The organism is Paraflavisolibacter caeni (assembly GCF_025628885.1).
Lineage (GTDB): Bacteria > Bacteroidota > Bacteroidia > Chitinophagales > Chitinophagaceae > Flavisolibacter > Flavisolibacter caeni.
On record NZ_JAOTIF010000033.1, the window covers coordinates 1 to 57,671 of the forward strand.

The window sequence follows — 57,671 nt, forward strand, 5'->3', positions numbered from 1 at the left end:
AGGGGAGGTAAAATCTCTATAACAGTATACCCTCAGGGGTTACTTAGACCTAAATTGTACGCTCACCCTTTTTCACTGATGGACTCAAAACTACCCAGACCTTCCCGACTCCTCTCAAAAAATACTGCTTCAAAAAACAAACATAGGAGACCTTACTGCGGTGTAACTCCATAGAAACTCCCTGTCTACTCTTATTATACCCCGTATCAACTGCCTCCCAACTCCCTGACTGCTCCACCCCAATAAACTCCAAACCTCAAACTCCAAATCCAAGTCCAGACAATCCAATAGTTAATTACACGCCGCCAGTAAATTCTTCAATTCAAAATCACAGTTTAATTATTCATATCCTCATATTACTTTTAAGTAACCAAAAACCTTTAATCATGAAAATAGGTATCCTCGGCACTGGCATGGTGGGCGAAACCATTGCATCAGCCCTTTTAGACAAAAATCATGACGTTATGATCGGCAGCAGGACTGCAACAAATGAAAAGGTGGCGGAATTGGTTAAAAAAAACAGCAAGCATGCGTCCCAGGGAACTTTTAATGATGCAGCAGCATATGGAGATATTGTTTTCATTTGCCTGAACGGCGAACACGCTCTTGATGTGATCAGAAGCCTTGACGAATTCAACACGGCTAATAAAATCTTTGTCGACATCACTAATCCACTCGACTTTACCCATGGTATGCCGCCAAGGCTTATCAACGGCTTGAGTAACAACAACTCCCTGGGTGAAGAGATCCAAAGACTCTTACCCAATGCTTATGTGATAAAAGCGCTCAATACAGTAAACCACAAACTAATGGTTGATGCACGACAGGTCAATAATGGCGACCACAATCTATTTGTTTGTGGCAACAATGCTGATATTAAAAATAAAATGATGCACTTCTTTGTAGATAACTTCCATTGGAGACCAGAACGCCTGATTGATCTTGGCGGCATTGAAATGGCACGCTGCACCGAAGCCTATGTTCCTTTTTGGGTTGCCATCTGGCAAGCCACAGGATCTCCGATGTTCAATTTAAAAGTGGTGCAGTGAGCACAATAAAGGCAGGTGATTGCATTTAACAATCATCTGCCTTTTATGAATCATTTTTCTCTTAATTGAACAGATATTCTTCGGTCGACACGCCTTTCTTCATCAGGAGCGGAGGCTGGCACTTTTGCAAACTCAGACCCATATCCCTCAGCACCTATCAATTGAGATTGCTGAACACCTCCTGCCTTCAGAGCGTTTAAGACAGTCTCTGCCCTATCCTGGCTCAGCTTTTTGTTGGCAGCATCGTCGCCTGTCTTATCTGTATAGCCACCAATCTTGATCTTAGCTTTCGGATAAGCGTTCATAATCATAACAATGTTGGAAATCTGCGCCTGGCTTTGAGCTGTAAGTTGCGCACTACCTGTTTCAAAATTGATATTGTCAAAATCAAACCATTGGTCTTTACCAGCCATGCATGTTGCATCATTCAAGCATGTTACCAGCCTATCTTCTATTCCTCCCTTGTAAGCATTAATTTCAGTATTATCTGCCAGCCGCACTTTCATTGATTCCCTTTCGACAGCTGCTGCAGCAGATTCTGCCGGCGTCATAGGAGCTTCAGAAACGGTATCTGTAACTGGGGTGGCAGCCACCTCCTTTTCTTTATTGTCACTCCGGCCCAGGAAGTACCAAAGCAAGCCAACAGCCCCTAAAATAAGAATCAAAGGAAGTACCCAATTGGTTCGAGGAGGAGCAGCACTTGCCATAGCTCTACGGGCAGTGGCAGTTGCAGTAGTTACATTTTCATGCACCCTTTCTGTGCTACCTAACCATCTATCTATTCCAAGGTTTAAGCCATCTGGTAAAGCTCCCAAAACTGACGCTTTCTGGCTGGAAAGAAAGGAAGTAAGACCACTTGCCGATAAATTACTATCCAGTGCATGCTTCCCAATAACGCCAAGACCTACAGGCGCCAACATTCCTAATAAAGAATTTGCAGAGGCTGATTTGATACCTGCAAACCTAGCCAGGACATCTTCAATTGAGCTTAATCTGGTGCCAAATAAATTATTAACCCATTCTATCCCTTTCGAGAGTACAGAACCAGTATCGGAGAAATTACTAAGGTTATTGCTTGCCGCTTCCTTTGCATCTTGCAATAAAGAATCAGCATGACCGGTTTCAGCCATGTGAATAAATCCAGCCAGGATAGCCGGCACCGCACCTGATACAGCTTTACTGATACCAGCCTGGCTTTCCCCAAACTGTAAAGCTGCTTTATCAACGATTTCGGGCGTTATCAGGCTTTTAAATGAATCTATTAAATTAAAGGCCATAACAATTACTATTTAAAGGTGAAGAATATAATTTTTGTAATTGGGCCTGGATCAAGGGTTTATGACAAGACAATGCTTTGTTCCTGTATTTCTAAAGAAGCGTATCAAATGGAGTTTCTATAAAGCTACAATTTTAATTAGCAACCATTATTATAATACATGATATAAATTGACAGACAAATCATTGGATTAGCATTTGCCAGCTCTTACTGAAGATCGATTTAATTATTCTCTTGTGGCAGGAATTGGTTTAAACAAAGGATCATATCTGGATTGGGACAATTTGAAAGATATTTCTCTTTTTCAGAATAGCGGCAAACACCAGGGTAATCGCCTTTCATACCTTCTAAATCTTTAATGATCTGGAAATGGAGATGAGGAGGCCAGCTACCATTTTCCTGAGGTATACCGAATTCGGCAAACACCTCTCCCTTTTTAATCCTGGCGCCTTCCTGCAAATTTTTAATAGAAGCGAGACTCAGATGCCCATAAAGGGTATAAAAACTATATCCGTCCAACTGGTGAGTAAGAATAATTACAGCTCCATAATCGCCAAAAGATTCTCTAAAAGCAAAACTATGCACAAATCCATCCAAAGGTGCCATTACATGAGTACATGGCTTACCCCAGATGTCTATGCCCAAGTGGAAGCGACGAGGCTCAGACTGGCCTTGTGCAGAGCCAAATATTTCGCTCCGGCTATAAATTGTCCTGTACTCACCATACCCACCAATGCCAAATCGCGCATCTGCTTTTTCCAGCGTGGCATTAATGTAGTCGGTAAACTTGTTTGTATTGCCCAGCACATCTTCCGTTAATGCTCGATTTTCCTGTGTAAAGTGAAGCTGTACCAATTTATCCTTTCCAGGCTGAAGAGGAACAACCGGGTGAAAATATGCCCTGTTTTCAACCAATATTTGCTCAAGCATGGTCATTGTCATTGATCTTAAGCAAGGAAATCAACAAGTATTATTTCCTGTTGCTCAAAAAATACATATATCAATTTACTTCAAATATTGCAAAAACAGGGAAATGATCAGAAGAAAAACGCCCCTGCCAAGTTTGAGACAACGAAGCATGTTGTAATACTTTGAATCCATTACGAACGAAAATAAAGTCGATAGGCTCATCGTCTACTTCTTTAGGGCCAAAGCCATTAAAAGTTCCCGTAGGACCGTAATGGGGTTGACGGGACAACTTCTTAGTATCTGTCATGAAAAAAGGAGCCGTTGTATCTGTAATAATTTGGATAGGCGCTGAATGCGGTTGCGAATTAAAGTCGCCAGTTAAGATCACAGGTTGTTTGCCCGCTATATCTTTTATCTTCTGCAACAAGAGCCTGGCGCTTTCCTTACGGGCCTCCTGTCCTATGTGATCGAAATGGGTATTGAAAACGTACAACTTCTTCTTCGTTTTACGATCGATGAATTGTGCCCAGGTCACAATGCGGGTAATGGCGGCATCCCAACTTTTACTTCCCGGCACATTTGGCTGTTCGGAGAGCCAGAATGTTTCTGTCCGCAACAATTGCAGGCGTAAGGTATCGTAAAAAATAGCTGAATACTCCCCCTTTTGCTTGCCGTCATCTCTGCCAACACCTGCATACTTATAAGAGGGCAGCAAATTCTTCAGATCAACCATCTGGTTGTGTAAGGCTTCCTGAACGCCCACTATGTGTGACTGATGAAATAAGATTTGAGAAGCGACCTTCTCTTTCCGGTATGGCCAGGCATTAAGGCTATCAGCAGGAGTATTTAATCGAATATTAAAAGTCATCACGTGAAGGTTGTTCTGCGCAGACAGACTGATAAATACCAACAGGCAAAGGAGGGTATAAATAGTTTTCATTGGTGCAAACTACTTATAAAGCGGGATATCTTTCAGAGGACAATCCTGCTTCCTTAAACAGAATCCAAAAGAATAGGGAAGAGCACACTATATACGCTTTATCCCAGGACAGGCAGGATTGAATGGACAATTTCGTGTGTGATAAAAGGGTGACTGCTGTCTGAATATAGAGGGAGGCGAATGGAACGGGAAGGGTCAAAATCTGTTTCGTGCTTCAGGTATGCTGTAAGTATGCTTCAGGTGTGCTTCAGGTATGCGGAAGGCATGGTCGGTTAGATAAAGGGGATAGTAGGTCGTGGGGGTATGGTAGATACGCCTTAGGTAGGGGGTAGATACGGAGTGTATAGGGAGGATGTATGTAGCATGTACGGCTGATGTTTACTATAACTCTACTATAAGTTTACTATAACTTTACTGTAAGTTTCCTATAAGATTACTATAAGGCATATTAGGAATGACGAATGGAGGGAGGGAAGATGATAGATGATAGTTGGTAGATGATTGCTGGTAGAAGGGATTTGTGAATTCGGATTTCGGAATTTAGGGATTTGAGGTTTGGAGTGGAGAATTTGAGGTTTGGGGGATGTTGAAGTAATCAATTATTTGACGGATAGGGCAGAAACGTATAGGCTCGGGTATGGCTTAGATACGGAGTCGGTACGGGGTAGGTATGGAGTTAATATGGTGGAGCGACAAAGGATGATTGCCTCAAATTTTTCCCTTCCAGGTAATCTACGTGTCTTTTATCGCCGAGGCGGATGAATAGATTTAGTTTGGACTGCTTTTGCAACTGGTCTTCTTTTTTACAAAAGAAACCCAGGTGTTGATTGTAGAAATTTTGCGGCAAAATCAAGATTTTTTCAGTCCGGGCGGTGCTATCCATTTTTCTCCTAAAACACAGCTGTGTCAAGGCTTTTGAAGAAAAAAGCAGAAAAGAAATTATAAAACAAACGACAGTTTTCCCCATGGAATGATATTTACTTGTAAATTTACGGCTCGATTTTTGTGCAAAGGGCCGATTTTTTTGGCCACTAAAATGATTTCTGATGAGCCTTAACCAAAGTTTACAACAAAAGTTACTTCAAAAATTATCACCGCAACAAATTCAATTAATGAAATTGCTGCAGGTGCCTACCGCAAATTTGGAAGAACGCGTTAAAGAAGAACTGGAAGAGAACCCTGCTTTGGAACTCTCTGAAGAGGGTTTTGATGAAAATTATGAGGGAGAAATGAAGGACGAGTTTGCAGATCGTGAGGAAGATAATTATGATGAAAGCAGCAAGGATGAAGAAACCTATGATAATATAGATATATCCGATTATGTCCGGGAAGGAGATGATGACATTGCTGATTACAAATTAAGGGATGACAATTACGGGGAGCAGGAAGAAAAGCAAACCATGCCTTACAAAGTGGAAACCAGCTTTTACGAAGTACTGGAAGCACAATTGGGAATGCTGAATCTGGACGAAACGGAATACAGGATAGCTGAACAGATCATTGGCAGTATCGACGAAGATGGTTACCTGCGCCGTGAAACCTCGGCCATTGTGGACGACCTCGCTTTTCGCCAGAATATTTTTACCGATGAGGAGCATGTGGAACGCATCATTAAGCGAATTCAGTACTTTGACCCGTCGGGTGTGGCAGCAAGAAACCTGCAGGAATGCCTCTTGCTTCAGTTAATGCGCCAGAAGGAGGAAGGGAAGGATGTTGACATTGCCATTGCGGCTCTGACCAAGTACTTTGACGAGTTTACCAAAAAGCACTATGAAAAAATCCAGCGAGGACTGAACCTTACTGATGAAGAGCTGAAGGACGTGATGCACCAGATCACCCGCCTGAATCCTAAACCAGGAGGTCATGTAGGTGAAGTGAACAAAGCAGAAAGTTATGTGGTACCCGACTTTTTCATCACCAATACTGGTGGTAAACTGGAACTCACCCTAAATTCTAAAAACGCCCCCGAACTACGCATCAGCGAAGGCTACCGGGACATGTTGCGTGAATATGACCGAGGATCGAAGAAGGACCGGCGTCAGAAAGAAGCTGTTTTATTTATCAAGCAAAAGATAGATGCCGCTAAATGGTTCATTGATGCCATCAAGCAGCGTCAACATACGCTGATTAGTACGATGACAGCCATTATGAACCACCAGCACGACTTTTTCCTGACAGGTGATGAGACCATGCTAAGGCCGATGATCCTGAAAGACATAGCAGAAAAAACGGGTTTGGATATTTCCACCGTGAGCCGTGTAGCGAACAGCAAGTTTGTGCAGACAGAATTTGGTACTTACAGGTTAAAGTTCTTCTTCAGCGAATCGCTTACTACCGATTCTGGAGAAGAGGTGTCTACAAGGGAGGTAAAAAAGATACTGAGCGACCTGATTGAATATGAAAACAAGAAAAAACCTTTGAGTGACGAGCGTTTAACAGAGTTGCTTCAGGAAAAAGGCTATAATATTGCACGCCGAACCGTTGCCAAATACAGGGAGCAGTTGAATATCCCGGTGGCCAGGCTGCGCAAGGAGCTATAATTATGAACGTAATAGAACAAAAGCGACAGGTTTTACCTGCCACAAATATGTCTTATCATCCGGTTATAAGATTCATTGCCCGTGTTATATCAGTTATTTTTCACCCGCTTTTTATCCCGGTTTATGTATCCTGGTTCCTGATTTATATATACCAGATCTTTCCGGCATTCACAGGCTGGGATAAAAGTTTGTTGCTCATCCGCTTCCTGGTGATGTATGCACTCTTCCCCTTAGCTACCATCCTGTTGGCTAAAGCTTTGGGATTTGTTCAAACTATTTTTCTCAGGAACCAGAAAGACCGGATCATTCCTTACATAGCGTGTGGGTTGTACTATTTCTGGATGTGGTATGTTTTAAAGAACCAGCCACAGATCCCTACTGAAGTAGTCATGTTTAGCCTAGCCATTTTCCTCGCCTCCAGCATAGGATTGATATTGAATATCTACATGAAGGTAAGTATGCACGCATTAGCCGTTGGCGTGGCAGTAGCATTTATGTTGCTGCTGGGCTTTACGACTTATCTCAACCTCGGACCTTATATTTCCATCACCTTATTAATAGGCGGGCTTGTATGCACATCCAGGCTCATCAATTCGGACCATAACCCATGGGAAGTTTATTTTGGCTTTGCGGCTGGCGTTTTAGCACAGATCATAGCTTATTTGTTCGTTTAAAGCTAATTTGTAAATCTATAGGTAAAAATAAAAGCCCGGCCGAGAAATAAGGCCGGGCTTTTATTTTATTTTCTAGACCACTCAAAATCAGGAGTTTAAGATCCTGGAATTTTGAAGGTAATTAGGTGAGGGATGATAAATGAATAAAACGGTTCCATCTTTTATTGTATTGATCACTTTAGCAGCCTGCTCCTGAGGAACGGCCGGGCAACCAAAGCTACGTCCCATGCAGGGAGTATTCAGACGATGCGCTCCTATGTAATCTGCACCATGTACAACGATAGCTCTTTCTTCAGCCCTATTGTTGAACCCGGGCTCTTTGCCGTCCAGTTTTAGCGACAAACCATGCTTGCCGTTGTAAATGCCTTTTGTTACATAAAAGCCAAGGCTGCTTTGCAAAGACTCTGGCTTGTTAGAGAAATCTTTAGCATATTGCAAGCCTGTATTCCTTCCATGAGCAACATAAGTGTTCACTAAAACTTTGTAATTCTTTACATCGATGATATACATTCTTTTCTTGAAAGAAGATTGGCTGAAGTCAACTACTGTAATAATGTTGCTGTTTTTTACTGCACCGTTTTCCAGCAGGTACTCATATCCTTTGTAGGCGTACTGAAGTGCTTCCTGGGACAACCCTAATTCATTCAATTTAAGGCTATCGTATAGCAGAGCGCTTGCAGACTTTGCATTAACGGATGCTGTTTTGCCAGTTGTGGCAACTGTTTCAATATTTGTGAAAGCAGGTGTTTCTATTGAAGAATTTTTACTACCAGCTTGTAATGCGGGAACTATAGCCACGAAAGCCGTTAGAAATGCCAGGGCGATAAAAAGGTGGTTTCTCACTCTCATATGGTTTTAACATGAATATTGGAACGGCAAAGGTCATGGATTATTATGAGGGGAGGAAAAAATGAGCTGAATTAAAACAAAATATTAGTATTTAGGTTAAAGCATTGTGAATGGAGCGTGAGCGTTATTTTAATTTGGGGGTTTCGCGTTTTTTTACGAGGAATTCGGAAGAGTAGATCCGGAGGAGCAGGATAAACATGGAAATAAGTAAGGGGCCAAAAATAAGTCCTATAAAACCGAAGAGCTGAATCCCTACAATGACGCCCAATACGGTGATCATGGGGTGTATATTTCCAAATCTTTTGTTCAGAATAAAACGGAAGAGGTTATCGACAAGGCCAATTAATCCAAACCCCCAGAAAGCCATTGCAATTCCTCTACCAGTTTCACCTTGTACCAGCAACATGATTGTAAGAGGGACATAGACCAAGGCTGCTCCCAGTATGGGCACCATGGCCGTAAGGCAGGTTACAACGAACCACAAAAAAGGCTCGTTAATACCAATGATGAGGTATCCTATGAGCCCAACAATGCCCTGGATAAAGGCAATCAACGGAATACCTATGGATGAGGCAATAACCATGCGCTTTACTTCTTTTCCCAACAATACCACATTCCCATCCCTTAAGGGTATGTATTCATACATTGCATCTTCCAAACGCCTGCCATTTACCAGCATAAAGTACAGGATGAAGTACATCAACGCCACCAAGGTAAGCGTGTTAAAAGTTATATTCAGCACCTTTGGGAGCAATTGGCCTATCCAAGGGCCAAGCTGATTAATTGCATTAGGATTGACAAGCTCGTAGCCTATCTTATCCTTCAGATTAACCACTGCAATCTTTAGTGAATTGATTAATTCACCACTGTGCATCACCAGGTAACTAACTTTTGAATACAAGATATTCCCCAACAAGCCGATAGGTACCAGGATCACAAAAAAAGATAGCAACATTAATACCCAAGCAGCCGTACTCTTTCTCCATCCTTTTTTTTCGGTCAGGTAGAACATGCGGTCACGCATGAGGACATAAAACGTGACAGAACCCAAGAATGCAGAAAGGAAGAATCTTAGTTCACGAAAAAGAATGACACCCAGAAAGATGATCAGAATGATAAAAAATATCTGCCGGAGCAGGTTGGTATTGATGGTATTGTTATTCATAAAAAAGCTGCAAGGCCGGGGTATGGTGCGGAGTAAAATTAACGGAATCTATATTATATTCTATACTTTCACTTTCTTCCATTTTCCTTTCCTGAAGGTTAGAAAGGCGGCGATGGTAATGGCTGTTTCGGCCACCGGGATTGCTATGAAAACTCCAGTGGGACCAAAATCTAATACTATAGCCAGCAGGTATGCGAGTGGTATCTGGAATGCCCAAAAGCCGAACAAATTAATGATGGTAGGTGTACGGGTATCTCCGGCACCATTAAAAGTATTGGCCATCACCATTCCGACTCCATAAAACACATAGCCAAGGCTGATGATCCGTAATGCCTCCACGGCGTAGACTTCTACCTGCACATCTTTGTTCATGAACTGCACAATCATTTCAGCAAAAACTAAAAAAATGACCATTACGGTTGCCATGAAAATGGCATTATAACGAGCAGTCAACCATACTGCCCGCTCTGCTCTTTCTGGGTCGTTGGCACCCAAGTTTTGACCCACCAGCGTGGCTGCCGCATTACTCATTCCCCAGGCAGGCAAAAGGAAAAACATAATGATCCGAATTGCTACTCCATAGCCTGCAATAGCAGCATCATTGCCAAAGGAGCTCATAATACGCGCCAGCACGATCCAGCTGGCTGAAGCAATGAAAAACTGAACAAAGCCTACCCAGGAAATCTGGAATAATGATTTGATAATGTGCCAGTCAATAGTGAAATGAACAGACCGGATGCTCAACGTCTTGTTGCCTTTAAACAGGTGATAGAGCTGAAAACAAACTCCCAAACCACGACCAATTGAGGTAGCGATCGCTGCACCTGTAAGACCAAAGAAATGAATGAGCAATGGGCATAACACGATATTACAGCCATTGGCCACCCAAAGCGACTTCATAGCAATCGAGGCATTACCTGCACCACGAAAGACACCGTTGATCAAAAAAAGCAATAGGATCACGACACTGCTTCCAAAAACAACCCTAGTATAAGACACTCCAATAGCAAGCACGCTTTCAGAAGCGCCCATTAACTGAAGCACGTCGCGCGCATAGACCACGCCAATTATGCTGATCACAACAGCCACCATCCAGCCCAGGTTAATCGCTTGTGCCCCAGCCTTTGCTGCGGCATCAAAATTCTTCTCTCCCACCCGCCTTGCTACCATAGCAGTAGCACCTACACTAAAGGCGATTGCAGCTGAGTAGAGAAGGGTTAAAAAGGTTTCTGTAAGCACTACCGTAGATATGGCTTCCTTGCCCAGCTTGCCGACAAAGAAGATGTCTACAACGGCAAAAACGGATTCCATCATCATTTCCAAAATCATTGGGATGGCTAATAGAATAACAGCCATGCGTAAACTACCTTTGGTATAGTCATGCTCTTCGCCCCGGATGGCCGTTTTTATTAAAGAAAAAATATACGATGCCCTATTTGTTGAAATAGATTGCTGCGACATGATAAAAAATCTAATTGATGAGTTGAGAAATGAATGAATAAAAAAAGAGGCTGAAAAGACATCAGCTCAGGCCATCTGAAAAACCTGCATCATTAAAAGGGCATGAAAACGAGCTTCATATTCTAAGGTTAAAAAGCAAAAGTAAAATAAATCATCAACATGTTTATGAGTGTGAGGAAAATGCCTGGTAAGCCAATGACCTACTGCTTGACTTAAAATCCCTTGCCTGTATATAAAAAGTCAACCATTATAATTATTAAAATACTTATCATTGACCTAGAAAACAATTGTAACCTGAAGACATGCGTAAGGCTTTACTATACCTGTTTTTAATTGTTGCCGCATCTGGTTTTCAGGACAATAAAACCAACGTGAAAAAATGGGTGGTCACAAGCGGTTGCTCATTAAAGGTTGACGGTTCGACGAATGTCAATAATTTCAGTTGTATTATCGCTGAATATAGCAATCCAGATACCATTATAGCTACCATAAATTCGTCGCAATCTGTAGGATTAAGCGGCAACATCAAACTTGATATTCAGAAATTCAATTGCCATAATCCGGTAATGACCTCAGATCTACGAAAAACCTTAAAAGCCAAAGAATTTCCTAAACTAATGATCCGATTTATATCTCTATCGCAATATCCTGATATTGCAGCCAGGAATACATTCACCAAGGGAATTGTAATGATTGAATTGGCAGGCATAACGAAACGGTTTGATGTAAACTACAAGATTGTTTCAGTAACTAACAACTTCATTAATATGATCGGTACCAGGCAGGTTAATTTCTCTGATTTCAAAATCACTCCTCCCAGCAGATTAGGAGGAATGATCCGTACCAATAATGAAATCAATGTGGTCTTTGACTTAAAACTGAAAGTATTTGAATAAGAAAGGAGTTCGTGGTTGCACTGATCAGGGATTGAACCTAGCAAACAATATACCTGCTAACACAGCCTGAAATAATCCATATACAAACCAACTTACGACCATTGTCAAAGTAATATCCATTGAGCTAAAAGTAATCCACATAACCGGCAGCAAAGCCACCAAAGCATAGACCAGCCCGAACTCAAGCCCTCTTAATAAAAAAGGCCCATTGAACAATCCCTTAAACCGCTCCCAAAACCATGACAATGCAAAGCTGATAATGAAGGCATGCAAATAAAACAGGATATCCCTGCCGCCGCTAGAATTAAATAATGGATTATTATACAGAACAAAAAGCTCAGGAAAAAACCTGATTGCCAGGAATAATCCGCCGTAGCTTACAACAAACAATATTATACCAACTATCAATCCTGTTATCAATACTTTTTTCATAACTGTAAGATATTTAAAGATACTTAACCTTATTACAAGCCATCCTTATCGATCAGGTAAATGAGTGCAGTTATCGCAGCGGCACCCAATTCTAATTCCCGCTTATTCACTTTATCGAAAGTGTCCTCTTGTGTATGATGAATATCGAAATAACGTTGTCCTTCAGGCTTAAAGCCAATCAACAAAGCACCCTGATCTTTTAAAGGATCAATGTCTACACCACCTTCTCCTTCTTTAAAATAAAGCACATTAAAAGGTTCCAAATACATCTTCCACTCACTCATTTTTCTCAGTTGGTCGGTATTTTTTGTTTGAAAAGTAAAACCAAGCGGAGCAAAAACACCAAGGTCCGATTCGAGTGCGACCAGGTGTTTTTCGCCTTTAGCATTTGAAATATTGTAATAGGCTGTGCTCCCCAACCCATTGATCTCTTCATCCATCCACATCACCACGCGAATGGTCCTTTGGGGCTGAATGCCCAACTTCTTGTACATCCTGCCCAGTTCAATCGCCTGCATACAACCGCCGCCATCATCGTGTGCGCCCTCTCCTACATCCCAGGAATCCAGGTGCCCTCCTACTGCAATAATTTGTTGCGGATATGTTTTTCCTCTTAATTCACCAACCACATTATAGGAAGTCACAGAATCCATCACTCTTCCCTGGTAATTGATGTACACATTTGGCTTCTTCCCACTTCTGATCACTGCACTTAAATTGTCTGCGTCAATAGTAGAAATTGCAACAGCAGGAATGCGTCTTCCCTTAGGGTCGTTGAATGTATAGCCTGTATGAGGCAAATGGTCTGTTGTGCCAGTAAGCGACCTTACCAACACCCCGGCAGCACCATATTTAGCCGCTTCGGCAGGACCATTACTCCGTTGATTACCAGCCTCGCTGTACGCATTGATCGGATCAACATGGTCCTGGTTAAAGGGGCGGTTGAAGAAAACAATCTTTCCCCTCACCTCTTTTTCGCCTCGCTTCTTTAATTCATCCAGGCTTTTTAATTCCAGCACTTCACCTTCAACACCTGCGGGGCCTGTACCTTCTGTGAAACTGAGCGCAAGTGCAGGAATCGTTATACTCTCTGACCCAGTCATTACTTTTACAACCGGAGGCGTTCCCCTGTCCCACCTGGGAACTTTAATGGGCTGCAAGTAAACAGTATCAAAGCCATAATCCTGCATGAGTTGATGTGTAAACTCTACTGCTGCAGCTGCCTGAGGCGAGCCTGTGATCCGATTGCCAATTTTCTTGCAAAGAAAACGCAGGTTTTCATAGACAGGACTGTTGTTCAACACCTCATGATAGATCTTTTTAATGGTTTCCTCTCTTGTCTGAGCACCCAGGAAAAGAGGGAAGAAAAGGAGCGTTGATACGGACAGGTATAATGCCTTTTGTTTAGTCATTGATCTAATATTGAGATTTTGCGATATTGGGATATTAAGATATTGCCTTTAGATACATGTCTACATACTCCCGAACACTTTTTCTTTTGTATTGCATTACAAACCTGGGATGCGGGAGTGGGATGATCTCATCGAACCAATTGTACTTCTCATTTAGGTCATTCAAGTAACGGAAGTTTTTTTCTCCGCCAACACAAATGCACCGTTGGCGATTGATATTAAAAGATACCAGGCGCTGCAGGCTGTCTACAATAAAAGGTTCTACTTTTTGCAACAACTGCTTATCATCGTAGTAATTAATATTCTTGCCATGCTGCACAAAACCTAATGGACATACAGAGCCAATAAAGTAATGGTGGTAAAAAAGTTCCGCCCCCCCATACTGTTCTATCACTGAATAGATAAATTCAGCAGAGATCTCTGATTGCGATTTAAATGGATGTTCAATACCACAATATTGAGAAAGTTGCCTGGGTGCAGTAAAATTCACTCCGGTAACACCTGCACCAAATCTCCCGGGATTAATACCCAGCCACAGTATTCTTTGCCCGCTATCATTATAAAACTTCCGGAAAAACTGCCCGATGATTTCCTGTACGGTCTTTTCCTTTTGAGGGAAGAGCCACTGAACATCGTTGGGTAAGCTATCCGGAGGTTGTAAGGAAGTGTAATAATGAAGTAAAAAGTCAGCCCATGTTTGCATGGGGCGCAAATTAGTGATTCGGGAACAGAAAGAAGTTACTTGAATTACCGGCGTGCACTATTTTTCTGATGAATGATCATTCCATCTTCCATTTCTATGATCCGGCTGGTGTGTTCGGCAAAATCCGGATCATGGGTTACGATGAACAAGGTTTGGCCGAATTCATCACTCAGATTTTTGAAAATATCCAGGACAATATTGCTGTTTTTCTTATCCAGGTTACCTGTTGGTTCGTCACCCATAATAATCAAGGGATCATTGATCAACGCCCTGGCAATAGCGACTCTTTGTTTTTCACCTCCGGACAGCTGGTTAGGCATTTTAGTAGCCAGTTGCTTTATCTGTAAAACATCCAGCCATTTCATTGCCCTGGCCTCAATTTCTTTTTCGGAATACTTATCCAACTTCAGCCCGGGTAGCATTACATTTTTCAAAACAGTAAACTCGTTCAACAAATAGTGAAACTGGAATACAAAGCCAATCTTTTCGTTCCGAACCTCTGCCAGCCTCCCTGACTTTTTACCTGTCATCAACTCTCCATCAATCAATAACTCACCCTCATAATCGGTATCCATAGTTGAAAGAATATAGAGCAAGGTGGACTTTCCACAACCAGATTTTCCCATAACAGAAACAAACTCCCCTCTACCAACCGTAAAACTTATGTCTGACAGTACAGGTATATGCATTTGGTCCGGGAATCTTTTGCCGATGTGCCTAGCTTCTAATACAGGTCCATTCATGTTATTTGCCTCTAATGATGATGACCGGGTCTACTTTACTTGCTTTTGCAGCAGGGAACAGCCCAGCCAGATAAGTTGTCACTAATGAGAAAACAATACCGATGCAATAAAATAAAGGGTTATAATTAACAGGATATGTTTCAATGGTTGGTAATGATGCCGTTTTAAAAGGTACTGCATCAATCAAGAGCGATAAAAGATAGCCGAGGAAAAGACCAACTGTTCCGCCAAAAAGGCCAATACTTATTGCAATCATCAGAAAGATCTTTTTTACATCCCGTCCAGAAAAACCTGTAGCTTTTAAAATGGCAATGGAGTCCATTTTTTCATAGATCATCATGTTCAGAATATTATAAATACCGAAACCCGCCACAATTAATAAAGTAATACCCACTACATAAGAGATCAACGTTCTGATGAAGCTCCCCGTCTCGAACTCAGCATTGGCTGTCTGGATATCCACAGCCTGTGTACCGAATAAATGACTGTATTCCTTTGCGACTCCAGGCGCTTGTTCTATATCATTCAATTTCACCTGTATATCCGTCACATAATTAGCAGGCTTGCCCAGAATTTTTTGTGCAGTTGTGATGGAAGTAAATCCTTGTACTTTATCATAATCCCTGATGCCGGATTCATATAAGCCTACCAATTTTAAAGGAAATACCTCACCTGTTGACGTAGTAACATATACAAGGTCACCGATGTATACCAGTAATTCTTCAGCCAACACCTTGCCAAGTACGATACTATTGGGCACTACCTTCAAGTCAGTACCAGAACCGCTTGTGATGTAATCGTAAAAATGAAACAATCTATTCTCTTCCTGCACATCGATGCCATTAATCACACCTGAAATGCGGGCACTTCCTTCGGTAAAGAATGCAGGCGTAGTGATCTTGGGAGCAATTCCCAATACCCTTTTATCTTTTTGTATGGTATGAATAATGGCTGCACTGTTGTATATCTGCTCACGACTGTTGCTTGCCTTTACGGAAGAAATGAAATGATAATACCCATTATAAATGGTTACATTTTTAATGGGCTGGTTGGGGTTTTGTTCGATCTCATTATATAAACGTACATGAGGGGTCCTGTTCACAAAAAGATCATCCAGCATAATATTCAGTCCTGTCATAAAGCCTAACAATGCAATAAACATCATGATGCTGAAGGTCACTCCTATGGCAGCCACCAGTGTTTGTCGCCACCTGGCCATCAACAAGGACTTTGCAATATCAATGCTCAACCTGGATTTCATTCTATTGGCTTTTTGATCATAACGTCTTTGGTTAAGCCACTCACTATTTCAGCCCGCTGGTAATCTTTTAATCCCACCACCACTTTCCTTTTCTCGCCACTCTTAAGAATCACATGGTTTTCATCTACTAAGTAATCCCTTGGTATTGTCAATACATTTTTCTTAGTACTGATCAGGATATTCGCTTCAACAGTCAAATTAGGATAGAGGTCGGGTGGTTCTTTTGTAAAATCAGCTTCAATTGTAAGTGACCTTGAGCGATCATCCATCATGGGATTGATCTTACAGATAACAGCTTCAAACGTCTGGCCTTTGTAGCTGTCCATAGTGATGAAGACAGTTTGTCCTATCCTTATCTTAGAGATATCATACTCATCAATTTCCAGTTCAACAATAAATTCCTTTGCATCGCCAATTACAGCAACAGGTGTTTGTATATTGACCATTTCACCGGGCTCCTTTAAAACGCTGTAGACCTTTCCATCCTGTTTGGCTTTTATCGTGTAATCGTCAGCTACGACTGTACTTATTTGCAAGTTTTTTCTAGCTTGTTTTGCAGCATAATCAACCTGTTTCTTTAATTCGCTGTACCTAAGCAAAGCTGATTGATAAGAGGTTACAGAACTTTTCCATGCCAACTCTTTCTGGTCCAATTCCGTACGGCTGCCTATGCCTTGTTCCCAAAGATTCCTTTGTCTTTGCAGAAAGATTGAATCACTCTTCAGCTTTGTTCTAGCCAGATCAATATCGGCTCTCAATTCGTTTAGTTTATCCCTATTGGCGTCAACTGATGAGTAGTCCGCAGAAAGGCGGGCATTTTCTGAATTAAGCCTTTGTGCTTCATTCACCAGTGTGATCATTGCATCTCCTTTGTGCACCAATGCCCCTTCAGTAATATGCACATGTTGGATAATACCATTGACAGCGGAGTAAACCTGGTATTGATTTTTGCTTTTTACGACGCCGGAACCATAGACCGACTCAGTAATATTTTGAAGGATAGGCTTTACAGTTTCCACTTTCTCCCCGCAAGAAAACAAGAATACTATAAATAGAACCCATACAAAAATTCTCATAGACCAAATATAAATTAGCCACTGGTCTAAATCAATGATATGAGGCAATTACAAACGTGAGTTTGATTAAAAAAAGAGTCGCAGAGAATGCTCCTTTTTTGGTGGAGGCCATTTCCCATAAAAAATCATACCCGGTCAACGCAAAACTGGTGCATAATGTTAAAAATCAGTGCCATGGAAGGAAATTCCGGCTATTTTTTTTATCATTTCCTTCCCAATCTCCCATTCAGCAGAATCTATTCATAATCAAAAACTTACACTAAGGCTCATTTTACTGAAACATGATAAACGGCTCCCTGACCATGACCAGGATGACCAAAGCATGATCAATGCGAATTTTAACAATCAGAACGTATATAACCTATTTACCACTTGTAAAGTAATGCTCCCAACGAAAAAAAACCAGCCCTGCTGAATAGGCGCGAGGATTAGTTTTGAGTTGCCGGTTAAACCCTTACCATATTCCCGGTCCGACTATGATCAATGACAGTGTCTTCAAGACCTTCTGCATACCAATACTAGGAATTGTCATTCCTTTATTAGCTCATTTGGTGAACTACGACCAGATGAGCGCGGTCAGAGTCCTTGTATCTAACCTGTCTTTTATCGCTACATCGTATATCATCTGGCAGGGATCAGTTTGGATTATATCCAACGTACGAAGGAATAAGACCATTCGTAAAAAAATATTTTTAAAGCTATTCCTGCTCTGCAGTCTAACGGCCTTGTACGGTTTTACAATAGCTACGGCCTCAGCTTTATTATGGCAAACAATTTCATTAAAGAACAACTATATTCAACCAGCTCTTAATTGTGGTTTCATAGCCGCTGGGATTGTGATGTTCCTAACATTGGTTTATGAGGCTTTATTTCTATCGAAAGAAAGGGAATTAGACGTAATGATTGTAGACCAGTTGGATAAAGAACGACTGCAAGCAGAACTCTCTGCAGTTAAAGGAGAATTGGAGCCTCACTTTGTTTTTAATTCACTGACCACACTTTCGCAACTCATCAGTGTTGATGCAGAGAAAGCACAGATGTTTACCAATAAGTTGGCTGTTGTTTACAAATACCTTTTGATCAACAAAGACAAGGAGTTGATTTCTCTTGAAGATGAACTCAACTTCATTGATGATTATTTCTACCTCTTGCGTATCCGCTATGATCACAAAATAAACCTGCATTTAAATTTCAGTAAGGGAGAAGAGTCGATCATGATCATTCCCTGCTCGCTACAGTTATTGATAGAAAATGCAATCAAGCACAATTACTTTACAGAAGCTGATCCTTTGCAAATAATGATTTCCCTGAATGGAGAATACCTGAAGGTTGAAAACAATAAAAGAAGCAAGAATTACGCAGTAGTATCAACTAAGGTGGGGCTCGCCAAACTGAGAACCCATTACAGGTTGATCTGCAATAAGGACATCGTAATCTATGAAAAGGATTCCAGGTTTATTGTGAAGATCCCCTTAATCAAACAGGAACAATTATGACCAAGATTATTATCATCGAAGATGAAAAGTATGCCTGCGATGCGCTGGTCAAAACATTGTATGAAGCAGCGGCCGACATTGAAATCAAAGCGATTTTAACCAGTGTGGAGGAAAGCATCCGTTTTTTATCGCAGGATGCAGAGGCTGATCTCATTCTCAGTGACGTGCAATTAACTGACGGCCTATCTTTTTCTATTTTCAACGAAGTAGATATCGATGCACCTATCATCTTTATCACAGGCTATGATAAGTTCATGATGACCGCATTTGAATACAACAGTATTGACTACCTATTAAAGCCTGTATCTAAAGATGATCTGCAAAAGGCTTTAACGAAATACAGAAAGCTGCAAAAGCACTTTATGAGCGCCAATGAGTCGTTGTATCATTTCATCAATCACTTTGGCGAGAAAAAGAAAACAAGGATATTGGTGCGCAAAGGAATGGAACATGTAGCCCTGCAACTTGATGACATTGCGTTGTTTTATACAGAGAACAAAGTAGTGTATGTATTTGATAAATGCGGGAAGAAATACCTGGCAGACAAAAATCTATCGGACCTCGAACTGCAATTGGATAAGGATCGCTTTTTCCGGGTAAACCGCCAGTATATTGTCAACATCAATTTTATAAGGTCGTTCAAAGCATTTGAACGAGTGAAGCTACAGGTAGAGCTCACATTAAGTGACTGGCACCATCATATTATTGTGAGCCAGGAGACAGCACCTTTATTTAAGAAGTGGCTGGCGGATGCGTGATTCGATTTGCTTATCTATCGAATCCCTCTTCTGTTGTGCCTCACTTAAGGGTAGTCCAACTTTCATTCCTGGCCTCTTGTGCCCAGTTGAAGTTAACCATGCATCTCTCATTATTTCCTGTCGCATTTCTACAAGTTTCAAAATGCTTTCACCATTCACAAAGGAAGAAAAAGCACTTCTCACATCACTATCCTTTAATATCTGAACCTCGCCCAAGGATAAAAGGATTTGTTTTGCGATTATCCAATGCCCAATATCGTTTGGATGAATGCCATCTTCTGCATATTTAAATGTGGAATCAATAAGCCGTTGTTCTTCTAAATATTTCTTCATAGGCCAATGAATATCTATTACATTCCAATTTGCAGTGTACCGGCAACTGATTAACCAATCAGAATAAATGTCAAGAACATTTGCATATGCACTTCCTTTACGTTCATCATACACGGGAGACGTCAGATGAACTATTGGAATTCCTGATTCTGTTACCTTTTCATGTACCCAATTAATACCTTCCTTATATTTTTGGAAACGGGATTCATCAAAAGGCATGTAAATACCATCATTCATGCCATAACATTCAAATACCAAATCAGGCTTTGTTTGTGTAAGAATTCTTTCTAAACGTTCATGTAAATCCGGACGCGGAAATTTCCCTCCAGCATGATTGGGTTCCGAAAGACCTGAGACAGTTTCGCTAGGTAAGCCAACATTAATAAACTCAATATGTCTTCCTGGATATCTAAGTGTTAAATATGCATCCATATATGATACATAAAGGCCGCTATAAGTAATACTATTCCCCAAAATAACTATTCGTTTAACATTGCCAGGTATTCTATATGTTTGGGAGCTACAAGTGAATTGAAAACCAATCAAAAGAATTGTAATCAAAGTAATATGTCGCATAAATATTTTGAAGCTAGTGTCTATTTCCTGATCAAAGGTGGAAGATAATTAAAGTTAAAACATGGTAATCGCTTACTGCATTGTACTGGGCTCATTTCCTTTATTGGCTTCATTGCCTTTATTTGTCTCCTTAGGATGCTGGCTTCCCTTGCCGGATTTGATAGTACGGATCACAGACCGGACAATGTCCAATACCGGCCCTCCGATACCAAGTCGCTGTGCCCTGGAATTGGCAGCTACAACCACCCAACTTGTCGGATCAAACACAAGATAATTCCCGGATTCATACGCAGCCGAATCAACCACACTATCGGGTACATATACCTGAATCCTGGTTTGCTTATAGTTATTGGGAAGGTACCGCACATAATAGCCCTCCTCTTGTCGATACCACTGATCCTGCTTTAAGTCGGTACGCAAAATCGGGGCGGGAGTATTCAACACTGCTAACCGCTCAAAGGCCTCATAAGACCTGACACTCAGGTCAAAGAGTTGCCCTATGTCGTTCTGGCTATTCAATGTGGGCACCATCCTGGCCACTGTTTTTACAACTCCCAACACCCCTCCCTGCAATTCGAATAACTGCTTTCGTGAAAGCAATTGCGTGGCTGTATATTGTACTTCAGGTGAAAGCTTATAAAAATCGGAATGGCTGACCACAGACCACAATAATAGCTGGACATTCTTCTGATCTAGTTGAGATTCTTTCCGCGAATTAAAGAGAATGGCTTGAATCATATCTTTCCGCGCCCCCCCCAAAGGTGCCTGGAAATACACATCACTTGGTGAAGGTCCCGGCGTTCCGGGTTGGAGACAATAGGTCTTGAAATCGGCCTCATACAAACCGGGAGATAAAACAAAGGCGCCTTCTTCGGTCCTCGGCAGATCCATCAATGAAACAGGTGATTTACCGGCCGGTAAATCCGGCTGCATGATCAATGTGGTATCAACGTCCCTAAAACTGGAGGTAACAGGCGGCGTTGTGCCGATCCAATTCCCCCTGCTGGTGTCTGCACGTTTTTGATGAGCAGTAGAAGCACAGGACGATAAGATAACAATAAGTAATAAGCTTCTGAGTAAATGTTGGTGCATAAGGTACGGTTTAAAGTTACTGAATTCAACAGCATCACCATTAATCCCTCAAAGTTGCTACTACAAGATGGAAAGTTATTTGCTGATTTAAAACTAATTACCCAGCAAAGGATTGTTAATATTTAATGGTGTGACTGTCATATTGAAATGATAAACTAATAACTGGAATAAGTAGTTGCTTATTCCAGTTATAACCTGTCCAAGGAGCACAAGGATTAGCGGATGCCTTGCCTGATAATATACAGGTACATTCATTCGTTACCCCATTATGCTTTTTTAAACTTTTTGGTTACATACATTGAACCATGAGCATCAGAGTTGACTCTTGTCCAGGTTTTGGCATCTTCTAATACAATTTCATATACCACTTCGTCGCCAGAAAGAATTTCTGTAACGCCAAATACTTTCTTATTTGGATACTTCTGTTTCAATTTTGCCAGGATAAAAACAGGAAGGTCTTTCTCGCTATAATCCCTTCTTACAGAAATCACATTTCCTTTCAAGTCGTAATGAATACGGCAGGTGACCTGGTTATAGTCGAAGAACACTTCATAGTAATCTTCATAAGTGTACCATTTTATATTAGTGGCAGTAGGGAAGGTTTCATGAAAGCGTTTAGCAATCGTTTCATCTATGTCGTTATCCAGAGCAAATGCAGTTGTTGATAATAAAAAGGCCAGGCCTAATAAGATCTTTTTCATAATAAGTGGTTTGAAGGTGAAGGAATGCTCTTTTCTCACTGCCAAATTAGTTCTGCATAGGGTCTTGATAAACGAAATTGATATTAGTGGTAAAGGCTTTTGATGCCACTGAAAACATATCATTTTCCATGCTTTACTTTAAGCGTTAAATCAGCTTACTGAAATATAACTTTCACATACTGAAACACAGTTTTCACCAACACAACTGATGATGTTAATTCTTCTTAACACGGACTGTTTTAGAGGACGAATGGTTGAGAGGGATTAGAAATAAGTGATGAGGGATCAGTGATGAGTTTAGATAAAAAAAATATAAGGTCCATTAACTCAACAGGAAACTTCTTTACAGGTTGCTTTTTATTTGGCCATTAAATTGTAGCATAATATTTATGTGCACATTATAATACGGCTTCAGGCACAAAAAATAATGCTTCGGTAAATAAGGCTTCGTTAATATCAGCATTTGGCAATCAATACTTGTCCTTTTTGATATCTCTAATCAAATCCACAGTCATGAGGAAATTGTTACCACTTTTCATTCTTCTTTTTACAGCCCTTACATTGCTGTCCCAACAACGCACCATAACCGGCAAGGTTACTGATGCAAATGGCAACCCGGTTGCAGGTGCAACCATTACTGTGCAAGGCAGCACCACTGCAACCCAAACAAATACTGATGGTTCCTTCAGCATTTTAGCTCCCCCGGGCAGCACGCTTGTATTGTCATCGGTGGGTTTTGAAACGCAGCAAGTGCCTGTTGGCAGCAATCAAAATCTCAGCATTTCCTTACGCAATCAAAACAGGGAATTATCCGAAGTGGTCGTTACTGCTGTAGGTATTCGCAGGGAGGCCAAAACTATCGGCTATGCTGCCACAACGGTCCGCAATGAGGAACTTACCCGTGGCCGGGAAAGAAGTGTGCTCAACTCCCTGCAAGGTAAGGTGGCAGGGGTACAAATCACTAATACATCAGGAGGTGTGGGCAGTTCTACGCGTATTCAGTTTCGTGGTCCCACGTCTTTACTTGGCAATAACCAGGCATTGATTGTTGTGGATGGCATTCCTATTAACAATTCTTCCCTTGAATCGGGTAACCCGGCTGATCCAGACAACCAAGATAACCAGAGCTTGAACAACCAGGTAGACCCTGGTAACCGGGGCAACGATATCAACCCGGAAGATGTGGAATCAGTGACACTTCTTAAAGGTCCTGCAGCGGCGGCTTTGTATGGTAGCAGGGCTGCGAACGGAGCACTGATCATTACTACCAAGAATGGGAAGGGATTAAAAAGCAAACGTGCTGAGATCAGCTTTAGCAGTTCCTATAGCCGTGAATCTATTCTTAAACTTCCCGATCTTCAAAACGAGTATGGCCAAGGGGGCCAGAAGGAAGTGGACCTTAGAGAAAACTTTAGCTGGGGGCCCAAGTTCGATGGACAGCTACGTCCATGGGGCCAAGTGATCGATGGCGAACAAAAGGTAAAGCCTTATATTGGATTGAAAGATAACGTCAAAGAGTTTTTCAACATTGGCCAGAATTATAACAACAATGTATCCTTTTCTCAAAATAACGACCGCAACAGCTATTTTGTTTCGTACAACAATGTAACCCAGAAAGGGATCATGCCGGGAACGGAATATACCCGTAACTCAGTGCGCCTGACTGGAACAGCCGATCTGTCCAATAAGTTTTACTCCAATGCCACCGTCAATTATATCCACACTTCCGGGGACCTTTCCATACAAGGGCAAGGTCCGTCTCCTTATGACCAGGTGATCCAAACACCGCGGGACATTCCACTGCTGGAACTAAAGGATTATAAGAACGATAAATTCAATACGCTTTCGGGATATTATGGCGCTTATACGGTTAACCCATGGTATCTACTTGGAGAAGATTCTTACAATACCAATGTTGACCGTGTGCTGGGCAGCGTGGAAGTGGGTTTCAAGGCCACACAATGGCTGGACATTTTGTACCGTATTGGGACGGATGTTTCCACCGACAAGCGCAAGCAGCAGATCTCCAAAAGGGTGATCCCTGATGACAACCAGAATAGCGGCAGCAATTTCCCCGGACAGTACCAGGAAGGATCTTATAACCTGAGAGAACTGACCAGTGATCTGATTGTGACCTTTAACCGCAAGTTATCAGAAGATATTTCTCTTAGGGCTTTAGCAGGTCATAATGTATTCCAGCAAAACAGGGATTTACAAGTAAGTACCGTCAACAGCCTTGTGGTGCCCGGCTTGTACAATCTATCCAATAGCAAGGACCGTCCACAAGTTTCAAACTTTACATCTCTCAAAAGACTATGGGGATTGTATGCTGATATCAACTTTTCATATAAAAATTATCTCTTCCTTGGCCTGACTGCCCGCAACGACTGGTCTTCCACTTTGCCAGAAGATAACAGAAGCTTTTTTTACCCCAGCGCCAATGCATCTTTTGTATTCAGCGATGCTTTTGAGATGCCGGAATGGCTCACTTACGGCAAACTGAGGGCCAGCGCCGCTAAAGTGGGTAACGATGCCAATCCTTATTTGCTTCAATTAGTATATCCCACTGGCTCTATAGATGATGGATTCCAGAATTCTCAATTAACATTCCCCCACAATGGCGTTCCGGGCTACACTGTTAGCAATACGCTTCCTAACCCGGATCTGACACCAGAATTTACTACTTCTTATGAGGGAGGGCTAGAAGCATCTTTTCTCAAAAGCCGCATTGGTTTTGATGTAACGTACTACAGTAATGCAAGCCGCGACCAGATACTTGCGCTGCCCTATGCAGGCAGCACCGGCTTTACAGCACGTATCATCAATGTAGGAAAGGTGACTAACAAAGGTTTTGAACTCATGCTGCGCGGGCAACCTGTGCGCAATAATGATTTCACATGGGAAGTAACAGGAACATTTACTAAAAATAAAAGCCGTGTAGTCAGCCTATTTGAAGGAGTCACCCAAGTAGATATAGGTGGTATCAATGGTGCCTCATTGATTGCGAAGGTAGGCGAACCTTATGGTTCTTTCTTTGGCGCCGGCTTTTTGCGTGATTCTTTGGGCCGAGTAGTAGTAGATGAAGAAACTGGCTTTCCTGTAACAGAACCAACAGCACAAGTTCATGGTAATATACAGCCAAAGTACCTGGCTAGCCTGATGAACAGCTTTTCTTATAAAGGTTTTACCCTTACAGCCTTGCTAGACGGCCGCAAAGGTGGCGTTTTCCTGTCACGCACAAAGTTTTTGCAAGCCTTTATAGGTACAGATCCGAAGACGCTATACAACGACCGGGAGCCCTTTGTTGTGCCTAACAGCGTCATTCAAACACCTGATGGAAAATTCACAGAAAATACAGACGTTAAAGTAGAGAATGCTCAAAACTACTGGACAGACTTTGTTTCACCCACGCTGATCGAAAACATGGTAGACGCTTCCTTCCTGAAATTGAGAGAAGTATCACTTAGTTACCAGCTACCACAAGACTGGGTAAAGAAAACACCGTTTACAGCCATACAAGTTGGCCTTATTGGCCGCAACCTGGTATTGTGGACCCCGGATGAAAACACCTATTGCGATCCAGAAACCAACTCGTGGGGAACAGGGAACCTGCAAGGGTTTGAATATGGAAGTATTCCCTCTACAAGGAGTTATGGTGCGAATGTGAGAATTACGTTGTGATTGGAATGATGAATGATTCGAATGACGAATCCGCCAGAGGCGGACACGTGACGAATAAAAAAGCTTTCATTATTGACAAAACAAAAATCATGAATAAATATATTTTTCATATTGTTTTCCTGGGCGTGATGACGGTAGGGTTAATGTCCTGCGAAAAGGATTTTTTGGATGTCAACACGGACCCTAATAATCCTACAGAATCGTCTGTTGACTTAATACTCCCGACTGCCGAGGGTTATACAGCCTACATTATGGGCAATCCATATCAAATCCTGGGGGGACTGTGGTCGCAATACTGGACACAAGGTCCAACCGGAAGCCAGTATAAAAATTTTGACCAATACACGATCACTTCCAGCGACTTCGACCGGCAATGGCTTCAATTGTATTCAGGTCCACTGAATGATTCTAAATATCTAATCGATGAAGGAACACGACTCAACCGGAAAAACTATGCGGCCATTGGCAAAATTCTACAGGCATATATTTATCAATACCTGACCGACCTACATGGCGACATACCCTTCTCGGAGGCCTTGGACCCCAATAACCCATCACCTAAATACGATACCCAGGAGCAAGTATACAACGGGCTAGTGAAATTAATAGAAGACGGTGTAGCCCTTATAGATGAAGCTTCCGACGATCATCCGGGTGAAGATGATTTTCTTTTTGGCGGAGACATGACATTGTGGAAAAAGTTCGCCAACACATTGAAACTCCGTGTTTACTTAAGACAGGCATATGTAAGGCCGGATGTAGCCCAAGCAGGCATCAATGCGCTGTATACTTCCGGTGCCCAGTTTTTGGAAGCCGGTGAAGATGCGGAAATGGCATTTACAGACGAAATTTTTAACCAGAATCCATTGTTTGCCACTTACCAGGCATTAACAGAAGACAACCTAGTGGCCAGCGAAACAACATTGAATTATTTCACTCTCACACATGACCCCCGCGTGGATGTGTTTTATCAACAAGCTACGCTGCCTCCAAATGCAGGGCATCATGCTGGTATCGAGCAGGGCAATGGCACTAACCTTATCAACCAAAATGCCAATAGCTACTCCAAGCCTGGTCCTGAAATTGGCGGACCCAATGGCGGTGAAGCAGCTCCCGTTGTATTTATGAGTGCTGCTGAAAGCTACTTTTTGCAGGCCGAAGCAGCAGCAAGAGGCTGGGGCACGGGTAATGCACAGCTATTGTACAACCAGGCCATACTTTCTTCCTTCCTGCGCTGGGGCTTTACAATTGCCCAGGCCAATGCTTTCATCAGCCAGTCTTCTGTAGCCTTCCCAAATGCAGGATCAAAAGAAGAAAAAATAAAGGCCATCATCACTCAAAAATGGTCTAGCATGTCTGGTACTCAAAACCTTGAAGCCTGGACAGAATGGCGAAGGACCGGATATCCGAACTTTTTTGAGATATCAGTTTCTTCCAACATCGGCAATAAATTCCCTACCCGGATATTATATCCCGATTCTGAAGTTACCCGTAACGCTAATACGCCGGCACAAAAAACGGTTTCAGACAAGGTATGGTGGGATGTGAATACAACAGGGCAGAACTAATGGATCAGTGATGAGTGACCAGTGATGAGTTACCATTCCTAATACATCACTATTCACTCCATCTTATCATTCATTTATTATTTCTCATTTATGAAAAATATAAAAGTAATCATAACAGCACTGTGCATTTCGATGCTTTTTTCCTGCGAAAAAGAAACCACGGACAATGTGTCAAAGGTGTTTAGTGTGCCATATATCAACATCAAAAATGGAGATGTGATCAGCATACCTGTTGGTACCAGTTATACAGATGCAGGTGCTGAATATACTGGAGAAGAAGGGACCACTACTCCTATTCAGGCTGCTTCCAACACAGTGAATACTACTAAACCAGGGTTGTATTTAGTCACTTATTCTCAAACCAGTACCAGTGGAGCTTATGAAACAGTTGCTACACGCTATGTTGCCGTAACTTCTGTAAACGATCCGGTAGACTACAGCGGCACCTACCTCCGGCAAGCAACAAATGAGAATGCGTTTGTCACTAAAGTAGGCAATGGCATGTACAGTGTGCAAAATCCAGGTGGGGCTGCAGTCGGCAGAGGAATTGTTATTTATTACGTAGAAACTGCACTCCATGTATTTGAAGCACCTCCACAACCTACGGTAGATGGACCCTTCGCAGCCGAGGATATTTCGTTCACAGCCACAGGTGCATCATGGAGGGTAGACAACGAGCATTATGGCACGGCGCTGAGGTTTTTTGTAAAGCAATAATTCGATTTATAATTTTTCAATGGAAGCAAGCATGATCATTAGATAAATATCTTGCTTTTTCCACCTTTTTTATAAATTTTTCAAAAAAAACTACAAATCACTAAACAACGAAAACTTCTTGATTCTCAACCATTTAAAAAATATTCATGTATAAAAGACACATTTACAAAAGCAAAAAAAATGTAAAAAGGGAAATAAAATCCATGCTTTTAGAGACATAAATCCTATTTTCGATGAAGCGAATTAATTCTTTCAAATATATTCTCATGTGTACTTCGAACTAAAAGTACCAAAGCGAAGGCGGTTTCTACTGCCTTTTTTTATTATATATTATAAATAAATTATGCACGGGCCTGAACAACCGTAGTTTTTCCACCTTTTATCCACAACAAAACTGTCCCCATGATTATTGTAAACCTTTCCAACCAGCAGGGTAATCACAACTATAAATATTCCAAAAATCCATAGTTTAATCCTGAAAATCAGTGGTTTTGCATTTTACTTTGCAGCATGCCTTCCAAAAAGAAGAAATCTTACCGCTTTGTAAAACTGTTTATTTTTTTAATGGCGATGGTGGCAATTGGAGCCATTGGTTATATAGGAGTTATTTGGTGGCAAAGCCGCAAACTAGAATTTGTACGCTATGAAGAATTCGGCATACCCATGCCCGCTAAATATTCCATCCACGGAATAGATGTTTCGCGCTACCAGCAAATTATTTCCTGGGAAAGCGTAAAGGATATGCAAGTGGAAAACATCAAACTAAGTTTTGCCTTTATCAAAGCCACAGAAGGCAGTGGTAATGTAGATCCCTTTTTCAAACGCAACTGGAAAAAGGCCAAAAATGCAGGCATTACACGTGGAGCCTATCATTTCTTCATTTGCTCGAAAGATGGTAAAAAACAGGCACAGAACTTTATCAAACGGGTGACCCTTGAAACAGGTGACCTCCCTCCAGTGCTGGATGTGGAGAAAACCCACGGTGTGCCTGATGAGGATATCCGAAAACGGGTGAAAGACTGGCTGTTGACCATGGAGGAATATTATGGTACAAAGCCTATTATTTACACCAATGTATATTTTTATGAGCGTTACCTGGAAGGACATTTTGATGATTATCCTTTATGGGTAGCGCACTATCTGGAAGCCCATCAACCAAGAATCAGGCGTGACTGGACCTTTTGGCAACATAGTGAGCAGGGACGTGTGAATGGGATCAGAGCCAAGGTTGACTTTAATGTTTTTAATGGCGATTCAGTCACTTTCCAATCATATTTATTACCTTAATAGTTCATTTCTTTTTATGTCATTTTTTGACCCAGAGGTAACGAGATATTTTAAAAAGATCATTAACTCTTTCAGTTATGGATTTTTGTGGCTGCTCGCCATTGCGTATTCAGGTATCTACTTTCAGCTGGCCATTGTCAACGGTGGGTTACACTGGTATAACATCCTCTTTTACATTTGCGTGGCTCTAAGCCTGCTGATCCTCCTTCGGTATTATTACAGATTGTGGAAATAAGTTTAGCCCCAATCCGAGGTTCCGATTATGAACTATGATCGGCAACAATCTTCCATTCGCCTTTGATTTTGCGGATCAGCAGCGTGTAATACCCACTAAATTCACCTACACTTTTTTCCAGCATCCATTTACCCACAACAAAATAGGATTGAGGAGATAAAGCTTTTATTTCAATCAGGTCGAATGAGAGCTTACCCATTGCGTCCACATCGGGATAGCTCTTTTTATAGTTCTCCAGGGTATTCGTCCATCCCCTGGTAACCCCGTTCTTACTGACAAATAACAGAGAATCATTTTGCCAGTAGGTTTCCATAAAAGCCTCCAGGTTGCCTTTATTCCAGGCTTCTGTTTGTTCCTGCAGTAATTTTTTAACAGGATTTTCTTCCTGTGCTAAAGCTGCACTATATAAACTTGCTAAGATTGCGGTAAGAAGAATTAATTTTTTCATCTTTTAAACGATTGGTTAAGAGGTTTTTAATGCTATCACATAAAATCTAATGCCGCTTCTTTCATAAAAAAACATTAAAAACCCAATTTACAGAAGGATTGTCATTTTAGAAGCCAGTTGAACTTAGGTAATTTCGTCCATTATTTTTCTCCCATGTCTAAAAAAACCCTTTTTTACGTTCTCTTTTTCTTCTTTTTAGTGATCGGCTTTTATGTAGTGATGTCCAATGCTGGCCCTGGATTTAAAGCAATCACCACTCCTCCTATTGGCACTGTTCAGCCTTTTGCCTTTCAAAACCAGGATGGAGCTACTGTTACAGAAAAAAACCTGGAAGGCAAGGTAGTAGCTGTTGAATACTTTTTTACAACCTGCAAGGGTATTTGTCCAAGGCTGAATAAAAACATGAAATCAGTTTATGAGGAATTTAAAGGAGAAAAAGATTTCCTGATCCTTTCACATACTTGCGACCCGGAAACGGATTCTTCAGCCAAGTTGAAGCATTATGCAGACTCCATGAAGGTTAATACGGCCCAGTGGATATTCCTGACCGGCCGCAAGGACAGCCTGTACAATATGGCCCGTCATAGCTATAAAATTGACGACCCCGCAAATAACCTGCAAAGTACAGAGGATGATTTTTTGCATACACAATTCATAGCTTTGGTGAACCGTAAAGGTGAAGTGGTAAAGATCTATGATGGCTTAAAACCGAGCGAAATGAAGCTAATGTCCAAGCAGATCAGGAAACTTTTGAAATCGTAAATGGTGAGTAGTGAATGGTCAATAGCCAATGGAGAATGGAAAGTGGGAATTTCAAAACTGAAAATACTATATGTATGACTCCAATAGAATCCAAATCATTAGAAAACCGGGCGGCTAATGTTTTGCGACGCAAGCACCTGAGTATTACTGAAAGCCGTAAAAAAATATTATCACTTTTCCTGGTGAATAATGATGCCCTGAATCATGGTGATATAGAAAAACGAACTGACGAAAAGTTTGACCGCGTCACGATATACCGTACACTGCAAACCTTTGTTGAAAAAGGCATTGTTCATACCATCCCGACAGCAGACAATGCCGTGCTTTATGCCTTGTGTAAAGACTGCACAGAGCACCACCACCATGACGACCACGTGCATTTTGTATGTACCAACTGCAACACTACCATTTGCCTAGATAATATTGTGACACCAGAAATAACACTTCCCGAAGGGTACCAGTCCGAAAGTGTCCAGGTAGTAATCAGGGGGAAGTGTAAGAATTGTTCCTAAAATAAAAAAGCTGGCTCTCTAAGCCAGCTTTTTTATTTTAGGACTTGGGATGCGTGAACTTCTCCATTTCCTCCTTCACGAAGATCATCAACTCACTAATATAATCCGGAGAGAAATTGAACTGCAAACCAGCGGCTTCATACAATTCAGGAAGCGTTCTGGTTCCACCAAGCTGCAGCGCGTTCAAATAGTTTTGAACTGCTTTTTCTTTGTTTTCCTTGAACTGCTTCCACAAGCCGATAGCGCCTAATTGTGCAATGCCATATTCAATGTAATAAAATGGAACTTCAAACAAGTGCAACTGTCTTTGCCAGCCATAACGACGGTAGTTCTCCAGTCCAGAAACATCCATCGCAATAGATGTAAACTCGTTCAGGATGCTGCGCCAATTTTCGGCCCTTTCTTCCAGGGTATGGTCAGGATGTTCGTATACCCAGTGCTGGAACTTATCGATGGTTGCAATCCATGGGAAGATAGTCAACACCCTTTCCATCTGGTGTTCCTTTGCGCGACGCAGGTCTTCTTCATCATCAAAGAATACATCCCAGTATTCCATACTAAAGAGTTCCATGGTCATGCTGGCCACTTCTGCGATCTCCATTGGATAATCTTTGAAAGCAGTCAGTGGCAGGTGGTGTGCCAGGAAAGAATGAATCGCATGGCCACCTTCATGTACCATAGTGGTTACATCATGCATCTGCCCTGCGGCATTCATGAAAATGAAAGGAGCACCGGTTTCCGGCAACGGACAATTGTAACCGCCAGGAGCTTTGCCTTTGCGGCTGTCCAGGTCGAGGCGGCCCATTTCTTTCATTTTGATCAGGCAATCTGCAAAGAATGGGTTCATCTGCCGGAAGCATTCAATGGTCTTAAAGGTCAGGTCTTCGCCATTCCGGAATGGCGTCAGCGGAAGAATACCTTCCGGCTCTGCATCAACGTCCCAGGGGCGTAAAGCATCCAGTCCCAGTTTCTGGCGCTTCCTGTCGTAAATATAATCAACCAGTGGCTGTACATGCGTTTTTACGGCATGGTGAAACTGGAAGCAATCTTCCTTCTTGTAATCAAACCGGCCAAGGTCAGCAAACTTGTAATCACGATAGTTTTCGAATCCGGCATTCAAAGCAACCTGGTGGCGCTTTTGCACGAGCGATGAAAACAGATCGTTCAGTTTGTCTTTATCCTGCAGTCTTCTTTCCTGGATCTTACGGTAAACCTCTTCGCGTAATTCCCTATGAGGACTTTCCAGGAATTTTGCGGCCTGCTGAAGGGTATATTCTTTCCCGTCTACTTCAACGGTCATTTTCCCGTTAATTACACCAAACTGCTGGGCCTGCACGGCAATTTCTGCCAATATGGGGATGTTCTCTTCCCTGAAAAGGTCTATGCTCTTTTTGACATTACGCAGGTAAGTAAAATATTCTTTCTGGTCCAACTCCTTTGTATAAGGGCTATCCACCAGTTTACGGTTCAATTTATCTGCATAAGGCCTGATCTTAGGATCGATCTCGAGAACAAAGTAATTAAAGGCTTCTTCCAGCTCTTTGTTCTCAGTATCGCATGTCATACGTATCTGCCGCCATGCAGCATCCTCGCCCACCACTGCTTCTAACTCGCTAAGATCCTGCAACCAGTCTTGCATTTCCTGCACAGAATTGATGGGCCTATCCAATAATTCTTTAAAATATGGTTCAAGGCTTTCCCAGTCAGTCACCTTAAAATCTTCTGGTAAAAACTTCCGGGGGATTTTGGTTATCGCTGCACTGTATTCCATAGCTAAGAGTTTTTTATAAAGAAACATCCATTAAGCTTTCTCATCAGCCGCCTCTAAAACGTCGGCAGACGATTGGCCCTCTTCACCTTCTTCAGCAACAAGCGTGAAGTCTACATTATTTTTCTGCAGTACTTCAAACCATTTTACCATTTTCTTCATATCGCTGGCGTATACTCTTTCAAAGTCCAGCTCAGGATATACTTTTTCAAAGTAGCCTTTTAAAAGCTTATTGTCTTTCACATTTGGCAAAGCCTCGGCACTTCCCTTCATAGCCTGGAATACTTCGGCAAGATTTACATTATCGCGAGTGGTATAAACTTCAATGCTTTCAAGATGTGACAAGTTGTGAACGCGTGAAGAAACGAATTTTGTGCTTCCTTCTTCCAGAGAACGTACAATAGCGCCATCACTTTTGCTGCTTAGGATTTCATATAATCCAGGCAAACCTGTAACTGCTACAATTCTTTTATACTCCATAATCGTTTAATTTTTGGGAGGTGCAAGATACAAAGGCTGATTTGAATGACAGAAACCATTTATTCTATTTTTACAAACGGTTCCTGAACTGCTTTAAAAGGCATTCATACAATAAACTTATGAACAAACTCAACATTAGCACAATACTTGCAGGGGAAAATGCGATTTTATAGTTTAGCAAGGGTTCTTAACCCAAATATTTTTGAACTTAGTAAATTTATTTAACGTTTATACCTGATTGATAGTAAACATTTAAACAAATAAAAACGCCCTACTTGAACATTCAATTTCAATATCCTGACCTTTTATGGCTACTGCTCGCTGTTCCGGTTTTCGGATTACTTTACTTCTTTAATTTATACAGGCGGAAAAAAGCGATCCAGCGTATTGGCAACCCCGCCCTGATAAAAGAATTATATAAAACCCACTCTTCAGCGAAAGCCGCCATTAAATTCGCCTTTTTTACAATTGCATTTGCCCTGGGCTGCATAGCCCTGGCCAATCCACGCAAACCGGAAGAAGGGCTTCAACAGGTGCGTAAAGGCATCGACATTATGGTTGCCCTGGATGTAAGCAACAGCATGCTGGCTGCCGATCTTCAACCCAACCGCCTGCAACAGGCAAAAGAAGTGATCGATCAACTGATCCAAAAATCCGGAGACGACCGCATCGGCCTGGTACTTTTTGCCGGCACGGCTTTCATTCAAATGCCACTGACATATGATCACAATGCGGCCCAATTATTTACCGCTGGCGCTTCTCCATCTGTTATCCGTTCACAGGGTACGGCCATTGGCGACGCACTTGAAAAGTGCGAAAATGCATTTGACCAGCAATCCGAACGCTTTAAAGCAATCGTCCTGATCTCTGACGGTGAAACCCATGATGAAAGTGCATTAAGGAAAGCAAAAAACCTTGCAGATAAAGGCATCATGATCAACACCATTGGTGTAGGTTCTCCTGCAGGAGCTACCATCCTGGACACCGCAACAAATACTGCTAAAAGAGACGCTTCAGGCAATATTATCGTTTCCAAATTGAACGAGGAGCTGTTACAGCAAATTGCAGATGTCACCAATGGCGCTTACATCCATTTGACCAATCCGTCTCAGACGGTCGGCCAGCTGACAGCCCAACTTTCGCAAATACAGAAAAAAGCTTTGGGCGATGCTACCCAGTTTATTTACAAGACCTATTATCTCTGGTTAGCGCTTCCGATGCTGCTATTGATGCTTGCTGAGATTTTTACTCCTGACAGAAAAAAGTTAGCCCTATGAAAAAGTGTTTGATCCTGGTCTGCTTTTTATTTCTCCTGGCTGAAGGCAGGGCACAATCTGTAGAACAAAGCCTAGCTAAAGGGAACCAATATTACAAAAATCAACAATACGATTTAGCAGAAATACAATACCGCAAAGCCCTGGAAGAGGTCCCCAACAATCTTACCGCCAAGTACAATCTCGCCAATTCTCTTTACCGTCAAAGAAAAAATGACGAAGCATTGGATATCTTAAAGAACATCCACGAAGAAGGCAGCAATAAAAACCTGCAATCTTCTATATTCTACAATACTGGTGTCATTTACACACGCCAGAAGAGCCTGGAAGCCAGCATTGAAGCGTACAAAAGCGCCCTACGGCTCAACCCGGACGATAAAGAGGCCAGGGAAAACCTTCAAAAAGCTTTACTGGAACTAAAGAAGGAACAACAAAACCGCCAGAACCAGCAACAACAAAACAAAATGAGTCAGAATGAAGCCCAGCGCAGGCTGCAGCAGTTGCAACAGAAGGAAAAGGATATCCAACAGCGCCTTCAAAATCAAAACAAACAAGGTGGCGGCTCCATGCCTAAAGATTGGTAACCCCCGCACTCTTCCCGTTATGATGGGACAGGCATTAGAAGGGGTGTTATTCATACCACAGATCGTTAAAGAATCGACCAATATTCAAAAAAGAGCCATTACTAACTTACTTTTGCGGCTTCAAAAGTCTCCGCATCTGGCGGATTTGGGGGTATAACATGCAGTCTTATTGCGAAAATCTTACACAGTATAAACGTTTAGCAACTAAGGAAGTTTCCGTTGGCGGCCTGCTTCTGGGTAACTTCCATCCTATTCGTGTGCAAACAATGACCACTACTGATACGATGGATACCATAGCAACAGTGGAGCAATCGATCCGTTGTATAGAAGCAGGTGCCGAACTAGTCAGAATTACCGCGCCTTCCAAAAAAGAAGCAGAGAACCTGCTCCAAATCAAAAATGAGCTGCACCGGCGAGGCTATAAGACGCCCCTGGTAGCTGATATCCATTTTACACCCAATGCCGCAGAAATCGCAGCCCGCATTGTAGAAAAGGTGCGCATCAACCCTGGCAACTATGTAGACAAAAAGAAGTTTGAAACAATTGAATACACGGATGCCGAATACATAGAGGAAATAGAACGCATTCGCGACCGCTTTATCCCACTGCTCAATATTTGTAAAGAGTATGGCACTGCCATGCGCATAGGCACCAACCACGGGTCGCTCAGCGACCGTATCATGAGCCGCTATGGTGATACTCCTATGGGTATGGTGGAAAGCGCCATGGAATTCCTGCGCATAGCAAGAGCAGAAAGCTATCACAATATTGTCCTAAGCATGAAGGCCAGCAACCCCCAAGTGATGGTACAGGCCTACCGCCTGTTGGTCAAGACCATGTTCGAAGAGTTCAATGAATGCTACCCCCTTCACTTAGGCGTTACAGAAGCCGGAGACGGTGAGGATGGCCGTATTAAGAGCGCTATAGGAATCGGCACTTTACTTGAAGATGGTCTAGGTGATACAATCCGCGTTTCTCTTACCGAAGATCCGGAATTGGAGATCCCGGTGTGCAGGGATATTATAAAGAGATACCCGCAGGCCAGCGCACACCCCAGTCCGCCAGAGGCGGAGAGCATCAGCGCGCAAGGGCTTAATAGTTATTCCATACGAGAGGACTCGGGGGTGAGTGTGAGTAGTGCCGCACGCCGTGCTACTTTCCCAATAGGTAATATTGGTGGCACACAGGTTCCAGTTGTAATAGCAGACCTCAGCAAACTAGAAAATATTACTCCAAAGGACCTGCAAGGTATTGGCTATACCTATCATGAGGAGACCGACAAATGGACCATTTCTGACATGGCCGCTGACTATATATTCACAGGCCACCAATTGTTGAACTTTTCCCTTCCCGGAACACTCAAAGTAATTGCATACCCGGCGACCTGGGTAGAGGCTGCAGATAAAACAAAGTACTTTCCTATTTTCTCTGCCAAGGGCTTTAACGAAGCAGGGTTGGTCAGTGATACCATGAACTTTGTGATGATCGACTGCTTTAGTGATGAAACCTCGATCAATGACTTTACAGATCTTGAACATTTCAGTTCTTCAGGAAAAGGAGCACAGGACAAGGTAGTTCTTTGCCTGAGCAGCACCCGTCAAAATGCAATGCAATCAGTGCGGCAGATGTTTGAAGAACTGGAAAAGCGCAATATAAAAAACCCGGCCATCCTCATCGTTGACAGCAATTGGCAAACAGCAGATGAACACCTGATTCATTTTGCCACGGAAGCCGGCGCCCTGTTGCTGGATGGCTATGGTGATGGTGTTTGCTTTGGCATGTCTGCGGAGGCTTACAAGCAGTTTAATGAAGATAAAGTTGGCCTGTCAGGCAGGCGCTACACAGGGCAAGGACAAGAAAAGGCCGAACAGTTCATCAACAACACCGCCTTCAGCATCTTGCAGGCAACCCGTACAAGAATCTCAAAAACAGAATATATCAGCTGCCCAAGCTGCGGCAGAACCCTGTTTGATCTGCAGGAAACGACAGCAAAGATCCGCTCTGTGACCAATCACCTAAAAGGCCTGAAGATCGCCATCATGGGCTGTATCGTAAACGGTCCCGGCGAAATGGCAGATGCCGATTTTGGTTATGTGGGCAGTGGCCCGGGAAAAATCACACTCTACAAAGGCAAAGAAGTAGTAAAGCGTAATGTTGCCAGTGAAGTAGCCGTAGAAGAGCTCATCAACCTGTTGAAAGACAATGATGCCTGGGTAGAACCTCAATTGTAGTCGCTACCTTTGAACTAAAAAAAGAGTGATGCTCATCACTCTTTTTTTCATTATCTTACCTATCATTTTCACTTTATGAAAAGGCCCTTACTCATATTGCTTGCCGCCTCCGTTCTCTTTTTCCTGGCCGGCTGCTTCGACACTACAGAAGAAATTACTATTGACAAGAATGGCGGCGGTGTCTACCAAATCAATGCCGACTTCAAGGGACTCTTTGAGTTGCTTGACGCTATGAAAGCTTTCGACACCTCAGCGAACTCTTCTTTGCAAAACCTGCCTTCAAACATCGATACGACCATCAACCTGCGCTCCTTTACCGATACGGCATCTAGCCTTACTGCTGAAGAAAAAACCTTACTGCGCAATGCAACGCTCAATATGGTCATGAACGAAAAGGACAAAGTCTTTAAGGTATTGATGAAGTATCCCTACAAAGACATCAATGACGTACAAAAGATCATCAAGCTAAGTCAATCAGGGAACAACTTTCTTGGTAAGGCATTGCAAGGAAAAGAGTCTCCTCTCACTGATATGCAGATGAACCAGGATATGGGCATGCCTCAATTGAACAATTTCTACGATGTTACCATCAAGAAAGGATTCCTTGAAAAGAAGGTTAATGCTGACAAACTCAAAGAGTTCGAGGAAAACGAGCAATTTGCACAGATGAAACAAGCCCTGGAAATGATGTCAGAGGCCACAATGAATACTGTCATCCACCTGCCAAAGCCAGTTAAAAAGGCCGAAGGGGCTAATATAAAACTATCAGACGACAAAAAAACCGTTACCATTAACGCATCTTTATCCGATCTTTTCAACGATCCAAACGCCTTTGCTTACCACGTTGAATATTGATCGTTTACAAAATAAAACCATACCGCTTATGCAAACCATTTTAGGGGCCAAAGGTGCTATCGGCACCGGCCTTGCTAAAGAACTTACCTCTTATGCCAATAAAATTCGCCTCGTTAGCCGGAGGCCAAAGAAAGTAAACGACAATGATTTTCTGTTCGCTGCAGACCTGACAAAGCCAGAAGAGGCAGACGAAGCCATTGCTGGATCTGAAATCGTCTACCTTGCTATTGGCACTGATTACAATACAAAGGTCTGGCAACAGGTATGGCCATTGATTATGCGTAATGTAATTGATGCCTGTAAAAAGCACAACGCCAAACTTGTTTTCTTCGACAACATGTATATGTATGACCCGGACTATTTAAACAATATGACGGAAGATACTCCCATCCGTCCTGTAAGCAAGAAAGGGGTTGTACGGGCAGAAATTGCGCAAATGCTGCTCAATGAAGTGAAGACCGGGGCTCTAACTGCCATGATCGTTCGGTCTGCTGATTTCATTGGCGTGCAAAACAGTGCACTGACCGAAACTGTGGTCAAGAACTTATTAAAGAGGAAAAAAGCAATCTGGTTTGCCAATGTCAACAAATTACACAGCTACACATTCATTCCTGATGCAGCAAGAGGAACAGCCATATTAGGCAACACACCCGATGCCTATAACCAGGTTTGGCACCTGCCAACCATCAATGAGCCATTAACCGGCAAACAATGGATAGAACTGTTTGCAAAAGAGGCAGGAGTAAAACCCAGGTACCAGGTACTTTCCAAAAACATGATGGGCATTCTGGGTCTCTTCGTTCCAGTCTTGAAAGAATTGAAGGAAATGGTTTACCAATATGAACTGGACTACGTATTCGACAGCAGTAAGTTTGAAGAACGCTTTCAATATAAACCAGTATCACCACAGGAAGCAGTGGCCTATGTTGTCAGAGAACTGAAGAAAGAGAAGGCCGAGGCTAAAAAGAAGATCACTGATTATTGATCATTTATAATAAATGATCAATAATCAGTGATGGGTAATCAGTAATGAATGATTTTCCTACCAGCCATCACCGTCAAGCACGTTGCCGATGCCGCCTAAGATGCCTCCTTCTTCTTTACGCGTAGTTGTACCGTATTGTAATATCCGGGAAGCTAAACGACTTACCGGAAGCGTTTGGATCCACACGCGACCTGGTCCCCGAAGTGTAGCAAAGAACAAGCCCTCGCCACCGAAAATGGTGTTTTTAATGCCGCCTACGAATTGAATATCATAGTCGATTGAAGGAGTGAAAGCGACAAGGCAGCCTGTATCTACTTTCAGCATCTCACCAGACTGAAGGTCCTTTTCAACGATATGCCCACCCGCATGTACAAAAGCCAATCCATCACCTTCGAGCTTTTGCATGATAAAGCCTTCCCCGCCAAACAAGCCAGTACCTAATCTTCTTTGGAATTCAATACCTACACTAACACCTTTGGCTGCACATAAGAACGCATCTTTCTGGCAAATCATCCTGCCACCAAGGCGCATCAAATCCAGAGGAATTACCTTGCCCGGATAAGGAGAAGCGAAGGAAACTCTTCTTTTGCCGTGGCTGATATTTGTAAATGCGGTCATGAATAAGCTTTCACCAGTCAGAAGGCGTTTTCCGGCACCCAATAGTTTGCCCAGAATGCCTCTTTGTTGCTGGCTGCCATCACCAAAAATGGTTTCCATCTGAATACCGTCATCCATCATCATAAAGGCACCACTTTCAGCTATTGCAGTTTCGTTGGGATCCAGTTCAATCTCCACGCACTGCATTTCCTCACCTAAAATCTTATAGTCTATTTCATGAGATCTCTGGTAATATGTTTCCATACGTGATTTTTTGCCTAAGGTAAAGAGTTTGAACGGATTAACTAAAGGGAGTGTAACTTTATATCAGATCCTCCCTTTAAATGCTTTTAGTCCCCACCGACAAAAATCTTCAAAGATGGAAGCAGGTATCTATACAACAAGACCTGAATTCAGAAGCCGTCTTTCTTTTATGCCCCTCATCAGGACATGGCAGCAAATTGCAGCAACTGAAAAAGGGACTCCGGCAAAGATTTGCAACCATCTTGTCAGAAAGTTCATGCAGCATCCAGAATTGACTGAAGTTATAGATGACTATACTATTCTTGAACAACACAGTCAGCTCATTGAAGAAGCTATGGCAACATTTTTCCCCTCTTCACTGAGCCTGATGCATCAACTCAATGCTGTTGCAGTTCCTTTTTCCCACCAGATTATCCATGCATCTCATTTATTCAGAACTTCCTTTATGGACGAGAGTGGCAATTATATGCAACCTCTTGACCTGCAAGTGGAAGATAATCTCGCCATTGCAAAAGAACAACTCGCCTATAAGCTAATCTTAAAGACCTTCTACCATATTGATCTAGCCGGCGGTGATGCCTTTATTTGTGCTTATCCGGATCCGGCACAAGACATCCATAATTATTTTGAACTAACATGGAATGCACAGTTTATTGATGTAACCACTACTCTCAGATTACCTTCCTTACCCAAAGATTTCACATTAAAGTGTCATAGTGTAAACGAGCTAGATCATTTTCCGGAGGTCAAAACAATACTGCCTATCGATGAATTCATTTTTGATGGTCTTATTGTCATTCACATCAAAGAAGTTACAGAACGAGAAACCATCAATAAGATCAAAGACATTCTACAAAATGAGAATGCGCTTGAGGATGCGGATCTTTATTCCTCCTTCAAAACTCAACTTACCTATCTCATTCACCGGGAAGAAGCAAATGTTGGCTTTATCGTTTTTAACGACAGGCCTTATTTCAGGCTGCTTCGTTACACCAGCGTCTTGCTAAGAAATGCCAACGACAATGAAAAAGAGAACCTTTTCAAAACTTTACAAAGAGAGCTCCAAAGCTTTCCACACTTTACATGGAACGACAGTATCCATACGGATAGTCTTCCAGGCAGGATATTAAAAAAAGAAGGCTATAAGAATGTTTTAATATCAGCATTGTATCACAATAATAAAGTAACAGGATGCCTTGAAATATGCACTAAAACAGAGACATCCTTTAACAGCCTGGATATAGCAAAAGTTGAGCAGGTAACAGGACTGCTACAGAATGCGTTAAAGAGGTATAGCCAATATCTCCAAAATGAAGTAAACCGGCTGGTGAAAGAACATTTTACTGATGTACAATCGGCTGTAGAATGGAAGTTCAATGAAACAGTGCTTGATTACCTTGAAAAGTTAAGGCAGGGTGAGCATGCGGAAATGCAACCCATAATATTTGACCATGTATACCCACTTTATGGATCTATAGACATCCGCAATTCTTCAAGCGAGCGCAACCATGCGGTGCAGCAGGATATGAGCCAACAACTTCATTGGATCAGGAACATTTTACTCATGGCACAGGAAGCAAAACACCTTCCATTCCTGGACGAAGTCATCATGCGCATTGATGACTACTCCGCATCTATCAGCAACTTTTTATTTGCTGCCGATGAACAGGCTATCCATGACTTTTTGAGATCAGAGGCTATGGATCTGCTGCAATCGATTCAAGAAACGTCGCCAGAAGTAGATCAACAGGTGGATGTATACTTCAAAGCTTTGGACCCCTCATCCTTAAGATTAAATATGCGCCAAAAGCAGTTTGAGGAAAGTGTTAAAGCCATCAATAACCATATTACCAACTTTTTGCAAAGAGAGCAATTGGAGGCTCAACAGGCTTACCCGCATTACTTTGAAAGGTTTGTCACCGATGGGGTTGAGATGAATATTTATATAGGGCAAAGCATTGCACCAAGCAAAAAGTTCAACAAGATCTATCTTAAAAACATGCAACTGTGGCTAGTCAACTTTTTAGCTCAGGCCGGACAACAAATAGGCCAGTTATCGCCTAAGTTGGCTGTACCACTTGAAACTACACAATTGATCCTGGTGTATCATGAACCGATACGTGTTCAATTCAGAACAGAAGAACGAAAGTTTGATGTAGAAGGCATGTATAATGTACGTTATGAGGTTGTGAAGAAGCGCATTGATAAAGCATTGGTAAAGGACACCAACCAGCGCCTTACCCAGCCAGGCACAATAGCCATAGTGTATTCGCACAGTAAAGATGCAAAGGCGTTTATGCAGCACATACAGTTTTTACAGAAGCAGCAAATACTTGAAGGTGAAGTGGAGCACCTGGAACTGGAAGAAATGCAAGGTGTGAGCGGCCTCAAGGCCCTACGTGTGCACATTCGCCTGCAGACAGAAGAAACGGGAAATGTAAAACGAGATACATCAAATCTAATAGGAGAGCAATAATTATTAATTAAATGTCGGAAGTCGTCTCATGCGAAACTTAATAATCTTTAATCAATAATCACCCCATTGCGTGTAATATAAGTTCATTTGTCCTTCCGTGCTTCTTCCTCCATGTTTTTGCCAATAAAGTAACCTAACAGGCTTCCTGCCAAAGCGCCGATAATCATAGCTGCATAACCAGATTCTGAAGCGAATGCTCCGATGAGCAACCCGAAAACACCAATCAATAAAGCCCAGATAATTCTTCCTTTGATAGCCTGGCGCGCAGGGATAGAAGTGGATGGTTTTTGATACTGATGATGTACGTGGCGTTTTTTACTTTGTGGCATGGTGGTTATATTTAAAGTTATTAATAGACCGGGTAATAAACTCTTGTGACCCACTTTGCTGTATCCTGTTCTTTACTTCGGTCCGTAACCAATAACATAAATGGTATGGCCGGCGAGGCCAGCTGATGGTCTTCCAAATAATTACCCAATTGCACCATGGCTTCCTGTGCGGTTACAGCTCCGCCGCGTACTTCAGTTTCCAAAATATTTCCTTGTATCATTCTTTTCAGAAAGATATCACCACTTCCTCTTAGTTCCCTGCTGGTTGGGATAGCAACCATACTTTCAAAACGGCTGGAGTCCAATTGTTGTACATGCAGCATAGGGTAATTAATCTCTGTTGCACTTTGTGATGCAATGTATGCTTTCAATTGAGAAATATACTGATAAATATCATTAGTTTGAGGATAAGCATTAGTAATAAACTTGGTCGCAATCAGCGTTGTATCTTTCTGTTTGGTCAACTTTACATTGAAGCCATACAGGTTTTCATCTTTTTCAATGTACTCTTTAAGACTCTGCAGGATATCAGCCATTTGCCCCTGGATTTGTTTTGCATCCAGGTAAGTTCGAATTTTTTCCCAAGGACCGCCTTGTACTACTGCTTTCCATTCAAAGATGGTATAATCAATACCCAGAGGAATAAATGAAAGGGTACTGAGGATTTTCTTGTCTCCACTATTTACCTGAATCAAAAGCGATTGAAAGAATCTTTGCTGAAGCTGATAAGTGATCTGTTTCAAAGCAAAGGGCGCTTGTGCCTTAATACTTGGTCTTTCCTGGGGCCACCACTTGCTCCAATTGTTTTGATCAGCCACGTTGCGATAGGCGCTGTTGGCATTGACTTTAAAAGAAATCCTTTGCTGAACAGATATTTCCGTAGGAAGGAGGATGTAGATAACTACCAATACAAGGACTATCAATGAGGCCGCGATCCATTTCTTCATATTTAAACTTCTTTCTGTTTTTCTATAATGAACGTAATCAAATCTTCTACCGGGTAATTTATCCGGCTAATGGCGTCCTGTATATCCTCGCGGCTCACCTGGGCTGCAAAAGAAGGCGTTTTCAACTTCTTCAGCACACTTTTGACATCCATTTCTTCATACCTGTTGGGACGGATCAGAGCTGCGGCATGGATAAAGCCTGATAATTCATCAAAAGCATAGATCATTTTATCCATTTTTGATTGCGGCTCTACTCCAAAATGCCTCGGGCCATGAGAGGCTATGCAATGGATGATCTCCGGGTCTATATTTCTTCTTTCCAATTCTTCAATAATAACCCGGCAATGATCGTCCGGATATTTTTCCCAATCGGCATCGTGCAGCAAACCGGCCAGCCACCATTTATGGGCAGTGCTCTCATCCAACTCTTCCTTTTCCAAAGCCCAGGATTTCATCAGGGCAGCCACTTGCTTCATGTGGAGGCGCAGGCGATCGTTTTCTACCCATTGGTATAAAAGCTGCAAAGCTTCTTCGGCAGAAAGAACCTTACCAGTATTTGCCGGGTTTCCGAAGGAGGTGCGATTGAGTGGTTGTATTGTTTCCATCAATGTGTTTGAATTCTTAAATTAACGGATCAACAGGGATGAGCAGCAATTTACTAAAGATGTTGTGTGAAAAATGGGTTTCTAGGCTCAAGTACGGCTAAAGTACGGCTAAGGTACGGCTCAAGTACGGCTCAGGTATGGATTAAGGGTCAAGAGTTATGGGAGAAGGGGGGCAAAATGGTTATGTTGGTTGGGGGAAGGTGGTGAGTTTTTGAGGTTCAAATGAAACAAAAGGAGGCTTTTTAGTTAAGCATTTCAAAATACCGTCAAAATATTTATTGATAATCAATCTATTGTAAATACGTCCTAAAAAAATACCCTGTATTTTCTTTGTTCACGCTGAATAATTCTCCTACTTTTGCGCCTCCAAAATCATCTTTGGACAGATTGTCATGGGCTGATAGAGGAAAGCAGTAAGCGGGATGGCGCAACTGTTTTAGATTTTTTAACCCGCTATTGGGATCAATAGCAAAAAGTTTTTTTCATGAGCAAATTGCATTTTACAACAAAGCATGCGAATGCGGCTACCGTTCAGCGCAACTGGTATGTTGTGGATGGTACCAATCAAACCGTGGGTCGTATGTGTGCCCGTATTGCGGCTATTCTGCGCGGCAAAAACAAGGCATACTACACTCCTCACGTTGACTGTGGCGATTATGTAATCGTTACCAACGTTGAAAAAGTAAAGTTCACTGGTAACAAGTTGGAAGAAAAAGTTTACGACCGTTTTACCGGATATCCTGGTGGCCGTAAAGAAGAGATCGCAAAAGACCTGCTGAAACGCAGACCAGAAGTGATCATCGAGAGAGCTGTTAAAGGTATGCTTCCTAAGAACCGCCTTGGCCGCAAAATGTACAAGAAGTTGTATGTATATGCTGGCGACCAGCATCCTCACACTGCACAACAACCTAAAGAACTGAAATTCAAATAATTAAATTCCAAATTTTAATAAATGGAAAAGCAAAAAAATGGTGTTGGTCGTCGTAAAGAAGCCGTAACAAGGGTATTCCTTTCTAAAGGCTCTGGCAACATCACTGTAAACGATAAAGATTATAAAGTATACTTTCCTCTGGTTTATTTGCAAAACCAAGTTGAGAGACCTTTAAAGACAATTGAAGCTATTGATAAATTCGATGTTAAGATCAACGCTGCCGGTGGTGGTTTGAAAGGTCAGGCTGAAGCTGCCATGCTGGGTATTGCCCGTGCATTGGTTGAAGTGAACGCTGAGCTTCGTCCAACTTTGAAAGCTGCAGGTTTACTGCGTCGTGACCCACGTTCTGTTGAGCGTAAGAAATTCGGTCATAAGAAAGCTCGTCGTAGCTTCCAGTTCTCTAAACGTTAATTATTCATTATTGATTATTGGTTACTTAAAGCTTTTCAGGCAGCCAGCAATCATTAGTCAATAATAAGTAATCAATAATAAAATAATCATTAATCAAATAATCACAATGGAACAAAATACTTCACTTCAACAACAACTCCTGGATGCAGGTGTACACTTCGGCCACCTGAAGAAGAAGTGGAATCCAAAGATGTTGCCTTACATTTTCGCTGAAAAGAAAGGTATTCACATCATTGATTTAAATAAAACTACTGAGTGCATGCAGGAAACTGCAGCTGCTTTAAAGCAAATTGCACGCAGCGGTAAAAAGATCCTGTTTGTTGGCACTAAAAAACAAGCAAAAGATATCGTTACCGAATGTGCTCAGCGCGTAAACATGCCTTATGTTACCGAGCGTTGGCTGGGTGGTATGTTGACCAACTTCAACACTGTTCGTAAGAGCGTGAAGAAGATGCAAAGCATTGAGAAAATGCTGGGTGATGGTTCTTTCGACAACGTAACTAAGAAAGAGCGTCTGACATTGAGCCGTGACAAAGAAAAGATGGAAAAAGTATTGGGCGGTATTGCTCAACTGGGACGTGTTCCTGCTGCTTTGTTCATCGTAGACATTGGCCATGAGCACATTGCTTTGGCTGAAGCTAAACGCCTGGGTATTACTACTTTCGGCGTAGTTGATACCAACTGCGATCCTAACAAAGTTGACTTTGCTATTCCTGCAAACGACGATGCTACTAAATCTATCGCTATCGTAACTCAATACATCACTGCAGCTATTGCAGAAGGTTTGGCTGAGCGTCAAGCTGCTAAAGATGAAGAGGGTGATGAACAAAGTGATGATGAAAAAGAAAAGAAAGCAGCACGCCTTGAAGCAGAAGCTCAAGCTGAAGGTGGTCGCGGTGGCCGTGGTGGTCGCGGTGGCCAAGGTGCTGGCCGTGGACCTGGCGGAAACCGTGGTGGTGGTGGCCAAGGTCAAGGTGGCGGTCGTGGCCGTAGCGGCGGTGCCAACCGTGGTGGTGGCCAAGGCGGAGCACGCAGACCTGCTGGAAGATAATAAGACCCAATCACACCCCCGCCCTTAAAGGGGAGGCTAAGGTTGGACACTCTTTTTGATCAGAAATAGTTCTTTTCAAGAGCTTTTCATATAATTAGTGGTGGGTTGTAAGTAGTGAGGAATACTCACGGCTCACAATTCACCACTAACATTTTATACAATACATTTTTAATCTACACTTAAATTTTTGATCATGTCAACTGTACAAATTACAGCTCAGGATATAAACAAGCTGCGCCAAGCTACTGGTGCAGGTATGATGGATTGCCGCAAAGCTTTGACTGAAACAGGCGGTGATTTTGAAGCTGCTATCGACTGGTTGCGTAAGCAAGGCCAGAAAGTAGCTGCAAAACGTAGCGACCGTGAAGCTAAAGAAGGCGTTGTTATTGCCAAAACAACTGCAGATAACAAAACCGGTTTTATCGTTACCATCAGCTGCGAAACTGACTTCGTTTCCAAGAATGCAGACTTCGTTGCTTTTGCACAAAGCATTGCAGATGCAGCTGTTGCCAACAATGTAAAGAGTGCAGAAGAACTGAACGAAGTAAGCGTAAACGGTTCTAAAGTATCTGACCTTATCAATGATAAACTGGCTGCTATCGGTGAGAAAATCGCTGTAAGCCGTTTTGAAAGAGTTGAGGCTCCTTATGTAGCTTCTTACATTCACGGTGCTTACCGCATGGGTGTATTAGTAGCCTTCAATAAGGAAGTACCAGCTGAAGTTGGTAAAGACGTAGCGATGCAAATTGCTGCTATGAACCCAGTTGCTGTTGATGCGGCTTCTGTACCAGCTGATATCGTTGCCCGCGAGAGAGATATCGTAGTTGAGCAAATGAAGCAGGATCCTAAAATGGCTGGCAAACCAGAAGAAATGATCTCTAAAATTGCTGAAGGCAAGCTGAATGCATTCTTCAAAGAAAGCACTTTGACTGCCCAAGCGTTTGTAAAGGACAGCAGCAAATCAGTAGGTGACTACCTGAAGAGCATTGCCCCTGAGTTGAAAGTAACTGAATTTAAGCGTGTTGCTTTGGGATAATTCGAATTAAGAATGATTCGAATGTCGAATACGAATTGAAGGCCCCGCAGAGATGCGGGGCTTTTTTATGCACTTTTGTTGAAGTTTATAGGGCATTAAAATTTGCCAGCGAATGAACCATTGTTGATCGTCCATTTTCCAGCTGTTGTAGAAAAAGTACCTTCTATTTCAGAAGCTGTTAATCTGGTAATGGTAATTGTGCCTGAAGTAGATTGTCCCCACTCACTGAAAACAGAGATATAAGCATTTTTTTCAAGCCTTACATGCCCCAAGGGCAATCCTGAAATGGAAGACAGATTAATGGAGATATTTCCACTTGCTGTACTGGCAGTACTCCGGACGGCTAGGTCAAAGTAGATGACGCGTGTTCCGTCGTCTTCACCGATTTGCAATTTGATGTCGCGCAATCCTGAAGATGTTTGAGAGGTGGCAAATGTTGTAGCAGTATTTCTTACATTAAATGAATTGCTTTTACCAAAGTCCGTATTTGTTTTAAAACTGGCTCCAGCTTTACCTGGGCTCAATGAGGCTGAACTGACAGGAGGGGGAGCATTATCATCTTTCTTACAAGAACTAAAAAGAGCAGAAACGGAGATCACAGCCATTATTGCTGCGGAGGCAATTGGTTTCATTTCAATGCAATTTACATTTATGAGCAAGGGAAGAAATTCACTGCACATCTTATTTTGCGTCTGTATTTGTATTGAAATACAAGCTAACAAGATGCAGTATTCTATTTCACTGGAATTTAACTCAAAGTTAACATACTCTGCAGCGGTTCCCTAATTGAATTTCAATAATCGAAGAAGAAATATTTGCAAAAATCAATTATAGCGACAGAGTTTATTTCTGTCCAATTGCCTTTTTAGTAAAAAGTTCAATTGGACAGAAATCTTTAATCAGTTTTGAAGTGATACTTAACCGTTATGCAACAACGAAAATGTTTTAAGCAATAACAGAATGTATGAGTGACAAATCATCATTCACTGCTGATATACCGCATTATTTGAATGAAAGAAGTGCTTACGGACTATTGTTTGGTATCAATGATCACTGGTGTGTTTCGTCCGCTCATCATGATCAACTTAGCGTTTTGAGAGCCTGCTAATTCTTTCATAGCTTTTATTTGTTCGTATTGCAGCTGCCGTTCTGTAAGACTTTCGGAGATAATGCGCTGGTAGTCGGCAATACCTTGCGCTTCTACTCTTTTACGCTCTGCCTCCTGCCGTTCCTTTTGCAAAATGAACTGCATTTTCTGGGCGTCCTGTTCTGCCTGGATCTTTTGTTCGATAGAGGACTTCACTGGAGCAGGCAAAGCAATGCTCCTTACGAGTAAGTTTTCAAGCAGCAGCCCGCGGCGTTTGAATTCTTCATCAATGCTTTTGAAGATGCGGTTCTGGAATTCATCACGCTTAGTGGAATATAAGGCAACAGCTTCATAATAAACAGCGTTGTCACGGATCTTGGTTCGCGCTATTGGCCTTACAATCTTGTCCTGGTAATCATTACCGGTTTCCCGGATAATCCTGGGAGCTTCTGAAGGTGTCAACCGATACAAGACAGTCAGATCAATAGTTACTTCCAAACCGTCGGCAGTCAATACCCTGATAGCGTCGTCACCTCCTTTCTGCCCCTCATCCGAAACGCCACTCATAGTATAGTTCTGTGTGCGGACGTCCATCTCTTCTATCACATACAATGGATTCACCAGGTGTAAGCCACTTGGCAAGAAGTCGTTGTGAACTTTTCCAAACAGCTTTTTTACACCTACCATGCCGGCATCTATCTGGACAAATGATTTGGAGAGAATGCCAATCAGTATCAGTGCGATGCCTATAAGCCGGCCTATGATTAGAGGCCTCTCAATCTGAGGCATTCTTCTTATAAAGAGGGAGGCTATGAGAATGATTACTCCAAGGATGACTAAAAACATAAGCATAAGTTTTGAAAACCAGAGGAAAGATAGGTGGAATTACGAAGGATTTGAATGAGGAATATTTTGAATGACGAATGACTCGAATGACGAATAACGAACGGGGTCAGATCTGTCTTTTTAACTGGACGTAGGCCCAGGCGCAGAAGGGCATGGAGAGAGCAATTATGAGGGCAAAGATCCATCCCAAAAAATTAGTGCATAATAAGGCAATAAGAAGCCAATAGAAGGGGTACTCGACCATCAGTAAGGCAACTACAAGGGAATCGTAATGATCGTTGCTGAAAAGGCTGGCAACGGCTTTTACGGATATATACAGGGGCAGATGCAGTATAGCGCCAATAAAAGCAGGAATTGCCAGGATTATCTTCTTGAACATTGGCAGAGGCACATAAAAAAGGCTCTTCAATTTTGCCTTGTTGCCCGGCTCTACTTCATAAACCAACTGCCGTAGCTGACTTTCCAGTTGCTCGTTAAAAGCAAGCAGTTGCTTTCCGTACGTTTCCTGTTCTATGATGAGCTGTTTATTTAAGGGCTCGCCAAAGTTGATGTGTACATTTTTGCCAAAGAGGCGAAATGCATTGTAATTAATGCCGAGTGGAATAATAATAAGGTTTATACCTTTTTCCCATGTGCTGGTAGTCAATCTAGCTGTTCCTTTACGCAGGGGCCGTAAATGCCATTCATTTGCAGAGCCTCCTTCACTGAAAATCAGCACGATTCCGTTGGTAGCAAATACCTGCTGACAGGCTTCAAAAGTGGTATAGTTCTGTGAAAGGTTTTCCTTGCCTTCGTTGGTACGGTATACGGGCAGTAAAAACATGCGACGTAAAATATTGCCAACCGTTTTCCGGGCAAAAGCATCCCCCCTGGCCAAAGAATAAAGCTGTTCCTCCATCAAGGTGGTCATGATGATGCCATCCAGAAAGGAATTAGGATGATTGGCAGCAAATAATACCGGACCTTTTAAACTGAGGCATTCTGGCTTATTGATGACTACTTTCCTGCAATAGACCATCATGCACAACCGAGCGTAAAATTTCAGTATTCGGAAAACCACGCATGAAAATAAGGGATTAGGACCATTATTTAATCAGTAATGAGTAATCAGTGATCAGGTAAAAATAGACTGGCATAATTTGTTTATTTGGATCAATAAACAAAGAATCATGAATAATCATAAATTAAGTGACAAAGTAGCACTTGTTACAGGTGCCAGTTCAGGCATTGGAAGCGCGATTGCAATTGAGCTGGCAAAAGAAGGGGCAAGAGTAGTGATCAATTACCGATCGGATGAAAAGGGTGCGGAAGCTACGCTGAGCAAGGTAAAAGAAGCAGGCAGTGAAGGCTATATTGTACAAGCAGATGTCAGTAAAGAGGAAGATGTAAGCAAGATGTTTGATGCTGCCCGTAACCAGTTTGGCACTATAGATATACTTGTAAACAATGCAGGCATACAACAGGACGATGCAATGGTGGAGATGAGCCTGACGGAATGGCAACGGGTTATTGATGTAAATTTAACCGGTTACTTTTTATGTTCACGGCAGGCCATTAAAGAATTTCTGAAGAGGGAATGCGACGCAGCCAGTAAAGCTATTGGAAAGATCATTTGTGTTTCGTCCGTACATGATATTATTCCCTGGGCCGGTCATGTTAATTATGCAGCGTCCAAGGGTGGCGTGCTGATGTTTACGAAGTCCCTTGCGTTGGAAGTAGCGTCTAAAAAGATCAGGGTAAATGCGATCTCGCCGGGGGCTATCAAAACTGATATCAATGCAGAGGTATGGTCAGACCCGCAAAAGGCCCAGGAATTACTGAAATTAATTCCTTATAAGCGCATTGGTGATCCTGAGGATGTAGGAAAAGTTGCAGCATGGCTGGCATCAGATGACAGTGATTATGTTACAGGCACTACTATATATGTAGATGGAGGAATGACGCTTTACCCGGGGTTTGTGGATAATGGGTAGGCATCTGAAGATAGGCAGTCTGTGATTTCATTACTGAAAAACTGAAATATTTTTGAGATAATTCAAGATAAATGAATTTAGAACACAAAAAACAAGAAGTTGCCCCTTTTAGTGTATTTATACTTAGGATCGTCCGTTATAGTCTATTTGCCCTAATGCTTATTTTCATTTCTGTTCTTATTGGGGTTATTGGCTATCGGTATTTTGGAAAGCTCAATTGGGTTGATAGCTTTTATATGTCGTGTATGATATTGACGGGCATGGGGCCTGTCGCTGATATGACAACCAAAGGGGCAAAGCTTTTCTCTTCGTTCTATGCTTTGTATAGCGGTGTTGCCTTTTTAAGTATAACGGCAGTATTCTTTACGCCTATCATTCACAGGCTTTTACACATATTGCATGTAGAAGAGACTGAAAGGCAAACCTAAATCTGCCTCTAAAGCAAGACCTTGCTTTAGCGAAATAAATACGAGGAAGATGAAAATGTTTATAAAACTTGGCATTTCTTACACTTGTTTGCTCTGTAACTGTTAGGGAATTGCCCTACATTTAATAAAGTCACCAGCAATCCAAATTGCAAAACCATTCTTTGATCTTAAAACGGATTGATATGAAAAAGTTAAGCATTTATGTTCTGCTGGTTTCATTATTATTAAGTGTGGCAAGTATTCGTTGCAGCACAGGAACAAGTCTTCTCAAGGCTGGTTCTCCTTTACTATCAGCATTAAGCGGCGTTCCTAACCTTTCTACTTTCACCAACCTTCTTCAAACTCCCGGCCTGGATAAGCTTATAGGAGGTGCTATGAAAAAACCATTTACGCTGCTGGCACCAACAAACGATGCTTTGAGCAATTTAGGCTCCAGCGCTATGAGCAATCTGACCAACCCCAGCAACATCAGCCAGTTGGCGAATCTTATAAAAGATCATATCATACCGGGCAAATTAGATGCTGCAAGTTTGATGCAGACCGGTTTAAAAGCAGCCAGTGGCAAAGCACTTGACCTAGGAAGCGCTAAGCTCGGCGACCTGATAGGAGGTGAAAAATTCAATATTTTTCCCGTTGATAAACTCCTTGGCCAATAATACAGTTATAACACCAAGCTAGAGGCCCGGTTAAGAGGTATGAGATGAGCCATCTGTGGGAATCGAACCCGCGACCTGTTCATTACGAATGAACCGCTCTACCAACTGAGCTAAGATGGCTAAAGGTTTGAGATTTCACTACAACACATCCTGCAGTTTAAAGATCTCTTTTGACCTGATTCCTTTCTCTGTCATTTGCAAGTTACAACATTCAATTTTCGGGTCGTGTTCGAAGAAGAGTGTGTAATCGCCTTCGAGGGCTTCTGCTAGAAAGCTTTTCTTTTCGTGCATAGTGGTCAGCGGGAACATATCATAAGCCATTACATAGGGCATGGGTATGTGTGCTTCAGAAGGCAGCAGGTCGGCCATGTAGACGATGGTTTTGTCCTTATAGCGTATTTGCGGCAACATCATGTTGTCGGTATGCCCACTAACAAACCGAACGGAGATATTTTCATTGAAGGGCGCAGATGGAAGTTTGCCAGTGCTTGCACTTGCAGGAACTTCTATAAACTTTTGCTGTCCCCATTCCTGAATGGGAAGAATATTCTCTTTTAAGAAAGAAGCTTTTTCCCTGTCGTTTGGATGGATGGCCCAATCCCAATGCTTTTCATTGCTCCAGTAGGTGGCATTTTTGAATGCAGGCACCAGCTTATCGCCCTCTCTATTCACAGAGCCACCACAATGGTCAAAATGCAGGTGCGTTAAGATCACATCGGTTATATCATCGCGGTGAAAACCTTTTTTTGACAAGGATGTGTCCAAGTTATCACCCTGCAAATGATAATGGCCGAAGAATTTAGCGCTTTGTTTATTGCCGATTCCATTATCTACCAGGATCAGGCGGTTCCCATCTTCAATCAACAGGCAACGCATTGCCCAGGTGCAAAGGTTATTTTCATCGGCAGGGTTCAGTTTGTTCCACATACTTTTGGGTACTACACCAAACATAGCGCCACCATCCAGTTTAAATGTTTCTGTTTCTATTGCGTAAAGATTCATGAAAAAGATATTGTGATTTTTAGATATTCAGATATTGGAAAAGCTTGTTTAAGCAGTAAGGTTTTTTTCGACTTCCAGTGTTTCAGAGGCAAGGGGCCGCGATCTTTGTGCTTGCAATGTATATAAAAGAAGGAGAAGACCTATGACAAAAAAGGCTATCAGCACGAGTACGGAAGTACGTTGCGACCCTGTGAATTGCGTGATCAATCCAAAGAGGAAGGTACCGATCACAATAGCGATCTTCTCTGTAACATCGAAAAAGCTAAAGAAAGAAGTCGTATCCTTTGTCTGCGGCATCAGTTTGGAATAAGTACTGCGGCTCAAAGACTGAATCCCCCCCATTATAAAACCGATACCTACAGCCAGCGCATAAAACTTATTAATGTCGCCGGTGGGTAGCAGGTACCCTCCGATACAAAGGCCTATCCATGCCACGACGCATACCATCAATGCTGGTATGTTACCAATTAATTGCGACAACTTTGAAATTAAGAAAGCGCCAGGTATGGCTACTAATTGTATCAACACTATGGATACAATCAAATTGGTAGTTGGGATCTGCAGTTCGCTGGTACCATACAAAGCAGCCACCAGCATTACGGTTTGTACGCTGATGTCATAAAAGAAAAAAGAAGCCAAAAACCTTCTTAGTGATGGCAGTTGCTTCAATTCATGCCACACTTTTTGCAGTTCTCTATAGCCATTGGTGATGGCACTTTTGCGTGGATCTATATTATGAGGCCTATAGACCGGGAGTCTTTTTAATGGGATCTGTGCAAAGCCAAACCACCAAAAACCAACCAGCAAAAATGAAAGCCTGGGCGCAAAAGAACCATCTTTTATACCAAACCAATCTGGCTTCAGGATAAACAGGAAACAAATCAACTGCAGGATCACACTGCCTACATAACCATAAGCAAATCCTTTTGCACTGACACGGTCCCTTTCTTCGTACGGAGCAATTTCGGGCAGATAAGAGTTGTAAAACACAAGGCTAGCCCAATAACCAATACAGGCTATAATAGTACTCAGCAAGCCTATCCATAAAGTTTCTTTGTTGAAAAAGAATAAAGTGCAGCAAGCAATGCTACCCATAGTCAGAAAGAAACCCATAAAGCTTTTCTTATTACCCCTTGTATCAGCAATGGACGACAATAAAGGAGAAATGATGGCTACTACCAGGAAAGCAAAAGCCAGAGCATAATTGTACAGGGAGCTATTTACAAAGTCGTACCCCAGAAAACGAACCCTGTCGGTGGTAAGGGGATTGCCGTCGCCTGTAATAGATTCATAATAAGCGGGAAAAACAGTAGAAGTGATCACCAGGTTATAGGCACTATTTGCCCAGTCGTACATAGCCCAGGCATTGATCACTTTCTTGGAAGATTGCTGCATGTTTGTGATTTCGACGAGTTTAAGAAAAGAATGAGTGAAGTTACTCCACCCTTGTATTATCCATGCGGCTGCTATCTGGTGTTGTAGCACCGGCATCTGGTGTTATTGAATTTAGCTGTTCCGCTCTTACGGCGGCTTTGAGTTCAGGAGTCAACTCACCAGCATCTGCCAGGTCGTTGAATTGGTCATCTACCAATACAACTTTAGTTTTCGCCATATTGAATACATCTTCAGAAATCCACATCTGCCACACACGAAAGCCTAAGAGTGTATTTTCTTTATCTGTTTCATAACTAGCTTTATCTACCACAAAGCGTACAGTGTAAATACCACTGTCTTTGGAAAGCTGCACGCTTTTTTCATTTTGGGAATCGAAGAAGTTCCTGTCCAGCAGGAAATTACCCAGTCGCTTAGCTTCAGATTCAGTGGCCTCATCTTTATAGAACACTTCACTATTGTTGTTAATTTCCACCTTTTTGCCATAACGGTCACAGGAGGCGAGCAACAAGCTTGCTGTTATTAGCAACAGAAAGATTTTTTGCATAAACTCTGGAATAGTTGCTTAAAGGTAAGTAATCGGGGTGACGGATCACTCATTTCAGATATCCCTGTGCAATCAGAAACAGCAGGAAAATTCCGGCGATGATGCGGTAAATACCAAAGAGGCGGAAACCATAAACCTGCAGGTATTTGATAAAAAACCTGATAGCAAGCAAGGCCACGATGAATGCAACTACATTACCAACAACAAAGGCGTAAATATTTTCAGTAGAACTGAGGATCAACTCATATCCCTTTTGCTCCAGGCCATTGTTATCCCAACCTTTTACAAACAAGGAGTAGGCGGTTGCAGCCAACATGGTAGGCACAGCCAGGAAGAAAGAAAACTCGGCAGCCAGGTTGCGGGTCAACTTTTGCTGCATACCACCAATAATTGAGGCAGCGCTTCGACTAACACCAGGGATCATGGCCAGCACCTGCCAGCAACCAATTATAAAGGAACGCAGGAATGTGATCTTCTCTTCAGAACCAACTGTAGGATTTTTAAAGAACCTGTCTATAAAGAGCAAAACAATGCCACCGAGCAATAAGCTGACAGCCACAGTAGTTGGACTTTCCAGCATGCTGTCAATCAGGTCGCCAAAGAAAAAGCCAAAGAAGAGTGCTGGTATGACACCAATGGCCAACTTGAAATAAAATTCAAACCAGTTTTTCTTCAAAAAAAACTTTTTCCAGTACAAAACTACTACAGCCAGAATGGCGCCTAATTGAATGGCGACTTCAAAGACTTTAGTAAAACTGCTGGACTCGATCCCCATCAGCGACGAGGTGATTACCATATGACCGGTGGATGAAACAGGCAAAAATTCTGTCAGGCCTTCTACTATAGCTATAATGATGGCTTCGATAATGCTCATGGGAGAAGATTGTTAGTCTTTTGGATGACGGAAGATGGCATAGATTTCAATCACCAGTCCTGCTAAAATCAATATGGGAGCAATGGTGATACGAACGGTGCTGTACACGCTGCCAGGATTAAACACATTGGGATCTTCACTGCGGCCGCCAGCCATCAGCAAAAAGCCCAGGATCATAACGGCAGCGCCCCCCAGCATCCACATATAGTTGGATTTATCGAATAAGCGGTTAGTTTCTTTCTCTGTGGTTGTTTTTGTAGACTTCATGCGAAAAATTAAAGAAGCAAAGTAAAGAAGAAATTAATTAGTTCATCATGTAAAACGGGATGAACTAATATTTCAAATTAATAAAGATCATCCAGTTTCATACGCAAATACTTCAGTACACTACGGTGCGTGCTGAAAAGCGTAATGGTAATACCAATAACAATGAGCGCCAGGAACAGTAAAACCAAAAGCGTGTTATCATGCAGGGCTTTCAGATCCGGAA

At 42.2% G+C, this 57,671-nt stretch carries 57 protein-coding genes and 1 tRNA gene (1 of these 58 running past the window's edge); 25 read left to right on the plus strand and 33 right to left on the minus strand.

The features are described 5' to 3' along the window. Window positions 1-386: 386 nt before the first annotated feature. Window positions 387-1,049, plus strand: a complete 663-nt coding sequence (locus OCK74_RS24780) for an NADPH-dependent F420 reductase (RefSeq protein WP_279299800.1) — start codon at window positions 387-389, stop codon at window positions 1,047-1,049. Between the two features lie 50 nt (window positions 1,050-1,099). On the opposite strand, the gene OCK74_RS24785 is transcribed toward OCK74_RS24780, so the two are convergent. From OCK74_RS24785 to OCK74_RS24800, 4 genes are all read right to left on the minus strand, one after another. Continuing rightward, window positions 1,100-2,326 (minus strand): OmpA family protein, encoded by a 1,227-nt coding sequence (locus tag OCK74_RS24785; RefSeq protein ID WP_279299801.1) that lies wholly within the window; start codon window positions 2,324-2,326, stop codon window positions 1,100-1,102. Window positions 2,327-2,547: 221 nt separating this feature from the next. Further along, window positions 2,548-3,261: a peptidoglycan DD-metalloendopeptidase family protein gene (locus OCK74_RS24790; RefSeq protein ID WP_279299802.1), complete on the minus strand. Its 714-nt coding sequence runs from the start codon at window positions 3,259-3,261 to the stop codon at window positions 2,548-2,550. Window positions 3,262-3,325: 64 nt separating this feature from the next. Next, window positions 3,326-4,174: an endonuclease/exonuclease/phosphatase family protein gene (locus tag OCK74_RS24795; RefSeq protein WP_279299803.1), complete on the minus strand. Its 849-nt coding sequence runs from the start codon at window positions 4,172-4,174 to the stop codon at window positions 3,326-3,328. A 676-nt stretch (window positions 4,175-4,850) separates the two neighbouring features. Then, window positions 4,851-5,021: a hypothetical protein gene (locus OCK74_RS24800; protein ID WP_279299804.1), complete on the minus strand. Its 171-nt coding sequence runs from the start codon at window positions 5,019-5,021 to the stop codon at window positions 4,851-4,853. Window positions 5,022-5,220: 199 nt separating this feature from the next. On the opposite strand from OCK74_RS24800, the gene rpoN reads away from it, so the two are divergent. Continuing rightward, entirely contained in the window at window positions 5,221-6,714 is a 1,494-nt protein-coding gene (gene rpoN / locus OCK74_RS24805) for an RNA polymerase factor sigma-54 (protein WP_279299805.1), read from the plus strand. A 2-nt stretch (window positions 6,715-6,716) separates the two neighbouring features. Continuing rightward, complete coding sequence (locus OCK74_RS24810) at window positions 6,717-7,388, plus strand: hypothetical protein (RefSeq protein ID WP_279299806.1); 672 nt, start codon at window positions 6,717-6,719, stop codon at window positions 7,386-7,388. Between the two features lie 87 nt (window positions 7,389-7,475). Here OCK74_RS24810 and OCK74_RS24815 read toward each other — a convergent pair whose 3' ends face one another. The 3 genes from OCK74_RS24815 to OCK74_RS24825 form a co-directional block, all read right to left on the minus strand. Then, entirely contained in the window at window positions 7,476-8,231 is a 756-nt protein-coding gene (locus OCK74_RS24815; protein ID WP_279299807.1) for a murein L,D-transpeptidase catalytic domain family protein, read from the minus strand. Window positions 8,232-8,361: 130 nt separating this feature from the next. After that, window positions 8,362-9,402, minus strand: coding sequence for an AI-2E family transporter (locus OCK74_RS24820; RefSeq protein ID WP_279299808.1), 1,041 nt, complete (start codon window positions 9,400-9,402; stop codon window positions 8,362-8,364). A 60-nt stretch (window positions 9,403-9,462) separates the two neighbouring features. Beyond that, window positions 9,463-10,863 (minus strand): MATE family efflux transporter, encoded by a 1,401-nt coding sequence (locus OCK74_RS24825; RefSeq protein WP_279299809.1) that lies wholly within the window; start codon window positions 10,861-10,863, stop codon window positions 9,463-9,465. A 302-nt stretch (window positions 10,864-11,165) separates the two neighbouring features. On the opposite strand from OCK74_RS24825, the gene OCK74_RS24830 reads away from it, so the two are divergent. After that, entirely contained in the window at window positions 11,166-11,759 is a 594-nt protein-coding gene (locus OCK74_RS24830; RefSeq protein WP_279299810.1) for a YceI family protein, read from the plus strand. A 24-nt stretch (window positions 11,760-11,783) separates the two neighbouring features. Here the strand turns inward: OCK74_RS24830 and OCK74_RS24835 are convergent, their stop codons facing one another. Genes OCK74_RS24835 through OCK74_RS24860 form a run of 6 tightly spaced genes read right to left on the minus strand, consistent with a single transcriptional unit; the run spans window position 11,784 to window position 17,386 of the window. Further along, complete coding sequence (locus OCK74_RS24835) at window positions 11,784-12,191, minus strand: hypothetical protein (protein ID WP_279299811.1); 408 nt, start codon at window positions 12,189-12,191, stop codon at window positions 11,784-11,786. 32 nt (window positions 12,192-12,223) lie between these two features. Further along, the gene (locus OCK74_RS24840) at window positions 12,224-13,603 is read right to left on the minus strand and encodes a M20/M25/M40 family metallo-hydrolase (protein ID WP_279299812.1); all 1,380 of its coding nucleotides are present in this window, start codon (window positions 13,601-13,603) and stop codon (window positions 12,224-12,226) included. A gap of 34 nt (window positions 13,604-13,637) precedes the next feature. Beyond that, on the minus strand, window positions 13,638-14,306 hold the full coding sequence (locus OCK74_RS24845) for a uracil-DNA glycosylase family protein (protein ID WP_279299813.1): 669 nt from the start codon (window positions 14,304-14,306) through the stop codon (window positions 13,638-13,640). 44 nt (window positions 14,307-14,350) lie between these two features. Next, a complete protein-coding gene (locus OCK74_RS24850) occupies window positions 14,351-15,049 on the minus strand; it encodes an ABC transporter ATP-binding protein (RefSeq protein WP_279299814.1) in 699 nt (232 codons plus the stop codon). A gap of 1 nt (window position 15,050) precedes the next feature. Beyond that, window positions 15,051-16,310, minus strand: a complete 1,260-nt coding sequence (locus OCK74_RS24855; protein ID WP_279299815.1) for an ABC transporter permease — start codon at window positions 16,308-16,310, stop codon at window positions 15,051-15,053. After that, window positions 16,307-17,386, minus strand: a complete 1,080-nt coding sequence (locus OCK74_RS24860) for an efflux RND transporter periplasmic adaptor subunit (protein WP_279299816.1) — start codon at window positions 17,384-17,386, stop codon at window positions 16,307-16,309. Before OCK74_RS24860 ends, OCK74_RS24855 begins: the two co-directional genes overlap by 4 nt. 566 nt (window positions 17,387-17,952) lie before the next feature. Between OCK74_RS24860 and OCK74_RS24865 the strand changes: the two genes are divergently transcribed. Both OCK74_RS24865 and OCK74_RS24870 read left to right on the plus strand, forming a co-directional pair. After that, entirely contained in the window at window positions 17,953-18,882 is a 930-nt protein-coding gene (locus tag OCK74_RS24865) for a sensor histidine kinase (RefSeq protein ID WP_279299817.1), read from the plus strand. Beyond that, a complete protein-coding gene (locus tag OCK74_RS24870) occupies window positions 18,879-19,640 on the plus strand; it encodes a LytR/AlgR family response regulator transcription factor (protein ID WP_279299818.1) in 762 nt (253 codons plus the stop codon). The genes OCK74_RS24865 and OCK74_RS24870 overlap by 4 nt, the downstream gene beginning before the upstream one ends. On the opposite strand, the gene OCK74_RS24875 is transcribed toward OCK74_RS24870, so the two are convergent. The 3 genes from OCK74_RS24875 to OCK74_RS24885 all read right to left on the minus strand — a co-directional run bounded on the left by OCK74_RS24875 (window position 19,611) and on the right by OCK74_RS24885 (window position 22,342). Beyond that, window positions 19,611-20,549, minus strand: coding sequence for an SGNH/GDSL hydrolase family protein (locus tag OCK74_RS24875; RefSeq protein ID WP_279299819.1), 939 nt, complete (start codon window positions 20,547-20,549; stop codon window positions 19,611-19,613). The two genes, OCK74_RS24870 and OCK74_RS24875, sit on opposite strands and share 30 nt — an antisense overlap. Window positions 20,550-20,621: 72 nt before the next feature. Continuing rightward, the gene (locus tag OCK74_RS24880) at window positions 20,622-21,641 is read right to left on the minus strand and encodes a hypothetical protein (protein ID WP_279299820.1); all 1,020 of its coding nucleotides are present in this window, start codon (window positions 21,639-21,641) and stop codon (window positions 20,622-20,624) included. 266 nt (window positions 21,642-21,907) lie between these two features. Continuing rightward, the gene (locus OCK74_RS24885) at window positions 21,908-22,342 is read right to left on the minus strand and encodes a hypothetical protein (protein WP_279299821.1); all 435 of its coding nucleotides are present in this window, start codon (window positions 22,340-22,342) and stop codon (window positions 21,908-21,910) included. 513 nt (window positions 22,343-22,855) lie between these two features. On the opposite strand from OCK74_RS24885, the gene OCK74_RS24890 reads away from it, so the two are divergent. The 4 genes from OCK74_RS24890 to OCK74_RS24905 all read left to right on the plus strand — a co-directional run bounded on the left by OCK74_RS24890 (window position 22,856) and on the right by OCK74_RS24905 (window position 29,595). Then, window positions 22,856-26,023 carry a SusC/RagA family TonB-linked outer membrane protein gene (locus OCK74_RS24890; RefSeq protein ID WP_279299822.1) on the plus strand — a complete coding sequence of 1,056 codons (3,168 nt, stop codon included), beginning with the start codon at window positions 22,856-22,858 and terminating at the stop codon, window positions 26,021-26,023. An 89-nt stretch (window positions 26,024-26,112) separates the two neighbouring features. Next, a complete protein-coding gene (locus tag OCK74_RS24895; protein ID WP_279299823.1) occupies window positions 26,113-27,591 on the plus strand; it encodes a SusD/RagB family nutrient-binding outer membrane lipoprotein in 1,479 nt (492 codons plus the stop codon). Between the two features lie 90 nt (window positions 27,592-27,681). After that, on the plus strand, window positions 27,682-28,308 hold the full coding sequence (locus tag OCK74_RS24900; RefSeq protein ID WP_279299824.1) for an immunoglobulin-like domain-containing protein: 627 nt from the start codon (window positions 27,682-27,684) through the stop codon (window positions 28,306-28,308). A gap of 510 nt (window positions 28,309-28,818) precedes the next feature. After that, on the plus strand, window positions 28,819-29,595 hold the full coding sequence (locus tag OCK74_RS24905; protein ID WP_279299825.1) for a glycoside hydrolase family 25 protein: 777 nt from the start codon (window positions 28,819-28,821) through the stop codon (window positions 29,593-29,595). Between the two features lie 260 nt (window positions 29,596-29,855). On the opposite strand, the gene OCK74_RS24910 is transcribed toward OCK74_RS24905, so the two are convergent. After that, window positions 29,856-30,278 (minus strand): YybH family protein, encoded by a 423-nt coding sequence (locus OCK74_RS24910; RefSeq protein ID WP_279299826.1) that lies wholly within the window; start codon window positions 30,276-30,278, stop codon window positions 29,856-29,858. Between the two features lie 153 nt (window positions 30,279-30,431). On the opposite strand from OCK74_RS24910, the gene OCK74_RS24915 reads away from it, so the two are divergent. Together OCK74_RS24915 and OCK74_RS24920 are read left to right on the plus strand one after the other, a co-directional pair. Continuing rightward, window positions 30,432-31,040: an SCO family protein gene (locus tag OCK74_RS24915; protein WP_279299827.1), complete on the plus strand. Its 609-nt coding sequence runs from the start codon at window positions 30,432-30,434 to the stop codon at window positions 31,038-31,040. Window positions 31,041-31,114: 74 nt separating this feature from the next. Next, the gene (locus OCK74_RS24920; RefSeq protein ID WP_279299828.1) at window positions 31,115-31,552 is read left to right on the plus strand and encodes a Fur family transcriptional regulator; all 438 of its coding nucleotides are present in this window, start codon (window positions 31,115-31,117) and stop codon (window positions 31,550-31,552) included. A gap of 37 nt (window positions 31,553-31,589) precedes the next feature. Here OCK74_RS24920 and OCK74_RS24925 read toward each other — a convergent pair whose 3' ends face one another. Then, window positions 31,590-33,323, minus strand: a complete 1,734-nt coding sequence (locus OCK74_RS24925) for a M3 family oligoendopeptidase (protein WP_279299829.1) — start codon at window positions 33,321-33,323, stop codon at window positions 31,590-31,592. A 30-nt stretch (window positions 33,324-33,353) separates the two neighbouring features. Then, window positions 33,354-33,800, minus strand: a complete 447-nt coding sequence (locus tag OCK74_RS24930) for a DUF5606 family protein (RefSeq protein ID WP_279299830.1) — start codon at window positions 33,798-33,800, stop codon at window positions 33,354-33,356. Between the two features lie 275 nt (window positions 33,801-34,075). Here OCK74_RS24930 and OCK74_RS24935 point away from each other — a divergent pair, with 275 nt between their 5' ends. The 5 genes from OCK74_RS24935 to OCK74_RS24955 all read left to right on the plus strand — a co-directional run bounded on the left by OCK74_RS24935 (window position 34,076) and on the right by OCK74_RS24955 (window position 39,729). After that, window positions 34,076-35,077, plus strand: coding sequence for a vWA domain-containing protein (locus OCK74_RS24935; RefSeq protein WP_279299831.1), 1,002 nt, complete (start codon window positions 34,076-34,078; stop codon window positions 35,075-35,077). Then, window positions 35,074-35,658, plus strand: a complete 585-nt coding sequence (locus OCK74_RS24940) for a tetratricopeptide repeat protein (RefSeq protein ID WP_279299832.1) — start codon at window positions 35,074-35,076, stop codon at window positions 35,656-35,658. The genes OCK74_RS24935 and OCK74_RS24940 overlap by 4 nt, the downstream gene beginning before the upstream one ends. Window positions 35,659-35,816: 158 nt before the next feature. Continuing rightward, the gene (gene ispG, locus OCK74_RS24945; RefSeq protein ID WP_279299833.1) at window positions 35,817-37,889 is read left to right on the plus strand and encodes a (E)-4-hydroxy-3-methylbut-2-enyl-diphosphate synthase; all 2,073 of its coding nucleotides are present in this window, start codon (window positions 35,817-35,819) and stop codon (window positions 37,887-37,889) included. A 75-nt stretch (window positions 37,890-37,964) separates the two neighbouring features. Next, entirely contained in the window at window positions 37,965-38,744 is a 780-nt protein-coding gene (locus OCK74_RS24950) for a hypothetical protein (protein WP_279299834.1), read from the plus strand. A gap of 28 nt (window positions 38,745-38,772) precedes the next feature. Next, window positions 38,773-39,729 carry an NAD-dependent epimerase/dehydratase family protein gene (locus OCK74_RS24955; RefSeq protein ID WP_279299835.1) on the plus strand — a complete coding sequence of 319 codons (957 nt, stop codon included), beginning with the start codon at window positions 38,773-38,775 and terminating at the stop codon, window positions 39,727-39,729. A gap of 57 nt (window positions 39,730-39,786) precedes the next feature. Here OCK74_RS24955 and OCK74_RS24960 read toward each other — a convergent pair whose 3' ends face one another. Then, window positions 39,787-40,590 (minus strand): TIGR00266 family protein, encoded by an 804-nt coding sequence (locus OCK74_RS24960; protein WP_279299836.1) that lies wholly within the window; start codon window positions 40,588-40,590, stop codon window positions 39,787-39,789. A 115-nt stretch (window positions 40,591-40,705) separates the two neighbouring features. Here OCK74_RS24960 and OCK74_RS24965 point away from each other — a divergent pair, with 115 nt between their 5' ends. Beyond that, on the plus strand, window positions 40,706-43,066 hold the full coding sequence (locus OCK74_RS24965; protein WP_279299837.1) for a hypothetical protein: 2,361 nt from the start codon (window positions 40,706-40,708) through the stop codon (window positions 43,064-43,066). Window positions 43,067-43,149: 83 nt separating this feature from the next. Here the strand turns inward: OCK74_RS24965 and OCK74_RS24970 are convergent, their stop codons facing one another. From OCK74_RS24970 to OCK74_RS24980, 3 genes are read right to left on the minus strand one after another with little or no spacing between them, the layout of a single operon-like run. Further along, a complete protein-coding gene (locus OCK74_RS24970) occupies window positions 43,150-43,395 on the minus strand; it encodes a glycine zipper domain-containing protein (RefSeq protein WP_279299838.1) in 246 nt (81 codons plus the stop codon). A gap of 20 nt (window positions 43,396-43,415) precedes the next feature. After that, window positions 43,416-44,342, minus strand: a complete 927-nt coding sequence (locus tag OCK74_RS24975; RefSeq protein ID WP_279299839.1) for a hypothetical protein — start codon at window positions 44,340-44,342, stop codon at window positions 43,416-43,418. Window positions 44,343-44,344: 2 nt separating this feature from the next. Further along, a complete protein-coding gene (locus OCK74_RS24980) occupies window positions 44,345-44,947 on the minus strand; it encodes an HD domain-containing protein (protein ID WP_279299840.1) in 603 nt (200 codons plus the stop codon). A gap of 484 nt (window positions 44,948-45,431) precedes the next feature. Here OCK74_RS24980 and rplM point away from each other — a divergent pair, with 484 nt between their 5' ends. The 4 genes from rplM (at window position 45,432) to tsf (ending at window position 48,376) form a co-directional block, all read left to right on the plus strand. Continuing rightward, entirely contained in the window at window positions 45,432-45,878 is a 447-nt protein-coding gene (gene rplM / locus OCK74_RS24985) for a 50S ribosomal protein L13 (protein WP_279299841.1), read from the plus strand. Between the two features lie 21 nt (window positions 45,879-45,899). Next, window positions 45,900-46,289, plus strand: coding sequence for a 30S ribosomal protein S9 (gene rpsI, locus OCK74_RS24990; protein WP_279299842.1), 390 nt, complete (start codon window positions 45,900-45,902; stop codon window positions 46,287-46,289). Window positions 46,290-46,395: 106 nt separating this feature from the next. Next, window positions 46,396-47,340: a 30S ribosomal protein S2 gene (rpsB, locus tag OCK74_RS24995; protein WP_279299843.1), complete on the plus strand. Its 945-nt coding sequence runs from the start codon at window positions 46,396-46,398 to the stop codon at window positions 47,338-47,340. 193 nt (window positions 47,341-47,533) lie between these two features. Then, complete coding sequence (gene tsf / locus OCK74_RS25000; RefSeq protein WP_279299844.1) at window positions 47,534-48,376, plus strand: translation elongation factor Ts; 843 nt, start codon at window positions 47,534-47,536, stop codon at window positions 48,374-48,376. A gap of 95 nt (window positions 48,377-48,471) precedes the next feature. Here the strand turns inward: tsf and OCK74_RS25005 are convergent, their stop codons facing one another. The 3 genes from OCK74_RS25005 to OCK74_RS25015 all read right to left on the minus strand — a co-directional run bounded on the left by OCK74_RS25005 (window position 48,472) and on the right by OCK74_RS25015 (window position 51,330). Then, window positions 48,472-49,008, minus strand: coding sequence for a hypothetical protein (locus OCK74_RS25005; protein ID WP_279299845.1), 537 nt, complete (start codon window positions 49,006-49,008; stop codon window positions 48,472-48,474). 398 nt (window positions 49,009-49,406) lie between these two features. Beyond that, the gene (locus tag OCK74_RS25010; RefSeq protein ID WP_279299846.1) at window positions 49,407-50,309 is read right to left on the minus strand and encodes a prohibitin family protein; all 903 of its coding nucleotides are present in this window, start codon (window positions 50,307-50,309) and stop codon (window positions 49,407-49,409) included. A gap of 106 nt (window positions 50,310-50,415) precedes the next feature. Next, complete coding sequence (locus tag OCK74_RS25015) at window positions 50,416-51,330, minus strand: 1-acyl-sn-glycerol-3-phosphate acyltransferase (RefSeq protein WP_279299847.1); 915 nt, start codon at window positions 51,328-51,330, stop codon at window positions 50,416-50,418. 148 nt (window positions 51,331-51,478) lie between these two features. Between OCK74_RS25015 and OCK74_RS25020 the strand changes: the two genes are divergently transcribed. From OCK74_RS25020 to OCK74_RS25030, 3 genes are all read left to right on the plus strand, one after another. Then, complete coding sequence (locus tag OCK74_RS25020; protein ID WP_279299848.1) at window positions 51,479-52,282, plus strand: SDR family oxidoreductase; 804 nt, start codon at window positions 51,479-51,481, stop codon at window positions 52,280-52,282. A 71-nt stretch (window positions 52,283-52,353) separates the two neighbouring features. Then, window positions 52,354-52,710: a hypothetical protein gene (locus tag OCK74_RS25025; RefSeq protein ID WP_279299849.1), complete on the plus strand. Its 357-nt coding sequence runs from the start codon at window positions 52,354-52,356 to the stop codon at window positions 52,708-52,710. A gap of 182 nt (window positions 52,711-52,892) precedes the next feature. Further along, entirely contained in the window at window positions 52,893-53,366 is a 474-nt protein-coding gene (locus OCK74_RS25030; protein WP_279299850.1) for a fasciclin domain-containing protein, read from the plus strand. 47 nt (window positions 53,367-53,413) lie between these two features. Here the strand turns inward: OCK74_RS25030 and OCK74_RS25035 are convergent. The 7 genes from OCK74_RS25035 to OCK74_RS25065 all read right to left on the minus strand — a co-directional run. Then, window positions 53,414-53,486, minus strand: a tRNA-Thr gene (locus tag OCK74_RS25035). 18 nt (window positions 53,487-53,504) lie between these two features. Beyond that, on the minus strand, window positions 53,505-54,368 hold the full coding sequence (locus OCK74_RS25040; protein WP_279299851.1) for an MBL fold metallo-hydrolase: 864 nt from the start codon (window positions 54,366-54,368) through the stop codon (window positions 53,505-53,507). A gap of 48 nt (window positions 54,369-54,416) precedes the next feature. Continuing rightward, window positions 54,417-55,763 (minus strand): MFS transporter, encoded by a 1,347-nt coding sequence (locus tag OCK74_RS25045; RefSeq protein ID WP_279299852.1) that lies wholly within the window; start codon window positions 55,761-55,763, stop codon window positions 54,417-54,419. A 40-nt stretch (window positions 55,764-55,803) separates the two neighbouring features. After that, window positions 55,804-56,307 carry a hypothetical protein gene (locus tag OCK74_RS25050; protein WP_279299853.1) on the minus strand — a complete coding sequence of 168 codons (504 nt, stop codon included), beginning with the start codon at window positions 56,305-56,307 and terminating at the stop codon, window positions 55,804-55,806. A gap of 49 nt (window positions 56,308-56,356) precedes the next feature. Continuing rightward, complete coding sequence (locus OCK74_RS25055; protein ID WP_279299854.1) at window positions 56,357-57,181, minus strand: undecaprenyl-diphosphate phosphatase; 825 nt, start codon at window positions 57,179-57,181, stop codon at window positions 56,357-56,359. Between the two features lie 12 nt (window positions 57,182-57,193). Beyond that, complete coding sequence (locus OCK74_RS25060; protein ID WP_279299855.1) at window positions 57,194-57,448, minus strand: DUF3098 domain-containing protein; 255 nt, start codon at window positions 57,446-57,448, stop codon at window positions 57,194-57,196. A 77-nt stretch (window positions 57,449-57,525) separates the two neighbouring features. Continuing rightward, on the minus strand, window positions 57,526-57,671 hold the 3' portion of the coding sequence (locus OCK74_RS25065; RefSeq protein WP_279299856.1) for a cell division protein FtsX. The gene runs 727 nt beyond the window's last position; the window shows 146 of its 873 coding nt (coding positions 728-873); its start codon lies off the right edge, out of view; its stop codon occupies window positions 57,526-57,528.

Excerpts from the sequence above, each read along its gene's own strand:
- OCK74_RS24780 (WP_279299800.1), top strand. The coding sequence starts at position 387 with ATGAAAATAGGTATCCTCGGCACTGGCATGGTGGGCGAAACCATTGCA.
- OCK74_RS24785 (WP_279299801.1), bottom strand. The coding sequence starts at position 2,326 with ATGGCCTTTAATTTAATAGATTCATTTAAAAGCCTGATAACGCCCGAA.
- OCK74_RS24790 (WP_279299802.1), bottom strand. The coding sequence starts at position 3,261 with ATGACCATGCTTGAGCAAATATTGGTTGAAAACAGGGCATATTTTCAC.
- OCK74_RS24795 (WP_279299803.1), bottom strand. The coding sequence starts at position 4,174 with ATGAAAACTATTTATACCCTCCTTTGCCTGTTGGTATTTATCAGTCTG.
- rpoN (WP_279299805.1), top strand. The coding sequence starts at position 5,221 with ATGAGCCTTAACCAAAGTTTACAACAAAAGTTACTTCAAAAATTATCA.
- OCK74_RS24810 (WP_279299806.1), top strand. The coding sequence starts at position 6,717 with ATGAACGTAATAGAACAAAAGCGACAGGTTTTACCTGCCACAAATATG.
- OCK74_RS24820 (WP_279299808.1), bottom strand. The coding sequence starts at position 9,402 with ATGAATAACAATACCATCAATACCAACCTGCTCCGGCAGATATTTTTT.
- OCK74_RS24825 (WP_279299809.1), bottom strand. The coding sequence starts at position 10,863 with ATGTCGCAGCAATCTATTTCAACAAATAGGGCATCGTATATTTTTTCT.
- OCK74_RS24830 (WP_279299810.1), top strand. The coding sequence starts at position 11,166 with ATGCGTAAGGCTTTACTATACCTGTTTTTAATTGTTGCCGCATCTGGT.
- OCK74_RS24835 (WP_279299811.1), bottom strand. The coding sequence starts at position 12,191 with ATGAAAAAAGTATTGATAACAGGATTGATAGTTGGTATAATATTGTTT.
- OCK74_RS24840 (WP_279299812.1), bottom strand. The coding sequence starts at position 13,603 with ATGACTAAACAAAAGGCATTATACCTGTCCGTATCAACGCTCCTTTTC.
- OCK74_RS24845 (WP_279299813.1), bottom strand. The coding sequence starts at position 14,306 with ATGCAAACATGGGCTGACTTTTTACTTCATTATTACACTTCCTTACAA.
- OCK74_RS24850 (WP_279299814.1), bottom strand. The coding sequence starts at position 15,049 with ATGAATGGACCTGTATTAGAAGCTAGGCACATCGGCAAAAGATTCCCG.
- OCK74_RS24855 (WP_279299815.1), bottom strand. The coding sequence starts at position 16,310 with ATGAAATCCAGGTTGAGCATTGATATTGCAAAGTCCTTGTTGATGGCC.
- OCK74_RS24860 (WP_279299816.1), bottom strand. The coding sequence starts at position 17,386 with ATGAGAATTTTTGTATGGGTTCTATTTATAGTATTCTTGTTTTCTTGC.
- OCK74_RS24865 (WP_279299817.1), top strand. The coding sequence starts at position 17,953 with ATGAGCGCGGTCAGAGTCCTTGTATCTAACCTGTCTTTTATCGCTACA.
- OCK74_RS24870 (WP_279299818.1), top strand. The coding sequence starts at position 18,879 with ATGACCAAGATTATTATCATCGAAGATGAAAAGTATGCCTGCGATGCG.
- OCK74_RS24875 (WP_279299819.1), bottom strand. The coding sequence starts at position 20,549 with ATGCGACATATTACTTTGATTACAATTCTTTTGATTGGTTTTCAATTC.
- OCK74_RS24880 (WP_279299820.1), bottom strand. The coding sequence starts at position 21,641 with ATGCACCAACATTTACTCAGAAGCTTATTACTTATTGTTATCTTATCG.
- OCK74_RS24885 (WP_279299821.1), bottom strand. The coding sequence starts at position 22,342 with ATGAAAAAGATCTTATTAGGCCTGGCCTTTTTATTATCAACAACTGCA.
- OCK74_RS24890 (WP_279299822.1), top strand. The coding sequence starts at position 22,856 with ATGAGGAAATTGTTACCACTTTTCATTCTTCTTTTTACAGCCCTTACA.
- OCK74_RS24895 (WP_279299823.1), top strand. The coding sequence starts at position 26,113 with ATGAATAAATATATTTTTCATATTGTTTTCCTGGGCGTGATGACGGTA.
- OCK74_RS24900 (WP_279299824.1), top strand. The coding sequence starts at position 27,682 with ATGAAAAATATAAAAGTAATCATAACAGCACTGTGCATTTCGATGCTT.
- OCK74_RS24905 (WP_279299825.1), top strand. The coding sequence starts at position 28,819 with ATGCCTTCCAAAAAGAAGAAATCTTACCGCTTTGTAAAACTGTTTATT.
- OCK74_RS24910 (WP_279299826.1), bottom strand. The coding sequence starts at position 30,278 with ATGAAAAAATTAATTCTTCTTACCGCAATCTTAGCAAGTTTATATAGT.
- OCK74_RS24915 (WP_279299827.1), top strand. The coding sequence starts at position 30,432 with ATGTCTAAAAAAACCCTTTTTTACGTTCTCTTTTTCTTCTTTTTAGTG.
- OCK74_RS24920 (WP_279299828.1), top strand. The coding sequence starts at position 31,115 with ATGACTCCAATAGAATCCAAATCATTAGAAAACCGGGCGGCTAATGTT.
- OCK74_RS24925 (WP_279299829.1), bottom strand. The coding sequence starts at position 33,323 with ATGGAATACAGTGCAGCGATAACCAAAATCCCCCGGAAGTTTTTACCA.
- OCK74_RS24930 (WP_279299830.1), bottom strand. The coding sequence starts at position 33,800 with ATGGAGTATAAAAGAATTGTAGCAGTTACAGGTTTGCCTGGATTATAT.
- OCK74_RS24940 (WP_279299832.1), top strand. The coding sequence starts at position 35,074 with ATGAAAAAGTGTTTGATCCTGGTCTGCTTTTTATTTCTCCTGGCTGAA.
- ispG (WP_279299833.1), top strand. The coding sequence starts at position 35,817 with ATGCAGTCTTATTGCGAAAATCTTACACAGTATAAACGTTTAGCAACT.
- OCK74_RS24950 (WP_279299834.1), top strand. The coding sequence starts at position 37,965 with ATGAAAAGGCCCTTACTCATATTGCTTGCCGCCTCCGTTCTCTTTTTC.
- OCK74_RS24955 (WP_279299835.1), top strand. The coding sequence starts at position 38,773 with ATGCAAACCATTTTAGGGGCCAAAGGTGCTATCGGCACCGGCCTTGCT.
- OCK74_RS24960 (WP_279299836.1), bottom strand. The coding sequence starts at position 40,590 with ATGGAAACATATTACCAGAGATCTCATGAAATAGACTATAAGATTTTA.
- OCK74_RS24965 (WP_279299837.1), top strand. The coding sequence starts at position 40,706 with ATGGAAGCAGGTATCTATACAACAAGACCTGAATTCAGAAGCCGTCTT.
- OCK74_RS24970 (WP_279299838.1), bottom strand. The coding sequence starts at position 43,395 with ATGCCACAAAGTAAAAAACGCCACGTACATCATCAGTATCAAAAACCA.
- OCK74_RS24975 (WP_279299839.1), bottom strand. The coding sequence starts at position 44,342 with ATGAAGAAATGGATCGCGGCCTCATTGATAGTCCTTGTATTGGTAGTT.
- OCK74_RS24980 (WP_279299840.1), bottom strand. The coding sequence starts at position 44,947 with ATGGAAACAATACAACCACTCAATCGCACCTCCTTCGGAAACCCGGCA.
- rplM (WP_279299841.1), top strand. The coding sequence starts at position 45,432 with ATGAGCAAATTGCATTTTACAACAAAGCATGCGAATGCGGCTACCGTT.
- rpsI (WP_279299842.1), top strand. The coding sequence starts at position 45,900 with ATGGAAAAGCAAAAAAATGGTGTTGGTCGTCGTAAAGAAGCCGTAACA.
- rpsB (WP_279299843.1), top strand. The coding sequence starts at position 46,396 with ATGGAACAAAATACTTCACTTCAACAACAACTCCTGGATGCAGGTGTA.
- tsf (WP_279299844.1), top strand. The coding sequence starts at position 47,534 with ATGTCAACTGTACAAATTACAGCTCAGGATATAAACAAGCTGCGCCAA.
- OCK74_RS25005 (WP_279299845.1), bottom strand. The coding sequence starts at position 49,008 with ATGAAACCAATTGCCTCCGCAGCAATAATGGCTGTGATCTCCGTTTCT.
- OCK74_RS25010 (WP_279299846.1), bottom strand. The coding sequence starts at position 50,309 with ATGTTTTTAGTCATCCTTGGAGTAATCATTCTCATAGCCTCCCTCTTT.
- OCK74_RS25015 (WP_279299847.1), bottom strand. The coding sequence starts at position 51,330 with ATGATGGTCTATTGCAGGAAAGTAGTCATCAATAAGCCAGAATGCCTC.
- OCK74_RS25020 (WP_279299848.1), top strand. The coding sequence starts at position 51,479 with ATGAATAATCATAAATTAAGTGACAAAGTAGCACTTGTTACAGGTGCC.
- OCK74_RS25025 (WP_279299849.1), top strand. The coding sequence starts at position 52,354 with ATGAATTTAGAACACAAAAAACAAGAAGTTGCCCCTTTTAGTGTATTT.
- OCK74_RS25030 (WP_279299850.1), top strand. The coding sequence starts at position 52,893 with ATGAAAAAGTTAAGCATTTATGTTCTGCTGGTTTCATTATTATTAAGT.
- OCK74_RS25040 (WP_279299851.1), bottom strand. The coding sequence starts at position 54,368 with ATGAATCTTTACGCAATAGAAACAGAAACATTTAAACTGGATGGTGGC.
- OCK74_RS25045 (WP_279299852.1), bottom strand. The coding sequence starts at position 55,763 with ATGCAGCAATCTTCCAAGAAAGTGATCAATGCCTGGGCTATGTACGAC.
- OCK74_RS25050 (WP_279299853.1), bottom strand. The coding sequence starts at position 56,307 with ATGCAAAAAATCTTTCTGTTGCTAATAACAGCAAGCTTGTTGCTCGCC.
- OCK74_RS25055 (WP_279299854.1), bottom strand. The coding sequence starts at position 57,181 with ATGAGCATTATCGAAGCCATCATTATAGCTATAGTAGAAGGCCTGACA.
- OCK74_RS25060 (WP_279299855.1), bottom strand. The coding sequence starts at position 57,448 with ATGAAGTCTACAAAAACAACCACAGAGAAAGAAACTAACCGCTTATTC.